Annotated in this window: 51 protein-coding genes, 1 pseudogene and 1 riboswitch (2 of these 53 cut by a window edge); of the genes and pseudogenes, 30 read left to right on the top strand and 22 right to left on the bottom strand. The window is 63.8% G+C overall.

Annotated features, from left to right (window positions below; translation table 11 throughout):
- From AC0L14_RS15460 to AC0L14_RS15470, 3 genes are all read right to left on the bottom strand, one after another.
- A protein-coding gene (locus AC0L14_RS15460) for a carbohydrate ABC transporter permease (protein ID WP_077381507.1) crosses the window boundary here: on the bottom strand, positions 1–14 show its 5' portion. 910 nt of this gene lie to the left of the window's left edge; the window shows 14 of its 924 coding nt (coding positions 1–14); the start codon lies at positions 12–14; its stop codon lies beyond the left edge, outside the window.
- Between the two features lie 206 nt (positions 15–220).
- Complete coding sequence (locus AC0L14_RS15465) at positions 221–1666, bottom strand: ABC transporter substrate-binding protein (RefSeq protein WP_473527438.1); 1446 nt, start codon at positions 1664–1666, stop codon at positions 221–223.
- A gap of 44 nt (positions 1667–1710) precedes the next feature.
- Complete coding sequence (locus AC0L14_RS15470; RefSeq protein ID WP_473750026.1) at positions 1711–2685, bottom strand: sugar-binding transcriptional regulator; 975 nt, start codon at positions 2683–2685, stop codon at positions 1711–1713.
- A gap of 219 nt (positions 2686–2904) precedes the next feature.
- On the opposite strand from AC0L14_RS15470, the gene AC0L14_RS15475 reads away from it, so the two are divergent.
- The 12 genes from AC0L14_RS15475 to AC0L14_RS15530 all read left to right on the top strand — a co-directional run bounded on the left by AC0L14_RS15475 (position 2905) and on the right by AC0L14_RS15530 (position 18507).
- Positions 2905–3963: a substrate-binding domain-containing protein gene (locus tag AC0L14_RS15475; RefSeq protein WP_473527439.1), complete on the top strand. Its 1059-nt coding sequence runs from the start codon at positions 2905–2907 to the stop codon at positions 3961–3963.
- Between the two features lie 37 nt (positions 3964–4000).
- On the top strand, positions 4001–5266 hold the full coding sequence (locus tag AC0L14_RS15480) for an ABC transporter substrate-binding protein (RefSeq protein ID WP_473527440.1): 1266 nt from the start codon (positions 4001–4003) through the stop codon (positions 5264–5266).
- A 70-nt stretch (positions 5267–5336) separates the two neighbouring features.
- Entirely contained in the window at positions 5337–6182 is an 846-nt protein-coding gene (locus AC0L14_RS15485) for a carbohydrate ABC transporter permease (protein ID WP_258119457.1), read from the top strand.
- On the top strand, positions 6179–7021 hold the full coding sequence (locus AC0L14_RS15490) for a carbohydrate ABC transporter permease (protein ID WP_473750027.1): 843 nt from the start codon (positions 6179–6181) through the stop codon (positions 7019–7021). Before AC0L14_RS15485 ends, AC0L14_RS15490 begins: the two co-directional genes overlap by 4 nt.
- Before the next feature lie 21 nt (positions 7022–7042).
- On the top strand, positions 7043–8083 hold the full coding sequence (locus tag AC0L14_RS15495; protein ID WP_473527441.1) for an ABC transporter ATP-binding protein: 1041 nt from the start codon (positions 7043–7045) through the stop codon (positions 8081–8083).
- Between the two features lie 60 nt (positions 8084–8143).
- Complete coding sequence (locus AC0L14_RS15500) at positions 8144–9424, top strand: amylo-alpha-1,6-glucosidase (protein WP_258119462.1); 1281 nt, start codon at positions 8144–8146, stop codon at positions 9422–9424.
- Between the two features lie 258 nt (positions 9425–9682).
- Positions 9683–11071: an SWIM zinc finger family protein gene (locus tag AC0L14_RS15505; RefSeq protein ID WP_473636432.1), complete on the top strand. Its 1389-nt coding sequence runs from the start codon at positions 9683–9685 to the stop codon at positions 11069–11071.
- On the top strand, positions 11068–12513 hold the full coding sequence (locus AC0L14_RS15510) for a DUF5691 domain-containing protein (RefSeq protein ID WP_473750028.1): 1446 nt from the start codon (positions 11068–11070) through the stop codon (positions 12511–12513). Before AC0L14_RS15505 ends, AC0L14_RS15510 begins: the two co-directional genes overlap by 4 nt.
- A gap of 18 nt (positions 12514–12531) precedes the next feature.
- The gene (locus AC0L14_RS15515; RefSeq protein WP_473750029.1) at positions 12532–13611 is read left to right on the top strand and encodes an ATP-binding protein; all 1080 of its coding nucleotides are present in this window, start codon (positions 12532–12534) and stop codon (positions 13609–13611) included.
- A gap of 6 nt (positions 13612–13617) precedes the next feature.
- A complete protein-coding gene (locus AC0L14_RS15520; protein WP_473750030.1) occupies positions 13618–15876 on the top strand; it encodes a DUF5682 family protein in 2259 nt (752 codons plus the stop codon).
- Positions 15869–17110 (top strand): VWA domain-containing protein, encoded by a 1242-nt coding sequence (locus tag AC0L14_RS15525; protein WP_473750031.1) that lies wholly within the window; start codon positions 15869–15871, stop codon positions 17108–17110. The genes AC0L14_RS15520 and AC0L14_RS15525 overlap by 8 nt, the downstream gene beginning before the upstream one ends.
- A gap of 5 nt (positions 17111–17115) precedes the next feature.
- Positions 17116–18507: an FAD-binding oxidoreductase gene (locus tag AC0L14_RS15530; protein WP_473750032.1), complete on the top strand. Its 1392-nt coding sequence runs from the start codon at positions 17116–17118 to the stop codon at positions 18505–18507.
- 35 nt (positions 18508–18542) lie between these two features.
- Here AC0L14_RS15530 and AC0L14_RS15535 read toward each other — a convergent pair whose 3' ends face one another.
- Entirely contained in the window at positions 18543–19472 is a 930-nt protein-coding gene (locus AC0L14_RS15535) for a pseudouridine-5'-phosphate glycosidase (RefSeq protein WP_473750033.1), read from the bottom strand.
- 31 nt (positions 19473–19503) lie between these two features.
- Positions 19504–20613 (bottom strand): carbohydrate kinase, encoded by a 1110-nt coding sequence (locus AC0L14_RS15540; protein ID WP_473750034.1) that lies wholly within the window; start codon positions 20611–20613, stop codon positions 19504–19506.
- A gap of 173 nt (positions 20614–20786) precedes the next feature.
- On the opposite strand from AC0L14_RS15540, the gene murQ reads away from it, so the two are divergent.
- The 3 genes and pseudogenes from murQ (at position 20787) to AC0L14_RS15555 (ending at position 22999) form a co-directional block, all read left to right on the top strand.
- A complete protein-coding gene (gene murQ, locus AC0L14_RS15545) occupies positions 20787–21710 on the top strand; it encodes an N-acetylmuramic acid 6-phosphate etherase (protein WP_473750035.1) in 924 nt (307 codons plus the stop codon).
- A gap of 37 nt (positions 21711–21747) precedes the next feature.
- Positions 21748–21865: pseudogene (locus tag AC0L14_RS15550) on the top strand (esterase); the annotation flags it as partial.
- Positions 21866–21871: 6 nt separating this feature from the next.
- Entirely contained in the window at positions 21872–22999 is a 1128-nt protein-coding gene (locus AC0L14_RS15555) for an anhydro-N-acetylmuramic acid kinase (RefSeq protein WP_473636562.1), read from the top strand.
- On the opposite strand, the gene AC0L14_RS15560 is transcribed toward AC0L14_RS15555, so the two are convergent.
- Positions 23000–23425 (bottom strand): GNAT family N-acetyltransferase, encoded by a 426-nt coding sequence (locus AC0L14_RS15560; RefSeq protein ID WP_473486074.1) that lies wholly within the window; start codon positions 23423–23425, stop codon positions 23000–23002.
- Positions 23426–23558: 133 nt separating this feature from the next.
- Entirely contained in the window at positions 23559–24737 is a 1179-nt protein-coding gene (locus tag AC0L14_RS15565) for an MFS transporter (protein WP_473750036.1), read from the bottom strand.
- Between the two features lie 48 nt (positions 24738–24785).
- On the opposite strand from AC0L14_RS15565, the gene AC0L14_RS15570 reads away from it, so the two are divergent.
- Positions 24786–25325 carry an Lrp/AsnC family transcriptional regulator gene (locus AC0L14_RS15570; RefSeq protein ID WP_123146884.1) on the top strand — a complete coding sequence of 180 codons (540 nt, stop codon included), beginning with the start codon at positions 24786–24788 and terminating at the stop codon, positions 25323–25325.
- Positions 25326–25340: 15 nt separating this feature from the next.
- On the opposite strand, the gene AC0L14_RS15575 is transcribed toward AC0L14_RS15570, so the two are convergent.
- The 6 genes from AC0L14_RS15575 to AC0L14_RS15600 form a co-directional block, all read right to left on the bottom strand.
- The gene (locus tag AC0L14_RS15575) at positions 25341–26177 is read right to left on the bottom strand and encodes a GNAT family N-acetyltransferase (RefSeq protein ID WP_473750037.1); all 837 of its coding nucleotides are present in this window, start codon (positions 26175–26177) and stop codon (positions 25341–25343) included.
- Between the two features lie 5 nt (positions 26178–26182).
- Positions 26183–26929 (bottom strand): aspartate/glutamate racemase family protein, encoded by a 747-nt coding sequence (locus tag AC0L14_RS15580; protein WP_473750038.1) that lies wholly within the window; start codon positions 26927–26929, stop codon positions 26183–26185.
- Between the two features lie 8 nt (positions 26930–26937).
- A complete protein-coding gene (locus tag AC0L14_RS15585) occupies positions 26938–27756 on the bottom strand; it encodes an ABC transporter permease (protein WP_473750039.1) in 819 nt (272 codons plus the stop codon).
- Between the two features lie 4 nt (positions 27757–27760).
- Positions 27761–28606: an ABC transporter permease gene (locus tag AC0L14_RS15590; RefSeq protein WP_473750093.1), complete on the bottom strand. Its 846-nt coding sequence runs from the start codon at positions 28604–28606 to the stop codon at positions 27761–27763.
- Between the two features lie 324 nt (positions 28607–28930).
- Positions 28931–30220 (bottom strand): ABC transporter substrate-binding protein, encoded by a 1290-nt coding sequence (locus tag AC0L14_RS15595; protein WP_123146879.1) that lies wholly within the window; start codon positions 30218–30220, stop codon positions 28931–28933.
- A 30-nt stretch (positions 30221–30250) separates the two neighbouring features.
- A complete protein-coding gene (locus AC0L14_RS15600) occupies positions 30251–31339 on the bottom strand; it encodes an ABC transporter ATP-binding protein (protein WP_473750040.1) in 1089 nt (362 codons plus the stop codon).
- 262 nt (positions 31340–31601) lie between these two features.
- Between AC0L14_RS15600 and AC0L14_RS15605 the strand changes: the two genes are divergently transcribed.
- Positions 31602–32315, top strand: coding sequence for a GntR family transcriptional regulator (locus tag AC0L14_RS15605; RefSeq protein WP_123146877.1), 714 nt, complete (start codon positions 31602–31604; stop codon positions 32313–32315).
- A gap of 169 nt (positions 32316–32484) precedes the next feature.
- Here AC0L14_RS15605 and AC0L14_RS15610 read toward each other — a convergent pair whose 3' ends face one another.
- Positions 32485–33069 carry a HupE/UreJ family protein gene (locus AC0L14_RS15610; protein ID WP_473750041.1) on the bottom strand — a complete coding sequence of 195 codons (585 nt, stop codon included), beginning with the start codon at positions 33067–33069 and terminating at the stop codon, positions 32485–32487.
- Between the two features lie 115 nt (positions 33070–33184).
- Here AC0L14_RS15610 and AC0L14_RS15615 point away from each other — a divergent pair, with 115 nt between their 5' ends.
- Positions 33185–33646 (top strand): hypothetical protein, encoded by a 462-nt coding sequence (locus AC0L14_RS15615; RefSeq protein WP_473750042.1) that lies wholly within the window; start codon positions 33185–33187, stop codon positions 33644–33646.
- On the opposite strand, the gene AC0L14_RS15620 is transcribed toward AC0L14_RS15615, so the two are convergent.
- The 5 genes from AC0L14_RS15620 to AC0L14_RS15640 all read right to left on the bottom strand — a co-directional run bounded on the left by AC0L14_RS15620 (position 33643) and on the right by AC0L14_RS15640 (position 38692).
- Positions 33643–34851 (bottom strand): agmatinase family protein, encoded by a 1209-nt coding sequence (locus AC0L14_RS15620; protein ID WP_473750043.1) that lies wholly within the window; start codon positions 34849–34851, stop codon positions 33643–33645. The two genes, AC0L14_RS15615 and AC0L14_RS15620, sit on opposite strands and share 4 nt — an antisense overlap.
- Positions 34852–34863: 12 nt before the next feature.
- Positions 34864–35673, bottom strand: coding sequence for an ATP-binding cassette domain-containing protein (locus AC0L14_RS15625; RefSeq protein WP_473750044.1), 810 nt, complete (start codon positions 35671–35673; stop codon positions 34864–34866).
- Positions 35670–36482, bottom strand: a complete 813-nt coding sequence (locus tag AC0L14_RS15630; protein ID WP_473750045.1) for an ABC transporter permease — start codon at positions 36480–36482, stop codon at positions 35670–35672. The genes AC0L14_RS15625 and AC0L14_RS15630 overlap by 4 nt, the downstream gene beginning before the upstream one ends.
- Before the next feature lie 105 nt (positions 36483–36587).
- The gene (locus AC0L14_RS15635) at positions 36588–37652 is read right to left on the bottom strand and encodes a putative urea ABC transporter substrate-binding protein (RefSeq protein WP_473750046.1); all 1065 of its coding nucleotides are present in this window, start codon (positions 37650–37652) and stop codon (positions 36588–36590) included.
- A 99-nt stretch (positions 37653–37751) separates the two neighbouring features.
- A riboswitch (guanidine-I (ykkC/yxkD leader) is annotated at positions 37752–37866 on the bottom strand.
- Positions 37867–38005: 139 nt separating this feature from the next.
- Complete coding sequence (locus AC0L14_RS15640; protein WP_473750047.1) at positions 38006–38692, bottom strand: GntR family transcriptional regulator; 687 nt, start codon at positions 38690–38692, stop codon at positions 38006–38008.
- A gap of 298 nt (positions 38693–38990) precedes the next feature.
- On the opposite strand from AC0L14_RS15640, the gene AC0L14_RS15645 reads away from it, so the two are divergent.
- From AC0L14_RS15645 to AC0L14_RS15700, 12 genes are all read left to right on the top strand, one after another.
- Positions 38991–40118, top strand: a complete 1128-nt coding sequence (locus tag AC0L14_RS15645) for a BMP family ABC transporter substrate-binding protein (protein WP_473527467.1) — start codon at positions 38991–38993, stop codon at positions 40116–40118.
- A 58-nt stretch (positions 40119–40176) separates the two neighbouring features.
- Positions 40177–41301 carry an ABC transporter permease gene (locus AC0L14_RS15650; RefSeq protein WP_473750094.1) on the top strand — a complete coding sequence of 375 codons (1125 nt, stop codon included), beginning with the start codon at positions 40177–40179 and terminating at the stop codon, positions 41299–41301.
- The gene (locus tag AC0L14_RS15655; RefSeq protein WP_473750048.1) at positions 41301–42227 is read left to right on the top strand and encodes an ABC transporter permease; all 927 of its coding nucleotides are present in this window, start codon (positions 41301–41303) and stop codon (positions 42225–42227) included. The genes AC0L14_RS15650 and AC0L14_RS15655 overlap by 1 nt, the downstream gene beginning before the upstream one ends.
- A 25-nt stretch (positions 42228–42252) precedes the next feature.
- The gene (gene biuH / locus AC0L14_RS15660; protein WP_123146849.1) at positions 42253–42954 is read left to right on the top strand and encodes a biuret amidohydrolase; all 702 of its coding nucleotides are present in this window, start codon (positions 42253–42255) and stop codon (positions 42952–42954) included.
- Positions 42955–42963: 9 nt separating this feature from the next.
- The gene (locus AC0L14_RS15665) at positions 42964–44493 is read left to right on the top strand and encodes an ABC transporter ATP-binding protein (RefSeq protein WP_473750049.1); all 1530 of its coding nucleotides are present in this window, start codon (positions 42964–42966) and stop codon (positions 44491–44493) included.
- Positions 44493–45161, top strand: a complete 669-nt coding sequence (locus AC0L14_RS15670) for a cysteine hydrolase family protein (RefSeq protein ID WP_473750050.1) — start codon at positions 44493–44495, stop codon at positions 45159–45161. The genes AC0L14_RS15665 and AC0L14_RS15670 overlap by 1 nt, the downstream gene beginning before the upstream one ends.
- Entirely contained in the window at positions 45154–45504 is a 351-nt protein-coding gene (locus AC0L14_RS15675; RefSeq protein WP_473750051.1) for a cupin domain-containing protein, read from the top strand. Before AC0L14_RS15670 ends, AC0L14_RS15675 begins: the two co-directional genes overlap by 8 nt.
- Positions 45501–47330, top strand: a complete 1830-nt coding sequence (gene atzF / locus AC0L14_RS15680; protein WP_473750052.1) for an allophanate hydrolase — start codon at positions 45501–45503, stop codon at positions 47328–47330. Before AC0L14_RS15675 ends, atzF begins: the two co-directional genes overlap by 4 nt.
- Positions 47331–47501: 171 nt before the next feature.
- Entirely contained in the window at positions 47502–49664 is a 2163-nt protein-coding gene (locus AC0L14_RS15685) for a hypothetical protein (RefSeq protein WP_473750053.1), read from the top strand.
- Entirely contained in the window at positions 49661–51091 is a 1431-nt protein-coding gene (locus AC0L14_RS15690) for a YeiH family protein (protein WP_473750054.1), read from the top strand. The genes AC0L14_RS15685 and AC0L14_RS15690 overlap by 4 nt, the downstream gene beginning before the upstream one ends.
- A 45-nt stretch (positions 51092–51136) precedes the next feature.
- Positions 51137–51850, top strand: coding sequence for a phosphoadenylyl-sulfate reductase (locus AC0L14_RS15695; protein ID WP_473750055.1), 714 nt, complete (start codon positions 51137–51139; stop codon positions 51848–51850).
- A gap of 169 nt (positions 51851–52019) precedes the next feature.
- Positions 52020–55259, top strand: coding sequence for a winged helix-turn-helix domain-containing protein (locus AC0L14_RS15700; RefSeq protein ID WP_473750056.1), 3240 nt, complete (start codon positions 52020–52022; stop codon positions 55257–55259).
- A gap of 60 nt (positions 55260–55319) precedes the next feature.
- On the opposite strand, the gene AC0L14_RS15705 is transcribed toward AC0L14_RS15700, so the two are convergent.
- From AC0L14_RS15705 to AC0L14_RS15715, 3 genes are all read right to left on the bottom strand, one after another.
- Positions 55320–55955 (bottom strand): LysE/ArgO family amino acid transporter, encoded by a 636-nt coding sequence (locus AC0L14_RS15705; RefSeq protein WP_473750057.1) that lies wholly within the window; start codon positions 55953–55955, stop codon positions 55320–55322.
- Between the two features lie 353 nt (positions 55956–56308).
- Entirely contained in the window at positions 56309–57328 is a 1020-nt protein-coding gene (locus AC0L14_RS15710; protein ID WP_473527479.1) for an isopenicillin N synthase family dioxygenase, read from the bottom strand.
- Positions 57329–57540: 212 nt separating this feature from the next.
- On the bottom strand, positions 57541–57671 hold the final stretch of the coding sequence (locus tag AC0L14_RS15715; protein WP_473527480.1) for an SDR family NAD(P)-dependent oxidoreductase. The gene runs 565 nt beyond the window's last position; 131 of the gene's 696 nt are visible here — the last part of the coding sequence; its start codon lies off the right edge, out of view; its stop codon occupies positions 57541–57543.

The following is a 57671-nucleotide window of genomic DNA, read 5'->3' on the forward strand; positions in this document are numbered from 1 at the left end:
GTCGCCGCAGTCATCGTTGCTCACCCGTCATCTCTGTTGCTTCGCCCTGCCGGCCGCCCAGGGAGCTAGGCGGCCGGTTGGGCGAGTGGCGGCACCGCCAGTGTTTGAGCATCGGATTTTCCCAAAACCGGTCTCCACTTTTGGGTCTGATGCTCCAGGCGCCGCTTCGCAGTGGAATGGCCGGCTGGCCCGCAGAAGCGGGTCAGCCGGCCGCCAGGACTCAGCCGAGCCCGGCTTCCTTGAGCTGGCCGTCGACGCTGGTGGCCAGCATGTCGAGGCCTTCGTCGATCGGCACTTCCTTGGCCACCATCTTCTGCAGCGTCGCCGCCCATTCGGTGGTGAGATCGAAGAACAGCGGCTGCGGGGTGAACTTGATGCTGGCGCCGGGCGCCGAAATGTCGAACATCTCGACATAGCCCGGATAGCTCTTGTTCAGCCTCTCGCGGAACATCTGGTCGTTCCAGACCGACTGACGGACCGGATTGACGAAGTCCATCTTGGTCGCACCGAACAGTGCATGCTCGGGCCCGGATGCCCATTGCATGAAGTACCAGGTGGCGTCCTTGTCCTTCGAGAAATTGGACATCGACAGCGACCAGATCCAGATGTTGGGCGTCGGCGCCTTGGCGGCGGGATTGGCCTTGAAGGCTGAAAAGGCGAGCTTGCCGGCCATCTTGTTGTCGCCGCCATTCATGAAGTAGCCGAGGATGTCGGCGTCGTAGATCATCGCCGAGGCGCCGGCGCCGAGATCGGTGCCGACCTGATACCAGGTGTAGGTCGACCAGTCCTTGGGGCCGCTCTCCTGGATCATCTGGACCCACTGTTTGTGGAATGCCTTGGATTCGGCGGTGTTCATCGCGGCCGACAATTTGCCGTCGGCCGAGACATTCAGGTCCTTCTGGTCAAAATTGGCGTAAGCCGACAGGAAGCCGGGATGGATCGTCGCCCAGGAGCGCGAGCCGCGCACGCCGATGCCGTAGACGCCGCCACCGACATCCTTGGTGAGCTTGGCCGCCGTAGCGACCATCTCGTCCATATTGCCGGGAACGCTGACGCCGACCTTGTCGAACATACCCTTGTTGTAGGTGATGTTGTTCTGTTCGAAGCCCCACGGAATGCACCACTGCTTGGCGTCGTCGGAACCGAGCACGCCGCCAGGCTGACCGTTCCAGGCGCAGGACTTCCTGACACCGGGCAGGAAGTCGTCCCAGGCATAGTTCACGTTGGTCTTGGTCGGATCCTTGATCCACTCGTTAAGGTCGGTGATCCAGCCGGCCGGGCCATAGGTCCAGGTCATGTAGGCGCCGGTCATGAAGGCATCGTATTCAGGCGAGCTGGCCGACAGCGCAGCGGTGACCTTGTCGAAATAGACATCCTCCGGGAAGACGTCGTAGACGACTTCCATGCCGGTCAACTTTTTGAAGTTTTCAAGGTTGGCGATCATCGCATCCGCGTAAGGATGCTTGTTGAGCAAGAGCTTGATGGTCTTGCCCTTGTGCGCCTGCCAGTCGAAGTCCGCCGCCAGCGCACGGGTCTGCCCCAGATTGAGCAGCGTGCCGGCCGTGCCAGCGGCAAGGCCCATCGCGCCAAGACCCTTGATCAGCCCACGACGATCAACTTGTCCGCGCAGGAACGCATCGATCAGGTCTTTTTCTTTCTCATGCATGTGTCTTCTCCTCCACAGGGTAGTTTCAATCGAATGGCTGCCGGCTACCCGACCGGCGTCTGCTCCACGAGTGATCGCGCCGTCCGCTCATCGGTGACCAAGCCCTTGAGATAGCGGCCCTCCAACACCGATTTAATGGCACGAACCTTCACCTTGCCGCCGGCAACGGCGACAATCCTGCGATTGCTGATGTCTTCGCGCGCCAGCGCCAGCGCCCGGTTGGAAAGCGTCGTCTCGACCGCCTTTCCAGCATCGTCGAAGAAATGGCCGAGCAGTTCGCCGACGCCGCCCTTTCGGCGGATCTCTTCCATTTCGCCCTTTTCGATCATGCCGGTGGCGACCAGCGACGCCTCGCGCTCGGCGGTGCCGATGCCGGCAATGAGCAGGTCGGCGGCCTTGCCGAGATCGAAGACCTCACTGATGCCCTTCTGCCCGAGCAGCACGGTTCGATCCTCGACCGTGTTGGCGAACATCGGCACCGGCATCACATAGGCTTCCGCGCCGGTCCGTTCGGCCAGGCGGTGAATGACGTCGTGCGGATTGGCCGAGAACTTGCGCGTCAGGCCGCCAAGCAGGGAAACGAAGCGGATCTTTTCGGCCGATATGCGCGGCAGATATTCGACGCAGGCGGCGAGCGTGCGGCCATGACCGACGCCGATCAGCGTATCCTCGCCGCGTTCGATCTCACGCTTGAGGAACTGCGCGCCGGCAATGCCAAGCGCCTTGAGCGGCAGGTCTTCGCCATCGAAGTCAGGAACGACCTCGCAATAGTTGAGACCGTAGCGGCTGGACAATTCGTCCTCAAGCGCGACGCACTCCGACACTTCGCCGTCGATATAGACTTTGACCAGCCCTTCCTGATTGGCCTTGGTGATGAGGCGATGCGCCTTGAGGCTGGTCAGGCCAAGCCGCTTGGCGACCTCCGACTGGGTCAGGCCGCCAGCATAATGAAGCCAGGCGGCGCGCGTCGCCATACTGGTTTCATCGTCGCGCAGGAGGCCGTTTCCAAAACCAACCATTTCCGCCCTAAGATATTTTTATCAGTTGATGCAAAATTTTTCACAAGGTGTCGTCGGAGTCAAGCGCCACGTGGTTCAAATCACGCTAAGCGGGCCAAAAACAGGGTTCGGCCCGTTGTAAAGCCATCGACACCTCATTGGCTCGGCCGGGATTTGAAACGTTTGCAATCTGACCGAAACCCATTACAAACGCTTCAAACACTTTGTTCGGGAGGATCGGTGCCGGCCCGCGTCACCACGCTCAAGGAACTTGCCGCGCAGCTCGACCTGTCGATCACCACGGTGTCGCGGGCGCTTGCCGGCCATCAGCAGATCGCCTTGAAGACGCGCGAGCGCGTCACTGAAGCCGCGCGCCAGGCCGGTTACGTGCCCAACACGGCAGCCCGCACGCTGGTCTCAGGCCGCAGCGGCTTTGTCGGCATGGTGCTGCCGATCCGCGGCCCCAATCTGGTCGATTCCTTCCTTGGCGAATTCGTCACCGGGCTTGGCGAAGGGCTGGTTTCGCATGGCACCGACCTGATCCTCGCCGCCGCGGCGCAAGGCCAGTCGGAACTTTCCGTGCTTCGCCATGTTGTCGAATCCGGACGCGCCGATGGCGTCGTCGTCACCCGCATCGCCGAGGTCGACGAACGGCTCGCCTATCTGCGCCAGCGCAATTTCCCATTCGTCGCCCATGGCCGGCTGCTCGACACCGACTTCGCCTACAACTGGCTAGACACCGATGGCGCGCACGCCTTCGGTGAAGCCTTCGACATGCTCTACGATCTCGGGCACCGCCATTTCGGCCTGGTGACGATCGCCGAGCCGATGACGTTTCGCCATCTGCGGCAAGACGGGCTCGCCGCAGCGATCGCGCGCCGAGGCGATCCGTCGGTCAGGCTCGATGTAGCGACGGCGCCGCGCTTCGATCGCGGCGCCCGCATCCAGGCCATCAACCGGCTGCTGCATGCTGACGAGCGGCCGACGGCTATCGTCGCGCTGTTCGACGAGTTGGCGCTCAGCGTCATGGAAGAGGCCGCCCGCGCCGGCCTGGTCATCCCTCGCGACCTTTCCGTCATCGGCTTCGACAACATCGCCGCCTCGGCCTATGCGCCGCCCGGCCTCACCACATTCGATGCCTCGATCCGCCAATGCGCGCGCGAGATCGGCGAGATGCTGTTGACCGTCATCGGCGACAAGTCCGCCGCGCCGCTGACACGGCTGATCCGGCCGACATTGGTTTCGCGGGCAAGCCATGGCCCGGCACCCATAGGACCGGCACCCACAGGACAAAACTGACGCTGGGGCGGCGCATAAACCAGGGAGGAAGACCACGATGAATGTGTTGAAGACACTGGCCGGCGCCGCACTCGCGCTGTCGATCGCGATCGGCGGCGCGCAGGCCCAGGTGCTGTTCTGGTCGACGCAGGCGCGGCCTGTGGAGGAGACGCAGAAAATCCGCAGCGAAGTGCTGAAGTCGTTTGACGGCCAGGTCGACTACCAAGTCGCCGAGGACGGGCCCTGGCTCACCCGCCTCCAGGCCGAGCTGCAGGCCGGCTCCGGCACCATCGGCGTGCTCGGCGGCCTGCATGGCGACTTCTCCACGGTCGGCGCGAACCTTGTCGATCTGTCCGGCGTCGATATCGGCGGCGTCAAGCTCAACGAGGCCTACAAGAAGCTCGGCATGCTCGGCACAAGCGAACAGAAATATCTGCCGTGGATGCAGGCCACCTTCCTGATGGCGGCCAACAAGCAGGCGCTGCAATATCTGCCGGCCGGCGCCGATCTCAACAAAATCACCTATGACCAGCTGATCGAATGGTCGAAGAACATCGCCGAGAAGACCGGCTCGCCGAAATTCGGCTTCCCGGCCGGACCGAAGGGGCTGAAGCACCGTTTCTTCGAGGGTTTTCTCTATCCGTCCTACACCGGCTCGATGGTGACCAAGTTCCGCTCGGCGGAGGCCGAGACCGCGTGGAACAAGTTCAAGGAATTGTGGCAGTACACCAACCCGAATTCGACCAATTATGCCTTCATGCAGGAGCCGCTGCTCACCGGCGAAGTGTGGGTGGCGTTCGACCACGTGGCGCGGCTTGCCGATGCGTTCAACCAGAGGCCCGACGAGTTCGTCGCCTTCCCGGCGCCAGCCGGCCCGGCGGGTCGCGGCTACATGCCGGTGGTCGCCGGCGTCGCCATTCCGAAGACCTCGCCGGACATGGACAAGGCCAAGGCGCTGGTTGCCTACATGCTGAAGCCGGAAACGCAGATCGCGACGCTTAAGGCCACCAACTTCTTCCCCGTGGTCGACGTAAATCTGCCCGACGACATGCCGGCCTCGGTGAAAGCCTTCGGCCCGGTGATCGCCACCATGACCGGTGCGCCGGATGCGCTGCCGGCATTGCTGCCGATGGGACTCGGCGATCTCGGCGGCAAGTTCAACCAGGTCTATGTCGACAGTTTCGAGCGTATCGTGCTCGGTGGCCAGGATGTGCGTGGCGTGATCGAGGAACAGGCGACGGCGCTGAAGGCCCTCATCGACCAAGCCAAGGCACCGTGCTGGGCACCCGATAAGCCGTCCGAAGGCGCCTGCCCGGTCGACTAGAATCCTCCCGAGGGGCGTCCGGAACCTGTTGCGTGCCGGGCGCCAGCCGCACCACGCCAAAGGACATGCCATGCACGGCAAGGCCCTGCCCTATCTGCTGCTGATGCCGGCGACGCTGTTCCTTTGCGTCTTCTTCCTCTACCCGTTCGCGCTGGTCGCCTTTGAGGCTTTCACCCGTGACGGCGGCTTCACGCTGGACAATTTTCGAACCATGACCGGCAACTGGAAATTCCCGGTCGCCTTCTGGAACACCATCCTGCTCGCAGCCATCGTCGTGCCGATCCAACTGGTTATGGCGCTGTTGATGGCTACGGTCGTGTCCAGGCTTGAAACCGGGCGGGGTGCGGCGCTCTACATCTTCGCCATTCCGCTCGGCATCTCCGATCTCGCCGCCGGGCTGATCTGGCTCGCCATTTTCGACCAGTCCGGCTTCCTCAACACTCTGCTGTCGAACCTCGGCCTCGTCGACAGGCCCGTCATGTTCCTCGGCTACCAGAGCAAGCTGACCATCTTCGTCGCAGTGATACTGGCCGAGATCTGGCGCGCGACTGCGATCATGATGGTCATCCTGGTCGCTGGCATGGGGCTCATCCCCCGGGAGTATCACGAGGCGGCCGAGGTCTTTGGCGCGAGCCCGTGGAAGCGCTTCGTCAAGATCACGCTGCCCTTGCTGCGCCCCAGCCTGCAGACGGCGATCATCCTGCGCGTCATCCTCGCCTTCGAGGTTTTCGCCGTGGTGGCGGCGCTCGGCGGCACCAATTTGCCGGTATTGATGGGTGAGACCTACAACTGGCAGTTCTCGCTGCAGGACCGCAACGTTGCCGCCGCCTTCGCCCTGCTCATCCTCGCCATCTCGGTCGGGCTCACGCTGTTCTTCCTGCGGGTGCTGCGGGTGCCGAAGGAAGCGCGCATATGAGCGCCGTCGCAGAGATGCCAATCGCCGCGCCCGCGACCCGCCAGGCCGGCAACTGGCTGCTGGTCGCCACCGTCATCCTGCTTTCGGTCTGGGTGCTGCTGCCGATCTATCTCCTGATAGTCAATGCCTTGTCGTCGCCGGAAGAGGTTACTGCCTTTCCGAAACGCTTCTTCCCTTCCTTCGATTTCGGCAGCCTGTCTTTCTTCATCAATTTCGCCGGCGTCGGCAGGGCGCTGTGGAACTCGGTCCTGGTAGCCACGCTGACGATGATCCTCTCGATCGGGTTCGGCGCGCCCGCCGGCTACGCGCTGTCGCGCTTCGATTTTCCGGGCAAGGGCACGTTCCGCTTCCTGGTGCTAATGACCCGCGCCTTTCCACTGCCGCTGCTGGCGCTGCCGCTTGCGGTGATGTTCATCCGCACCGGTCTCGACGACACCGCCATCGGGCTGGCGCTGGTCCACACCACGCTGGCGCTACCCTTCGCGGTGCTGATAACCTTTTCGCTGTTCTCAGGCATTCCGATAGAGCTCGAGGAAGCGGCGTGGACGCTCGGCTGCACCCGTCTGCAGGCGTTTCGCAAGGTCATCCTGCCGCTGGCACTGCCCGGCATCGCGGCCTCGGCGGTCTTTGCCTTCACCATCTCCTGGAACGAGGTGTTTGCCGCCGCCGTGCTCACCATAGAGAACCGGACGCTGACCGCCTTCCTGCTGCAGAGCCTCGGCGAGTCGCCGCTCTACCTCAAATTCGCCGGTGGGGCGGCACTGGTCATCCCGGCGCTGATCTTCATTTTCGCCGTCCGCAAATACCTGTTCGCCATGTGGGGGATCGCCAACCGATGACGCGCGATAGGGAGAAAGCCGATGGCTGAGATCGCCATAAAACAAGTGGCCAAACGCTTCGGCGGCTTCACCGCGCTGCATTCGATAGACCTCACCATCACCGACCAGGAGTTCATGGTGCTGCTCGGCGCCTCGGGCTGCGGCAAGACGACATTGCTCAGGATCGTCGCCGGATTGGAAACGCCGAGCCAGGGCGAGGTCTGGATCGGCGGCCGTCGCGTCGATCATCTGCCGCCGCGCGACCGCGGCATCGCCATGGTGTTCCAGAATTATGCGGTCTTTCCGCATTTGACAGTGTTCGAAAACATCGCTTTCGGCCTGCGCATGAAGAGATTGCCGCAGCAAGAGGTCGAACGCCGCGTCACCCGCACCGCCGAGCTCATGCATATCGAACAATTGCTGAAACGCTATTCGGGCCAGCTTTCCGGCGGCCAGCGCCAGCGTGTGGCGGTGGCCCGCGCGCTCGCCATGGAGCCCGACGTCATCCTGATGGATGAGCCGCTGTCCAATCTCGACGCGCTGCTCAGGCTCGAAATGCGCGCCGAACTCAAGGGTGTGCTCGCCGCGTCCAAGACCACTACCATCTATGTCACTCACGATCAGGTCGAGGCGATGAGCCTCGCCGACCGCATCGCCGTCATGCATCAGGGCCACATCGTCCAGGCCGCCTCGCCGGTCGAGGTCTATCGCAATCCGGCCGCACGCTTCGTCGGTTCCTTCATCGGCAATCCGCCGATGAATTTCATCCCCGCGACGAAGACTGCGAACGGCAGTTGGACCGTCGCCGGCCTGACGCTGCCCGGCCCCAAATCGGACAAGCACAAAATTGAATTCGCCATTCGCCCCGAAGATGTCGACGCAGGTGACGAGGGGCTGCATGCCACCGTGCGCGTCGTCGAGCCGCTCGGTCCGCACACGCTGGTCACCTGCGATGTCGAGGGTGGGCTGTTTCGCGCCATCCTCGAATCGGATGCCGCGATCGCCGTCGGCGACCACCTGCGACTTGCGCCCAAAGCCGATCGCATCCGCTGGTTCGATCCTGAAACCACCAACGCCCTTTGATCCCGCCAACGCCCTTCAATCGCGCCAACGCCCTTCAATCCTGAAAGTACGAACGCTTCAATGATCTCTCTTGCCGTCAACGAAACCATCGCCCGTGCCGTCGAGGTGCTCAGGGAAAACGACCACGGCGACTATACCATCCCGACCAAGGGCCTCTATCCGTTCCAGTGGAACTGGGATTCCTGCCTGACCGCGCTCGGTCTTGCCCACTATGACGAGGCGCGCGCCTGGACCGAGATCGAGACGCTGTTCGCCCATCAATGGCCGGACGGCATGGTGCCGCATATCGTCTTCCATGTCCTGAACGACAGCTATTTCCCCGGACCGGAGGTCTGGAGGACCAATCGCCCGACTGCCACCTCCGGCATCACCCAGCCGGCGGTGGCGGGCTTTGCGGTTCGCCGCCTGTTCGACCGGGCCAGGGACAAGAAACTGGCCGCCGAGCGCGCCCGCGCGCTGCTGCCGAAGATCGACGCCTGGCATCGCTGGTTCTACGAAAACCGCGATCCAAGAGACGAAGGACTGGTCGCCATTATCCATCCATGGGAGTCCGGCCGCGACAATTCCATCGACTGGGACCATGCCTTCGAGCGCGTGCCGACCGAAGGCGTCGAGCCCTATACGCGCCGCGACACCTTGCATGCCGACCCGGCGCACCGGCCGACCAAGGCGCAATATGACCGCTACCTCTGGCTGCTGCAGCATTTTCGCGCACTTGGCTGGGACAATGCAAAGCTGCACGATGCCTCACCCTTCCAGATCGTCGATCCCGGCTTCAACGCCATCCTGATCCGCTCAGCGGCCGACCTTGCCGATCTCGCCGAGACGCTTGGCGAAATGGAGATTGCCGACGCTAACCGCAGCCGCGCCAAAAAAGGGCTTTCGGCGATGGAGCGGCTGTGGAGCGATACGTACGGCCAATATCTCTGCCTCGACCGCGTCGCCGGAAAGCTCGTCGACAGCGCCTCCGTCGGAGGCATCCTGCCGGTCTTCTCGGCCATCCCGAAACCCCGCACTGCTGCAATCGCCGCCACCATCGAGCGTATCGCCGGCAAGGCAGGCTACATCGTCCCCTCGCACGATCTCGACGATCCCCGCTTCGACGCCAAGCGCTATTGGCGCGGGCCGGTCTGGCTGGTGGTCAACTACATGATCGCCGACGGCCTTGCTGCTGCCGGCTATGCTGATGTCGCCCGGCATATCACCCAGTCCAGCCTCGATCTCATCGCCGATAGCGGCTTTGCCGAATATTACGATCCGCTCAGCGGCGAACCGCTCGGCGGCGGCCGTTTCACCTGGACGGCGGCAATGGTGATCGAATTCCTGAAAGGCAGAGGCTGACGCCCCTCTTTGCTTCAGGCGACCTCAGTGGCATGGGCCGCTGGCGCCAAACGCCGCGCTTTGCTGGAAGTCCTCCGCCTGCCGAATGGCGGTGGACGTCGCTTGCGGATCAGGCGGATTCGGGCACATTAGGAGAATAGGGGCAGAGACGTATCGATCTTCGCTTCACGAGAGCTACAATAATACTTCACAAACGGCTATCTATCCTGGCGACAGGCGTTTGGTTCGAGTCACGAGGGGCGCGGCTTGGAATTCGATTTGAAGACCATTGAGGCGCTTGCCCCCGATCAAGCGTCGCTGAGCGCTGCCTCCAAGCTGACCAAGCGATCGAACTGGCCGCGGCTGGAAAAGAATGAGCAGCAGGCGCTCATCTGGGGTGAATGTCAGGGCTCCGGTTCCAATCCTTATCGAGTGGTGGTCGACACTGGCGACCACGGCTACAAATGCACCTGCCCGTCGCGAAAATTCCCGTGCAAGCACACGCTGGCCCTGATGTGGATTGCCGCCACTGCGCCAGCCAGTTTTGCAGCCGCTGAATCGATACCGGAATGGGTGAATGACTGGCTTGGCCGGCGCAGGAAGACGACGCCAGCGCCAGGGCAACCGACATCCGGCGCGGCAGCCAAAAGCATCGATGAAGCCGCACGGACGGACGAGAGCGCCGCGGTCGAAGACGTAGCGTCGGTGGAGCGTCGCGAGGCAGCGCAGCGCAAGCGGGCGGGAGACACGCGAGAAGCAGTGTCGGCGGCGCTCGATGAGCTCGACCAATGGATCGCCGATCAGTTGCGGCTTGGACTTTCCGGGTTTGTCGACGGCAGCAGCGACCGTTGCCGCCGGATTGCCGCCCGGCTGGTCGACATGAAGGCAACCGCGCTTGCCGGTCGCATCGACGAGATCCCATCGCGGCTCATGGCGCTGCGCAGTGAGGAACGACCAGATGCTGCGATCCGCGAGCTTGGCAAGCTTGTGCTGCTGGCCAAGGCGTGGCGGTCGGCGCCCGACGATCCCGAGTTGAAGCGCCTTGTATCGACGTCTGAGACCCGCGAACAGGTTCTGGCCAATCCCGATGCAAGACAGGTCGAAAGCTTCTGGGAAGTTCTGGGCGAGAAGATCGAGAGCCGCCGCGACGGTCTCGTCAGCCATTCGACCTGGCTGCTCGATCTGAAGAGCACTACCCCGCAATTTGCCGTGCTGCTCGATTATTTTCCGGCTTCTGCCGGACGCCGGTCCAACGCTTTTGCTCCGGGTGATCGTTTCGATGCCCGGCTGGTCTTCTATCCAGCCCGCAAGCCGCTTCGCGCACTGGTGGCGGAACGCATGGGTGAAGTGATGTCCGGCGCATGGCCTGATTTCAGCTTGAGCGCTACAAAGGACCCACTCGCCGGGCATGCTTCCTATCAGGATGCAGCGCCTTGGATTACCGATTGTCCTCTCTTGCTGCCGCCTGGTGCGATCCTGGTCGATGACCGCGGCACAGGCTGGTGGCAGGGTGCGGATGATCCGCAAGGGATAGCGTTGCCGATCGCTGGCGCTGTCAATCAAACATTGCTCGGCCTCGACCTTGCGGCCACGGCAGCGCTCTGGGATGGCGCCAGGCTTGACCTCCTGGCGGCGCAAAGCGGGTTCGGGAGGCTTGACCTGTCGTGAATGAGAGCGAGCAAACTGGCCTGGCGACAATGCGCGATTGCTGGATCACCGGCGGAGCCACCTTCGATCTGGCTCCGACCGCCTGGAAGACAATCGCCGGCGGTACAAGTCCCGACGAGCAGGAGCGCCGGCTCCTGGCAATCGCAGCACAGGCGCTCGACGTCGCCCTGCGGCCGGCGGCGCCGAAGACGCTCAAGCGCCGGCCGCCGCTGCCCAGACTTGCGCTCCCTATGCTGCCGGAGCGGTTGCGGCCGCTGTTGAGAGCCGCTCTGAAACACGCCGCCGACGCGAGACGCAAGACGCGCGTGGTGACGCTTGTCGCCAGCCGCGGCTTTGTCCTCCATCCGATGGACTGGATGCCCGTCGCGTCGGATCAGAACAGTCCGGACGTCTACGCTCCCTGGATCGACTGGCAAGCAAGCCTGGACGGGGAGAAACATGCCCCGCAAGAGAAACTGACGGCGAAAAATTGGGATGAGTTCTATCCTGCCGCGCGACGCATCGCGCTGGCAGACATGCGCCGCAGTGAACCGGCTTCGGCTCGAATACTGGTCGAGGCCAAGGCATCGGGCGAGCCCGCCGAGGTCAGGCTTGCGCTCATTGAGCTCATGCGCTTCGGCCTGAATCCTGAGGACGCGCCGTTCCTTAAAAGCCTCTCCGCCGACAGGTCCGGCAAGGTGCGTGAACTGGCTGGCCGGCTGCTGGCAAGGCTGGGGGAGCACGGCCGTTCAAACGATGGCGGACCGGATGATCCCGCAGCTGAACTCGCCGCTTTCATCAGCGAAGGCAAATCCGGCTTCATCCGCCGCCGCAGCATCTACACGCCGGCGAAGTTGAAATCGCCGGCGCAGGAAAAGCGTCGCGCCGAATTGTTCGAGACCTGCAATCTGGTCGACCTGGCCGCGCGGTTCAGTGCTACCGAACCTGAGTTCATAGGAGCCTGGCAATTCGGCGCCGACAACAACGCTGACATCCTGATCGCACGAATGGTCGCCGCTTCGGGGAGCGACGCCGCGGTGACGCATATGACGGACGCACTTGTCGCCGATGGCGGCAAGCCAGCGCTGTTCGTACTGCACCTCACGCCGCGCCTGGACAGTCGCAGAAAACGAGCCCTCGTCCGGCTGATCCTCAAGCAAACGAATTACCTCAACGCGATCAATCTGGCGGAAGGCATTGATGCTGGCTGGCTGGAATGGGACGATCTTTCGAATGGGTCGGCTCTTGCGGCGCTGCGTTCCGCCGTTGCGGGAAACGACGACGCCATGCGCCGGGGCGCCGACGATATACTGGAAACGATCGGCTTCCTTGCCACAGCGACCACAGCGGCAAAATTGATCGACGAGGTCGTCGCAGCCGGCATGCCGCCCGCAGCCCCATCACTCAGTGTCCTGCGTCTCAACGCGGCGCTGGCCGAACATCAATCTAAAACCGACACATGATCAATCCGGAGAATTCATATGAACGCTGCCATCCGTCTCCCGGTCGAGCAGGCCTATGCCTCTGAATTGCAGGCGCTAGCGCGCGGTGACGACAGGCAAAAGCCTGCCGGCTGGACCCTCTCGCCACAAGCTGTGCTGACGTATCTGCTGGGCGGGAAGGCCGGTGACGGCACGCCGGTAACGCCAAAATATGTCGGTCGCCGCCGGTTGATGGAGACCGCGGTGGCAACGCTCGCCACCGACCGCGCATTGTTGCTGCTCGGCGTTCCCGGAACGGCCAAATCCTGGGTGTCGGAACATCTGGCCGCCGCCATCATGGGCGACTCGACGCTGATCGTGCAGTGCACGGCCGGCACCGACGAGAACCAGATCCGCTATGGCTGGAACTATGCACAACTTCTGGCAAAGGGCCCGAGCCAGGAAGCATTGGTGCCGACGCCGCTCTACCGCGCCATGCAGACCGGCAAGCTCTGCCGACTCGAGGAACTGACGCGCATGGGCTCGGATGTGCAGGACACGCTGATCACCGTACTTTCCGAAAAGATGATGCCGATCCCGGAATTGAACACATCAATCTATGCCCAGCGCGGCTTCAACATCATCGCCACGGCAAACAACCGGGACAAAGGTGTGAATGAACTCTCCTCGGCACTCAAGCGTCGCTTCAATGTCGTGGTGCTGCCATTGCCGGAAGACATGGCTGAAGAGGTGGCGATCGTCTCCAAGCGAGTCGATGAGATGGCCGGCGGGCTCGACCTGCCGGTGCCGAAAAATGTCGGCGAGGAGATAGCCCGGGTATTGACCATCTTCCGTGAATTGCGGGCCGGTGCGACCGCCGACGGCAAGGTGACGCTGAAGACGCCCTCGGGCTCGCTGTCGACCGCCGAGGCGATCGCCACGATGGTTGGCGGGCTGAGCCAGGCGGCGTGGTTCGACAGCGGCAAGCTCGGCGCCGAAGGTCTCGCCGCCAGCCTTGTCGGCGCGATCGTGAAAGACCCGGTTCAGGACAAGGCAGTGCTTGAGGAATATCTGGAAACAGTGCTCAAGAAGCGGCCTGACTATGCCGGCTACTATGCGGCCTTGAACGCAGCGATCTGACGCGCCATGGGGCACAGCGACGTCGCCTATTTCGGCATACGCCATCACGGGCCGGGTTCCGCCGACAGCCTTGTGCAGGCATTGCAAGATTTGCAGCCGGTCGCCGTGCTGATCGAGGGGCCGATCGATGCCTCCGCGCTACTGCCGTTGCTGGCCCGCCCGGAGATGCAGCCGCCTGTAGCACTGCTTTGCTATCCGGAGGAGGATCCGGCTTCGACAAGCTTCTGGCCATTCGCCGAGTTCTCGCCGGAATATCAGGCGGTCCTTTGGGCCGTGGACAACAAGGCGGCGTTGCGCTTCATCGACCTGCCGTCGTCGGCGCGCTTCTCGGAAGCGGCGGTCGACGGCGCGGAAAAAGTCGATGCCGGCGAAGCGAAGGAATCAAGCGAGCGTGATGATGTGGCTCCGCATCGGCGTGATCCGATAGGCACGCTGGCCCGCGCCGCCGGCTATGAGGATGGCGAAAGCTGGTGGTCGGACATCATCGAGCAGAATCCGGAACCAGGCCCGATATTCGCCGCCATCTCCGACGCGATGATGACGCTGAGGGATGGTGAAGCCTCGATCGCGCAGTTCGAGGCCCAGCGCGAAGCGCATATGCGGCTCGAAATCGCTGCGGCGCGCAAGGAATTCGACGGACCTATCGCCGTCGTCTGCGGGGCGTGGCATGTGCCGGCACTGCAGGCGACACACACGCAGAAAAACGATCAAGCCCTGCTTAAGGGGATTGCAAGGCGCAAGAGCACGATGACATGGGCGCCGTGGACGGGACCGCGTCTGGCGCTGGGCTACGGCTATGGCGCGGGCGTCGTCGCACCCGGCTGGTGCAAGCATCTCTGGCGCACGCGCGGCCGGCGCGATGCAGCAACCTTGTGGCTTGCAATGATTGCAGCGGTGCTGCGGGTGAAGGGTCACCTGGTCTCGACCGCTTCGCTGATCGAGGCCGAGCGGCTCGCCCGGACGCTCGCCGCAATTCGCGAGCGGCCGAAACCCGGGTTTGAGGAATTGCGCGACGCCGCAATTGCGGCTCTGTTCAATGGCGAAGCGTTGCTGTGGGCCCTGGTCGAGGCCGAGCTGCTTCTAGGTGCGGACGTCGGCGAAATTCCACCCGACACGCCGTTGGCGCCGTTGATCGAGGATCTGCAGCGCAACCAGAAGGCGGCGCGGCTGAAACCTGAAGCGCTGGAGCGGGAACTATCCGTCGACCTGCGAAGCGACAGCGGGCTGTTTCGTTCGACATTGCTGCATCGGCTGAACGTGCTTGGTGTGCATTGGGGCAAGTTGACGGACGCCGGTCGCAGCCGTGGCACCTTCCGCGAGCGATGGACCTTGGCCTGGGAGCCGGAATATGCCGTTCGCCTGGTGGAGAACCTGATCTACGGGCCGACCATCGAAAAGGCTGCCAACGGCCGCCTGATCCAGATGATCGAAGCGGCGGCGACCCTCGATACGCTTGCGGCACTGGTCCAGGGTGCCATCACGGCAGGCCTGTCGGAAGCAGCGACGGCCGGTCTCGCGGCCCTGGAGGCGCGCGCGGCGCGCAGCAGCGAATGCCTGGAGATTCTGGCCTCGGTGCCGCCGCTCGCCGACATCATCCGCTACGGCGAGGCCCGCAAAACGGAGACGAACCGGCTTTCCGGCCTCATGGAGCGGCTGATCGTCGAAGGTGCGATCGCGCTTCCCTACGCTGCACGCGATCTGGATGAGCAGGCCGCCGCGACATTGGCAAGCGCGATGCGCAAGGCCGATGAGGCGATCAGACTGGTCGAGCCCGGGGAAGACGTGCTGAACGGATGGCGCAACGGGCTGGCTGCCGTGCTGGAGGGGTCGCGGGCGACGGCGCTGCTGGCCGGATGCGCCGCGCACCTGCTCTACGAGGCCGGCCGCCTGTCCGCCGAAGCCGCAGCCGGGCTGCTCGGGCGACGCCTGTCGCCGGGCACGCCGGTCGCCGAGGCGGCAGGGTTCTTCGAGGGCTTCTTCAGCACAGCCGGTCAACGGCTGATCTATGACGAAGGTCTGCGCGGCGCGGTCGATTCCTGGCTCAAATCTCTCGACGAAGATGCTTTCATCGCGCACCTGCCGTTGCTGCGCCGCGTCTTTTCCAATCTGGACAGCATGGAGCGCCGGCGGCTGATCGAAGCGGTTCTCGGCCGCGCCGCGCGCTTGCCGGCTGGCCTGACGCCGACGCCGGATGGCGGCGAGGCATGGCGCCGAAACCTGGAACGGCTTGGACCATTGCTCATGGGAGGAAACGGCAATGGATGACGAGGGCGAAATGAACGGGCCCGGCCCACTCACTGCAGATGCCGGAGGGGAGCGCCGCTGGCGCCTGGCGATCGGCGCCGATGACGAGGCGTCGGCGGCACTTTCCAGCGACGACAAACGACTTTCGGCGGCACTCGATGCTCTCTACGGCGATGGTGCCAGCGCGGCGGCCAGTGACCCGCGCAAGCGGCGTGGCGGGCTTGGCCGCTCGGCACCGCGCGTTGCGCAATGGATGGGCGACATTCGCTCCTTCTTTCCCGCGCAGGTCGTTCAGATTGTCCAGAAGGACGCTTTCGAACGACTGGACCTGAAGCAGATGCTGATGGAGCCGGAGTTCCTCAAGGCGATCGGGGCGGACGTCAACCTGGTCGCCGACCTGATTTCGCTCCGCTCGGTCATGCCGGCCAAGACCAAGGACATCGCCCGCACGATCATCGCCGACATCGTCGCCAAGCTGATGCAGAAGCTGGAGCAGAAGACCGCCGAGGCGATACGCGGCGCGATCGACCGATCGAAGCGCACCAACCGTCCGCGTGCGCGCGATATCGACTGGCAGCGCACCATCTCGGCGAACCTTCGCCACTACCAGCCCGAGCACAAAACTATCGTGCCGGAGAAGCTGGTTGGTTTCATGCGCAAGCAGCGCCGGCTGGTCGATCTTGACGAAGTCGTTCTCTGCGTCGACCAGTCCGGCTCGATGGCAAGCTCGGTCGTCTACGCCTCGATCTTCGCGGCGGTGATGGCCTCGCTGCCGGTCGTGCGCACCAAGCTCGTCTGTTTCGATACGGCCATCGTCGACCTTACCGAAGAACTCAGCGATCCCGTCGAAGTGCTGTTCGGCGTGCAGCTTGGCGGCGGCACCGATATCAACCAGGCCGTCGCCTATTGCGCCGACCGTATCGAGCGGCCAACCAAGTCGCATCTGGTGCTGATCACCGACCTCTACGAAGGCGGCAATGGCCAGGAGTTGCTGCGGCGGCTGGCGGCGCTGGTTCGATCCGGCGTCAATGTCGTCGTGCTTCTGGCACTGACCGACCAAGGCCGGCCCGGCTACGATCCGGCAATGGCAGGTTCGGTTGCCGCACTTGGCATTCCGGTCTTCGCCTGCACGCCGGATTTGTTTCCGGACATGATGGCGGCGGCATTGCGCCGGGAAGATATCGGCGCCTGGGCGGCGGGAGCCGACATCAAGTTGGTTCGCGCCGAGGCCGAAGCGCCTAGGGCGAACGAGTGAGCCCCATGTCACAGAAGGTTGCCGAGCTCCTGTCGCGGCTGGAAAAACGGCTGGACAGATCAGCGATCGTTTCGGCCGACGAGGCCGGACCGCGTTACAGGGAAGATCCCGACGGCAAGACCGGCGCACTGCCGGAGTTCGTGCTGCGTCCGCGCAAGACCGGCGAGGTGTCGGACATACTGCGCCTGTGCAACGAGGTGGGGCAGAGGCTTGTCGTCCAGGGTGGCCGAACCGGGCTTGCCGGTGCGGCTCGCATCCAGCCCGGCGAAGCGGTGCTGTCGCTGGAGCGCATGACGGCGATCGAGACCCCCGACCGCGAGGCGGCAACGATCGTCGCCGAGGCCGGCGCACCAATGCAGATGGTGCAGGACGCGGCCGATACGGCCGGCTTGCTGTTCGGCGTCGACATCGGCGCGCGCGGCACGGCCACGGTCGGCGGCAATGTCGCCACCAATGCCGGCGGTATCCGGGTGCTGCGCTACGGCATGTACCGCGCGCAGGTGCTCGGCTTGGAAGCGGTACTTGCCGATGGCAGCATCCTGACGTCGCTCAAGGGCTTGTCCAAGGACAATTCCGGCTATGACCTCAGCCAGCTATTCATTGGCAGCGAAGGCACGCTGGGCGTCGTCACGCGCGCCTGCCTGCGACTGCACCCGAAGCCGGCCACCGAGGTCAACGCCTTCTGCGCGCTTGCGTCGCTCGACGCGGCGATCGCGCTGCTTGCGCTGCTCAGGCAGAAGCTCGGACCCTTGCTCTCGGCCTATGAAGTGAATTTCGCGCCGCTCTATGGCGCCATGATCGCCGGCATGGATGCGCCGGCGCCGGTGCCCGTCGGCTCGCCCGTCTATGTGCTCGCCGAGATACAGGGCAGCGAGCCCGACCGCGACGGCGAACGTTTTGCCGCTGTGCTGATGCAGGCGGTCGAGGACGGCGTGATCGACGACGTGGTGGTCTCGCAGTCGCCGCGCGAATTCCGCGCGCTGTGGGCGGTGCGAGAGGACGCCAATCGCTTCCTGTTTTCGATAAAAGGCCTGGTCGGCGTCGATGTCAGCATCCCGCTGGCGCGGATGGGGACTTTCCTGCGGGAAGCTGAAGCGGCAATCCAGGCCGTTGACCGCAACGCCGACATCTACGTCTTCGGCCATCTCGGCGATGGCAATCTGCACTATCAGGTCCGCACGGTGGATCCGGCGGCCGCATACGACATCGTCTATCGGGGCGTCGCTGCGGCCGGCGGCGGCGTCTCGGCCGAGCATGGCATCGGCCTCGACAAGAAGGAATGGTTGCACCTGGTGCGCAGCGATGCCGAGATCGCGGCCATGCGGCGCTTGAAAGCGGCTTTCGATCCGAACAATATCCTCAATGCCGGGCGGGTTTTCGATCTCGGGCCCGCCTGAAATCGAAGGCCGGTAGCGCCGGCCGGGTGCTGAGCCTATCTGGCCATGCGCTTCAACCGCGCATGCGCCACGGCAATGCGGGCAGCGAGCGCAGCGTTGTTGCGGACCAGCGCGATATTGGCCTTCAGGCTGCGGCCCTGCGAAAGCTCGTTGACGCGGGCGAGCAGGAACGGCGTCAGTTCCTTGCGCCCGATGCCGCGTGTCCCGGCCTCTGCCACCGCTGCCGTGATCGTGCCGTCGATAAAGGCCGGATCGAGCGCGTCCACTTCCGGAATTGGATTGGCGACGAGGATGCCGGTGCCCGAGCCGATCTGCTCGTGCAGCAGCATGGCCTGCGCAATGTCCTCGGGCGTATCGAGGCGGTGATCGGCTTTCAGTCCGCTGGAGCGCGTATAGAAGGCCGGAAAATCGTCGCTCTGATAGGCAATCACCGGCACGCGCTGGGTCTCCAGATATTCCAGCGTTTTTGCAATATCGAGGATCGATTTCACGCCGGCGCAGACGACGGTCGTGCCGGTCTGGCCGAGTTCGGTCAGGTCGGCCGAGATATCGAAAGTGGCCTCGGCGCCACGATGCACGCCGCCGACGCCGCCCGTCGCGAAAATGCCGATGCCGGCGAGTGCGGCGATCCGCATCGTCGCCGAAACCGTGGTTCCGGCCGACCCGCCGCCCACCATGATGGCGGCGAGGTCGCGCCCGGAGGCCTTGACCACGTCTTTTGCCGCTGCCAGCTGCTCCAGCTCCCGGTCTCCGAGCCCGACTTTGATCTTGCCGGCGACCACCGCGATCGTGGCGGGCACCGCACCGTTCTCGCGCACCACGGTCTCGACGCCCCGCGCTGTCTCCAGATTGGCAGGATAAGGCATGCCATGGGTGATGATCGTCGATTCCAGCGCCACCACCGCGCGGCCTTCACGAAGTGCTGCCGCGACTTCGTCGTTCAGGTGGAGAAGGGAAGGTTTCATCGTCATTTCGCTTTCAGGGTTCGGCTCGCGTTCAGGCGGAAATGCGGTGCATGCCGGCGGTGAGGAAGCGCGGCGACAGATCAGGATGAACGCTGGATTCGCTCTCGGTGGTCAGTGTGGCGAGCAGCGCGCCGGTGCGCGCCGCGTCGAGCACGGGATCGCCCGAAAGCACCTTGTACATGGTGCCGGCAATCATTGCGTCGCCGGCGCCGGTGATGTCGACGGCGCGCGCCGGGACGGAACGCATCGTTGCCACCCCGCCTTCGGTCGCGACCGCAAATCCATGCGCGCCCATGGTCACGATCACCTCGCTGGCGCCGGCCGCGCGCAGTGCCGCAGCAGCCTCCTTCGGCTTAAGCCGCTTGTCGGCATCGGTGATGCCAAGCATCGTGTTGGCCTCGTCGCGATTGGTGAACAAAAGGTCGATGCCGGTCAGGTCCTTCGGCAGGCGCGCCGATTTCGGCGACGACACCGTGTCGACGGCGAGCTTGAAGCGCGCGCCCTGCTTGCGTGACATCAGCGCTGCGATCGTCGCGGCCGGCAGGTTGCAGTCGATGAACACCCAAGTCGCCGAAGCCAGATGCGGCCAAAAGCGGTCGAGATAGGAGGGCGAAAACAGATCGAAGATCTCCATGTCGGCAATGCCGAGCACGAGATCGTTATCGAGGTCGAGGATCGCTGCATATTCCGCCGTTGGCCGCTCCGTGGTGGTGATCACCTGGCTGACGTCGGCGCCGAGGTCGCGCAGATGCCGCACCAGCGAGCGGCCGGTCTCGTCGTCGCCGACAATCGAAACGAAGCTTACGTCGACGCCGAGGCGGACAAGGTTCTCGGCGACGTTGCGGGCGACGCCGCCGAAGCTGCGATAGCCGTCGACCGGGTTCGACGTCCCGAAGATCAGATCCTTCTTGGCGTGGTACTTGCGGTCCAGAACCGCGCCGCCGATGCAGATCATGCGCTTGGAGGCCGGCAACACATAGCCGCGACCAAGAATGTAGCCCTTGTTGACGAGCTGCACGATGTGGGCCGCGACGGTCGAGCGGGCAATGCCGAGCGCGGTCGCTATATCCTGCTGGCCGGCGAAAGGGTTCGCCGCGATGAGATCCAGCACTGCCTGTTCCTGTGCTCCAAGGTCGTCCATCGCCTCACCCGGCCCGCGCAATTCATGGCTGGACTTTGATCAACAACAGATGATGTTGTCAACATTTGTTTTGACCAAGAGAGGTCCGCCAGTGCCAGCCGCTGGTACTGGTCAACGCTTGGCGCCGCATCACATTACTTGTTGCCGATGGCGAGAAGTTTGAAAGTAAGCGGATGAATGAACAGGAGTTGATGTCGGAACTGGAGCGGTTGGTTTCTGAGGATCGGAACCCGAGGACGATGGATATCGACCTGCTGCCGACCATCGAGATCCTGCGCATGATCAATGACGAGGACAGCGGCGTTCCGGCCGCCGTCGAGAAGGTCATTCCGGAAATTGCTGCCGCGGTAGACCGGATCGTTAGTGCGTTTCAAAAAGGCGCGCGGCTTGTCTATATGGGCGCCGGCACGAGCGGCCGGTTGGGAGTTCTCGACGCCTCGGAGTGTCCGCCAACATTTGGCGTGCCCGAGGACATGGTGCTCGGCCTGATCGCGGGCGGCCCCAAAGCGCTGGTGCGGGCTGTGGAAGGCGCCGAGGATGATCCGCAACAAGGCATGAAGGCACTGCAGGACATCAAGTTGACCGCCGACGATGTGGTGGTCGGCATCGCGGTCAGCGGCCGCACACCCTACGTCATCGGCGGATTGACCTATGCAAGGCAGGTGGGAGCAACGACCGTGGCGCTTTCCTGCAATCCCAGGTCAGTCATTGCCGGCATTGCCGATATTGCCATCTCGCCGCTTGTCGGCCCCGAGGTTCTCGCCGGCTCGACCCGGTTGAAGTCGGGAACCGCGCAAAAGCTGGTTCTCAACATGCTGACGACAGCCAGCATGATCCGGATCGGCAAGAGCTATCAGAACCTGATGGTCGACCTTAATCCCAGCAACAAAAAGCTCGTCGCCAGGGCGGTTGGGATCGTGATGCAGACCACCGGCTGCACAGCGCAGCAGGCACGACGGGCGCTCGACCAGACCGGCAAGGACGTCAAGCTGGCGATACTGGTGACAATCACCGGGATGGGCATCAAAGATGCGCGGAAGGCGCTCGACAATGCGGGCGGGTTTCTGCGAAAGGCGATAGGCGAAAAGACACTGTGAAGCCGCCTGGATACCGGGATACTGGTATACAGGACGGATCGACTTCGACAAAGGCAAGGCATGGACCTTGCTCACCAACCGGATCCATCCGACACATCAACAGCGGGATTATCGAGATTCGCCAATCGGTCGGCGATCTCGTCAACGGAGCCTAACAAGTGATTGCGAAAAGTGGGGAACCAATCTGGGCCGTCGGCCTGATGACCGGCACCGTGCTGGACGGCAATATCGATGTTGCGCTGATCAAGACCGACGGCGAGCGGATCGCGGATTTCGGCACCTACACGCTGGCGCCCTACCCCAGATCAATCCAGACGCTGCTGGAGGAGACGCTGCGCCAGGCCAGGACCTGGAGTTTCACCGGGCCGGAGCCGGCAATCTTTCGCGAAGCCGAAGAAGCGCTGACGCGCGCCCAGTCGGCGGCCGTCAAGGATCTGGTCGAAAGCTACGGGCTGACGATGGCCGATATCGGCGTCGTCGGCTTCCATGGCCAGACCGTGCTGCATCGCGCCCCGCAAGTCGGCCGGCTCGGCCAGACCCGCCAGCTCGGCGATGGCGAGTTGATGCATTCTATTCTGGAAACCAAAGTGGCCTATGATTTCCGCTCGACCGACATGCGCGCCGGCGGGCAAGGCGCGCCGCTGTCGGCTGCCTATCACGCCGCGCTGCTGCGCGATGCCGATACCAGCGGCGACACGGCGGTTCTCAATCTCGGCGGCGTCGCCAACATCACCTGGTGGGACGGCAAGGACAATGTCGTCGCTTTCGACACCGGACCGGCCAATGCGCCGTTGAACGATTTCATCAAGTCGAAGGGTTTGGGTGAGATGGACCGCGACGGCGCGCTCGCGCGGACCGGCACCGTCGACGAAGCCAAGCTGGCCAAGCTCTTGCAGCATCCCTACCTGGCCAAGCCCTATCCAAAGTCGCTTGACCGGTTCGATTTCGGCGCAGCCATGGCGGATGGGATGAACGCTGAGGATGGCGCCGCACTGCTGACGGCCTTCACCGCCGCAGCCGTCGGCAAGGCGCTCGACCTCCTGCCGCACCGGCCGAAGCGGCTGGTGGTCAGCGGCGGCGGCCGCCACAACCCGACGATCATGGCCATGCTTGCCAGCCGCGCCGGCGTCGAAGCCGTGCCGGCAGAGGCGCTCGGCTGGAAGGGTGACGCGGTCGAGGCGGAGTGCTTTGCTTTCCTTGCGGTTCGCGTGCTCAGGGGCCTACCGATCAGCTTCCCGACCACCACCGGGGTGCCACAGCCGATGCGCGGCGGGCGCCTTGCCGGCTAGTCAAGCCAGCAATTTCTTCTGCAGGAAGACGCGGGCGCGGCCGACGGGAAAATCGGGAAGCACGCCGAACGGCCGATATCCCTGACGCTCATAGACCTTGGCCGCCTGGGGATTGAACGTGTCGATCAAGGCGCCATGACAGCCGCGTGCAACGGCTTCCTGTTCGGCTGCGTCCAGCATCCTGCCGGCCATGTGCCGGCCGCGCAGCCGCTCATCGACCCAGAGCCATTGGACATAGAGCCAGCCCCAGGCGGTATATCCCGAGATGCCGCCGACAACCGCACGGCGCTCATCGCGCACGAACACGGCGAGCGCCTGCCTGTTGGCCGTACCGACATCGCTGTCGTTGAACGCGCTGAGTCGCTCCCCGAGAAAAGCGAGCTCTTTCGGCGAAGGGTCGGCGGTGGTTTCAAGCGTCATGTTCATCGCATGTCCAGACACGCTCACAGCCGGATACCGGTATACAGCGCCGCGTCCTTCCGGATGCTATCGCACTTTCATTTGCATTTGTCGAAGGACAGGAGGGGAGCGCAAGCTCTGCCGCCGCGCGGCTCCGCGACTACACGGGCCGCGGCGAACGCCACGCCGCCGCCGAAGCGGCAACCAGCATGAGCAGCGCTGCGACCATTGCAGATGCCGCAAAACCAAAGCTGGAATAAAGCGGACCGAAGGCCGTGGTGCCGACAAACACCGCGAGATAGGTCACTGCGCTGTTCAGGCCCATGATCGTGCCGCGCCGCGCCGGATCGAGCGCCGAGAGGCGCATCACCAGGACATTCAAGCCGAAATGATTGGCAAGGCCCCAGGCCGCGACCATCGCGATGGTCAGATGGAAACTACTGCTTGCCGCGGCGAGCGCGACATAGACGACCGCGACGAGCAGATAAGCGAACGGCATGACGCGTCGCGCGCCGAGGCGATCGATCACGCCGTCAAGAAGCGCCGCCATGCCGAAGCCGGCGCCATAGGCGAGCGCGGCCAAGCCGTTGGCGCTGACCGGCCGTCCCAGGCCGTTGTGAAGGTGATCGCCAAGATAGCCATAGACGCCGTAGAAGGCGGTCATGAAGGCGCCGCAGGCGACCAGAAGCGGCACTATGCCGGGAACGGCCAAGGCGCCGAGCGGCGTCGGCGCCGGGCCGCTTTTCCTGACATCGCTTAGCGACGTCAGCGTAAGACCGGTCAATGCAAGCGCCGCAAGCGCTGCGACCGCCGCGAAAACAGCGCGCCAATGCAGCAGATCGGCAAGCACCGCCGACAGTGAGACGCCGGCGACCATGCTCAGGGTCCATCCGGTCAGCACGACGCCGATCGTCCCGCTTTCGCGGCCAGGCGGCGCGATCGCCGCGGCGCTGGCGTAGATTGCCGGCATGGCGACGCCGGCGGCGATGCCTGCGACAAGCTGCGCCGCAACCAGCGCCGTTACCGTCGGCGCGGCGGCGCTGGCGAGGAGCGCTATCGCCAGCAGCAGCAACGCCCCTTGCAGCATGCGGCGAGCGCCAAGCCGATCGATATAGCGGGCCAGGAACAAGGCGCTTGCCGATGTCCCGAGACCGAACGCAGCGGACGCGATCATGACGGCCGGCACGCTTGTCGCAAACGACGCCGCCACCGCCGGTGCTATCGGACCGAGGACCAGCGAGTTCGAGCCGATCACGGCGATGCATCCGGTGAGCAGATAGGCGAGCGCCGGGATAGGCGGCCTTGCCATCAATGTTGCGACTTGATCACTGTTCGTCATTCGACGATAATCGCCGTATTAAATTCTGTATCAATAAGGAATTTCACCATGGATGAAGAAACAGATGGCATTCTGCAGAACAGGCCTGCTGCCCGCGATGTCGACGCAACCGACCGAAAGATATTAGGCGTTCTGGTCGACGACGCCACCGTCAGCTATGCCGAACTCGGTGATCGCGTCGGCCTGTCGCCGCCGGCAGCGCATGAACGGGTGAAGCGCCTTCGGCGCAGCGGCGCCATCCGCAACACCGCGGCAATCATCGATCCCAAGGCGGTGCGCAAGCCGTTGCTCGCCTTCGTGCACATCGACACCAAGGGCTGGGGAAAGACGCCCGAACTGATGGCGATCTCTGAGCACCCCGAAGTCGAGGAGATTCATTCGGTGGCCGGCGATACATGCATGCTGATCAAGGTCCGCACCGAGGATACTCGGGCGCTCGAAGGCCTGCTGTCGCGTCTCTACGAAACGCCCGGCGTCACATCGACGCGAAGCTATGTGGTTCTGTCGACCTATCTGGAGCGGCCGGTGCAGCCCGGGATCACGACGGAATGGCCGGCGCCCCGGCACATGGCCAAACCGCTGTATTAGGCGGCCTGCGTCCAATCAACCAAGCTCCAGGGTCGTTATTGCAAAGACCCCGGATTGCGCTAACTGCGGCGCTTTTCCCCTGTACATTCGAGCCGTTTCGAAGCCCGGCTCGAGGCCGGCGGACGTCAGCCGAGCTGCAAATTGCCCGCTGGTCTCGGGCACGTCGAGATGGACATTTCCGGGTCCGGAGATGCCGGCGAGCGCGGCGAAAAGGCGACTTGCCGCGTCCAGGCTGTTGGAAAAAAGCGGCCCGATCTTGCAACCGTCCCGGCAACGGCGCGCGACGCCATATCCCTCGATCGCGCCATCCCTAACGATCGCCAGCGCCATGTGCGGCGGGCGCAGCCAGTGCTCCAGGAAGGATCGCCTCGGAGCGGGAAAGAAGCGGCTGTCGTAGTCCAGCACATTGGGCATGAGTTCCGGGTCTATGGCGCGAATACCACCGTCGGCGGTTGCCGGAACATTTGGCGATCCGACGAACCGGACCGTCCGATAGGCCGGCGCAAAGCCCATGCTGCGGTAGTTGGCCTGCTGTTCGACGACACCATCGAGGCCGATCGTGCGGTTGCCGAGCCGCGCCATGCCGGCATCCCAGACCGCCTTGCCATGGCCCTCTCCGCGCCTGTCCGGCCGACAGATGTAGAGGCCGATGAAGCCGAAATCGTCGCCATAGGCCACAGCCGAAATACCGGCCACCATCTCGCCATCGACAAAGGCGCCGATGAAGCCCTCGGGATCCGCTGCCTGGAACGCCACGGCATCGCCAACACCGGGATTCCAGCCTTCCGCTGCCGCCCAGTCGACAAGGGTTTCCACTTCGTCAAGTGCGAGCGTTCTGATCGTTCGGCGCATTGCGGTCACTCGGCGGCAACAGATCCGGGGGCGAAGGATTTCAAGGCGCCACGATAAGGCTTTGCCAGCGGGCTTGCATAGGCGCCACGCTTGGAGGTCGACAGGCCAAGCGCGATCAAGGCCTCGGCCTGCTTGACCGCTGCGCCGACGCCGTCGATGACCGGAACGCCGAATTGCCGCTGCAACTCGGCGGCGAGATCGGCCATGCCGGCACAGCCGAGCACGATGGCCTCGGCGCGATCCTCCTCGAGCGCGCGCGCGATCTCGCCGCGCAATTTCAGGATCGCATCGGATGCCGGATCTTCGAGGGCGAGAACCGGAATATCGGCAGCGCGCACGCGTGCCCGCCCCGCCATGCCATAGCGCTGCACCAGCCCTTCGACCGGCACGCGCGAGCGCTCGGTCGTGGTGACGACGGTGAAGCGCTGGGCGATGAACGAGGCCGTGCTGAGCGCTGCCTCGCAGATGCCGATGACCGGAATGTTGGCCATGGCGCGCGCGGCATCGAGGCCGGTATCGTCGAAACAAGCGATGATCGCGGCCTGCGCGCCCGAGCGCTCGCCGGCGGCGATCTCGACCAGCAGGCCCGGCACGGCAAGCGCCTCGTCATAGTAGCCTTCGATCGAAACCGGACCCATCGTCGAGGTCACGGCGACGATGTCCGTACCGGCGCCGGCGACCAACCGCGCCGCCGCTGCAATGGTTTTGGTCATGCTGGCAGTGGTGTTCGGATTGACAACGAGGATTTGCACTGCGGCTCTCAAATACGCGCCCGGCGACGGCCGACATAGACGATTGCGCCGAGCGTCAGCAGGATCACCAGGAAGGAAAACACGGTCGTCACGGTGCCCAGCGCATAGAGCACCGGCGTCGTCACATTCGTCGTCATGCCGTAGATTTCGAGCGGCAGCGTGTTGAAGGTGCCCGAGGTCATCAGCGTGCGGGCGAACTCGTCATAGGACAGGGTGAAACCGAACAGGCCGACACCGATCAGGCTGGGCGCGATCATCGGCAGGACGACATGCGCGAAGGTCTGCCAGGACGACGCACCGAGATCACGCGCGGCTTCCTCATAGGCCGGTGAGAACCGGTTGAAGACGGCGAACATGATCAGCACGCCGAAAGGCAAGGTCCATGTCAGATGCGCGCCGAAGGCAGACGTGTACCAGGCGGGGCGGAGGCCGATCTGCTGGAAGACGACCCCGATGCCGAGGCTAATGATGATCGACGGCACAACCAGGCTGGCGACGGCCAGATAGAACAATGCGGTGGCGCCGCGAAATTTTTGCCGAAAGGCAAGACCGGCAAGCAGTGACACGCCGACGGTCACGATCATCACCATCAGGCCAAGGATGAAGGAGCGTTTGAAGCTGCCGCCGAAATCGCCGACCGCCTGGCGCTCGAACAGATTGGCGAACCAGTGCAGCGAAACGCCGTTCAATGGGAATGTCAGCCCGCCATTCTCGCCCTGGAAAGAGAGGATCAGGATCGCCGAGAGCGGGCCGTAGAGAAACAGCACGAAAAGGGCGAAGAAGGCCGCCAGCACGTAGAATTCGAGGGGGCGCTTGTCGTGGCTCATCGCCTCACAGCTCCTTGCGAATGTCGACGATGCGCAGGATGCCGGCGACCATCAGCAGCACCAGTACCAGGAGCACGACCGCATTGGCGGCGGCCGCCGGATATTGCAGCAGCGACATCTGGTTCTTCATCATCAGCGCGACGGAGGCGCTCTGTCCGCCGGACATCACCTGCACCGTCGAAAAGTCCGCCATCACCAGCGTGACGACGAAGATGGTGCCGATCGCCATCCCGGGCTTGGCAAGCGGAATGATGACGTTCCACAGGACCTGCCAGCCGGACGCGCCGGCATCACGCGCGGCCTCGATCAGCGACTTGTCGATGCGCATCAGCGTGTTGAAGATCGGCGTCACCATGAACAGCGTGTAGAGATGCACCATCGCGAGCACCACGGCGAATTCGGAATACAGCAGCCATTCGATCGGCTTCGGGATCAGCCCGATCTCAACCAGCGTCGAGTTGACCAGCCCGTTGCGGCCAAGCACCGGAATCCACGAAATCATGCGGATGATGTTGGAGGTCAGGAACGGCACGGTGCAGACCAGGAACAGCACCATCTGCATGGCTGTGGTCCTGATATGGAAGGCGAGGAAATAGGCGACCCAGAAACCGATGAACAGCGTCAGCGCCCAGACGATGGCGGCGTATTTCAGCGTGTTCAGGTAGGTTTTCCAGGTGACCCAGGAGCCGAGCGTGTCGGAATAGTTGGTGGTCAGGAAATCCGGGTACATCGCCGCGAAGTCGTAGTCCCAGAAGGAGACCACGGCGATCATCAGGATCGGCAGCAAAAGGAACGCGCCGAGGATCAGCGCCAGCGGGGTCGCCTGGAGGTAGGAGACGATCGCGCCGATCGAGAACCGACGGCGTCTGGCGGGTTTGGCGGCGGCGGTGGTTGCGGGCTGGTCGAGAGCCACGGTCATCTGGAACAGCCCTGGCGTGTCGCGGAGGGCCGACAATCTGGCAAGCTGTGATCCTTCGCGCCCCCCTCTGTCCTGCCGGACATCTCCCCCACTTGGGGGGAGATCAGCCGTCGCCGCTGCTTTCGCCAATCTCCAACATCGCAAGAAGCGGGGCCAACAGCGAAGCTGCCAATCTCCCCCCAAGTGGGGGAGATGTCCGGCAGGACAGAGGGGGGCGCGAAGGAACGCAACATCTCAGTTATTGCCTGCCTTGCGCTACGCAGCGATGAACTCGTTCCAGCGCCTCACCATGTAGCGGTCCTCGTCCATGACCGAGTTCCAGCAGGCGACCTTGCCCATGCGCTCGACGAAGGAGCCGCCGTCGCGCACGGCGCCCGCCTTCTCCATGACCTTGCCGTCCGGCGCCATGATATCGCCCTTGGCCGGCTTGCCGTCGACCCAGTAGCCCCATTCGTCCTCGGACATGAACTGCTTGGCCGTATCCATGGCGGCCGAGTAGTAGCCCTGGCGATTGAGATAGGCGCCGACCCAGCCGGACAGGTACCAGTTGATATACTCGTAGGCGGCGTCGAGCTCGGCGCCCTTGAGATGCGCCGCCAGGCCAAGGCCGCCGCCCCACGAGCGATAGCCTTCCTTGAGCGGCTGGTACTTGCAGGCGATGCCCTTGGAGCGCACCGCCGCGACCGCCGGAGACCACATCGACTGGATGACCACTTCGCCTGAAGCCATCAGGTTGACGCTCTCGTCGAACGATTTCCAGAACGCCCGGAACTGGCCGTCCTGCTTGGCCTTGATCAGGAAGTCGATCGTCTTGTCGATCTCCTCCTTGGTCATGTTGCCCTTGTCGGCATATTTGATGTTGCCCATGGCTTCCATGATCATCGCCGCATCCATGATGCCGATCGACGGGATGTTGAGAATGGCGGCCTTGCCCTTGAAGGCCGGATCCATGATGTCAGCCCAGGTGGTGATCTCGCGCCCGACAAGGTCGGGGCGGATGCCGAGCGTATCGGCATTGTAGATGGTCGGAACCATCGTCATCCACTGCGTCGGTTCCTTGGCGAAGGTCTTGGCGTCCTGCGCCTCGACGAAGCCGACGGTATGCGGCGCGGTGCCCTGGGCGATGACGCTGTCGGGCGTCAGCTTGCCGGTGATGAACAGCGGTACGATCTTGTCGTAGTATTTCAGCTTCTTGACATCCATCGGCTGCATCACGCCGGACGGATACACTTTCTTGGCGATCCAGTATTCGATGTCGGCGATGTCATAACTGTCCGGCTGGGTTACAGCACGCTGGGCGGCGGCGTCGGAATCGGTCGCCGTCATCTCCAGCGTGATGCCGAGATCAGCCTTGCACTTGTCGGCAATGGCGTTGAGGTTCGACACCCCGGTGCCGAACTGGCGCAGCGTGATCGGGTTCTGCGCCCAGATCGTCGGGAACCCTGATATGGCACCCGAACCGGCGGCAAGACCGACGGCGGCAGCTCCGGTCTTGAGCAGCGAGCGGCGGGAAATTCCTGTCTTCTTGTCGGTGGTGTTGGTCATGTCAGTTCCCCTGTTTTGATTGGTGTTGGTTCAGGAATCGAGACGGCCAAGGACGATCGCGTCCTCGGCGTCCCAGGCGATCGGCACCGCGTCGCCGACGGCGACCGGCTTGGCGAAGAAGCTGGTGTCGTCGACGATCACCGTAAAATCCTCGATGCCGGCGCCATTGACCGAGAGCTTCACGGTCGAGCCTCGGTATTCGACGTTGGAGGCGATGCCGGTGAAGCCCAGCCCGGCGGCCGGCGGATCACCGATCCGCACGTGATCGGTGCGAATGGCGATATCGATCGGCTCGCCGATCGCCCTGCCCTGCCCGCTGGCCGCAAGCGAGGCGCCACCCGGCACATCGAAGACAACCATGCCGTCGCGGCTGCCGCTGACGCGGCCGGAGACGACGTTGTGATCGCCCATGAAACGGGCGACGAACGCGGTGGCCGGCCGCTCGAAGACGATGCGCGGATGCGCCGCCTGCTCGATGCGGCCGTCATTCATGACCACGATCAGGTCGGCGAGCGCCATCGCCTCCTCCTGGCTGTGGGTGACGTGGACGAAAGTGATGCCGAGCGAGGTCTGCAGCTTCTTCAGTTCCGCCCGCATGCGGATCTTCAGGAATGGATCGAGTGCCGATAGCGGCTCGTCGAGCAGCAGCGCTTCGGGGTCGGTGATCAGCGCGCGGGCCAGAGCGACGCGTTGCTGCTGTCCGCCCGAAAGCTGCGCCGGGCGGCGGCTGGCATAGCCCTCCATCTGCATCAGCTTCAGCATATCGAGCGCTTTGGCGCGGCGCTCCTCCTTGCCGACACCCTTCATCTTGAGGCTGAACGCAACATTGTCGACCAGGTCGAGATGCGGAAACAGCGCGTAAGACTGGAACATCATGGCGGTGCCGCGCCTGGCCGGCGGCAGGTCGGTGACCACTGTGTTGCCGAGACGCACGTCGCCGCTCGATATGCTCTCGTGCCCGGCAATCATGCGCAGCGTCGAGGTCTTGCCGCAGCCGGACGGCCCGAGCAGGCAGCAATAGGTTCCCGCGGGGATTTTCAAGCTGATGTCTTCGACGGCAGTCGTTGCGCCATAGATTTTCGAAACGGACACGATGTCGATTTCGGCGGCTTTGGACATCCGGCTTCCTCTCTAAATCAACTTAAGCAAAGCATCATGCATGCCAATTGCCCTACTTCGGCCGCAAGCGATTGAAACCTTGGGGAAATCGGGATTGCATCCGGCTGCCTGCCGAAACAGCATGCTTATGCAATGCACAAATTATAGGCGATAGCGGGCGATTCTCGCAAAAATCGTATGCAATCTTTTCTGACATCGTATTCACTTTGACCCTCGTGCACGCGACCCGATTCAGGGTAGAAGGGGTGCAGGGACTACCATCATGAACATAGCCGACCAGACTTTCCCTGCTGTCGACAGTGCCAACGAGGATCGCGCCCAGACGATCCGCGACCAATTGCGCGACGCGATCGTCGATCGTCGGCTGGCGCCCGGAACCAAGCTGTCGGAAGGCGAGGTCGGCACTTTGTTCGATGTCAGCCGCACCGTGGCGCGCGCGGCGCTACAGATGCTTTCCTTTGAGGGATTGGTGCGGACCGAGCGCAACCGCGGCGCCTTCGTCGCCAATCCGTCGCCGGAGGAAGCGCGCCAGGTCTTTGCTTCGCGCAGGCTCATCGAACCCGGCATCGCAATCGCCGCGGCCGGGCGGATGACGTCGGCGCATGTCGTTGCCTTCAAGGCGCAGCTCGAGGAAGAAGGCCGCTTCATTGCCGAACGCGGACCGAGCGCAAGACGATCGGAGATCAAGGCTTCGGGCGATTTTCACCTGCTGCTGGCGTCGGTCGCCGGAAACATCATCCTCCAGCGCTTCATGGAAGAACTGGTCGCGCGTTCATCGCTGGTGATCGCGCTCTATGGCCGCTCGGGCGTCTCGAGCTGCGGCCATAGCGAGCACATGAATATCCTAGAGGCGCTGGAAAATGGCAATTCCGAACGCGCCAGCGCACTGATGCTGCACCACATCGACCATATCGAGGCCGACCTCGATCTGCGCATCAGGAGCGGTCCGGCGCTCAGGCAGGCGCTCGAGTTCTGACGCTCATTTCGACCGGAGGGACGCGATAACCGCGCCCTTCAAAGCCGCTCGGCACGGATCTTCAGGATCTGGTACAGCAAATCGCGGATGCGCCGCAGCCTCATCGACAATTTCTGGCTCATCTGCATTCCAGTTCTGTTTGCCGACTGCCAGCGTTTGATCGCCTCACTCAGAAGGTCTGGGCCGCCATGGCCATTCCAACCAGCGAGGTGGCGAGCCCCGCGGTGCGGACCGTCATCGGCCAACGGGCGAGCTTGAAGACGGACAACACCCCGATCGCATGCAGCATCGATGAGCCGAGCATGAAACCAGCGGCGTAGGCGATGCCGCTGGCGCTCTCGGGAATCTCGAGGCCGTGGGCATTGCCGTGAAAGAGGCCGAACAGGGCGGTCAGCGCCGCGGCGGCGGCCAGCGGCAGCGGCCCGGCAAGACCGACCATGGCGCCGAAGACTACCAGCGACAGCGCGATGCCCGTTTCAAGCGAAGGCAGGCCGATGCCCGCCATGCCGAGCAAGGCTCCGGCGACCATGGCCGAGACAAAGACCAGCGGCACAAGCACAACACTGCGCTCGCCGGCGCGAGCGCCAATCATGCCGACCGTGACCATGGCCAGCAAATGATCCATGCCGAAGAGCGGGTGTTCGAGGCCGGCGAAAAAGCCGTGGACGTGAACGCCGCCGCTATGCGCAAACGCCAGCGACGGCGTGAGGGCAGCGAGAGCTGAAAGGGTGCCAAGTCTTGCTAATGTTTTCATAGTTGTACCTGTTCGATGAGAGTGACGGGTTCTGGTTTCAGTGCCCGGGAACGGCGAATTGCGAAGCGGCGGAACGGTCTGCAAGGGCGCGCGCCGCGGCGAAGCCGAGCGGCTTTTGCTCATTGCCATCGTGATAGATGAAAGCGAGGCGGCGGCGGTGCGATGTCAGGCGCGCCGGCAACGGGTGATAGGCGACGCCGGTGCCGCCGACGAGCGGCATGACCGCGCCGACGTCGACCAGATCCTCGGTCTCGACGCGAAGCAGATGAAGCCGCACGCCGTCTGCCGTCTCGCCGACAAAGGGTATGCCGGCCAGGCGCAGAAAGCTGGATGGGTCCGGCGCCCGCGCAAAGCCTTCGAGGAAGGCGGTTTCAACAAGGTCGAGGTCGACCGTCGCTGGATCGGCCGGCGGCTCGTGAGCCTGGTCCGGCAGATGCGGCGTCTGCCATTGCAGCGGCTTGCCCGCGGGCCCGTTGTGGCCGAGGACGTGCGGATGGTCATGATGGCCGTTCGGCCCGTGATGATGATGGCCATCGCCATGATCGTGACTGTGGTGGTGATCATCGTGCATGGTTAAAAACTCGCCGGTTTGTCGATGATGGATTTGTGCTTGCCGAGATTACCGTGGGCGACCATCGAGCCGAGCGCCTCGACGACGACACGCACACCGAACAGCGCCGTAATGTCCGACGTGTCGTAAGGCGGCGAAACCTCGACCACTTCCAGCCCGCAGATGCCTGGAGCAGTCACCAGCCCAAGCAGCTTGAGCGCCTCGCGCGGCAGGAAGCCGCCCGGCTCAGGCCAGCCCGTACCGGGCACGAAACCGCAATCGAGGCTGTCGACGTCGAAGGAGATGTAGACGGCGTCGGTGTTTTTCCATGCGAGTTCGAGCGCGATTTCCGCCGCCTTCTCAAGGCCCATCTGCTCGATGTCGGCAATGGTGAGCACGTTGGTGCCGCGCTTCCTCGCCTCGGCGACGCCGTAGCGGGGAACCTGCCATCCGCCGATGCCGAGCTGCACGAGATTGGTCGCCGAGACGTTCGGCAGGTTGGTCGCCCAATACCAGGGCGTGGTGTGCATGCGCTCGTCGAGATCCTTTTCCTGGATGTCGATATGGCGGTCGAAATGGATGATGCCGATGCGTTTCGAGGTCACGTCGGCGATGCCGCGCACGCAAGGGAAACCGATCGAATGGTCGCCGCCCAGCATGATCGGCAACGCGCCGGACGAGGCGACATGGCTGACGCCCTTGGTGATCTGGTCGAAGCTCTTTTCGAGATTGGCGGGAATGGTGAAGACGTCGCCGGCGTCGCACAGCGTCATCTGCTCGCGCAAATCGACGCCGAGCTCGTAATTGTACGGCGTGTAGAGCGCCGAGATGCGACGAATGCCTTGCGGCCCGAAGCGGGTACCCGGCCGGTAGGTGGTGCCGCTGTCGAAAGGAATGCCGATGACGGCAGCATCATATTTGCCAACATCGCGGACGTTCTCGACATAGGGCGCCTTGAGAAAGGTGTTGATGCCGGCGAAATGCGGCAGCTCGCCGCGCGCGAATGTCGGGATCGATTTGTCGACGATCGACTCCGACCCTGGCAGGCCCATGTCGAGCGCCCATTGCTGCTCCTTGCGCCAGCCGCTTTCCGGCAGCTTGCCCTCGGCCTCGATCGATTTCCAGCCCTGCGTGCCGCGCGCGTCGAAATCCGGGTGGTGAAAGCGTTCCCTGGCCGCCCGGGCGACGAGCCCTGCTCGGCGGTGGCTGCGTTCGGGGATATTTCTGGACATTCAAACTCTCCGTTACGACGCCGTCGTCGCCATTGCTTTATCCGGCCGGGTCGTCCCGACCATCGCGGCCACCCTGGCCAAGTGATGAGAGGAAGCCCGGGTCTTGCGATCGAGCTTCAGATCGTAGGTGATCGTCGCGCCGTAAGCGGACGGGAACTGCGGATCGTGGCGCACCTTGTCGAAGACCAGCACGCGGGTGCCGAGCTTGAAGGCCTCGCCGATATCGTGGGTGACCATCACCACCGTCATGCCGTGCTCGGTCCAGAGCTCGGTCAGCAGCTCGTGCATCTCGACGCGGATGCCGGGATCGAGCGCCCCGAACGGTTCGTCGAGAAGCAGGATCTGCGGACGGCCGAGCAAGGTCTGCGCAATTGCCAGCCGCTGCTGCATGCCGCCGGAAAGCGATGCCGGATAAAGGTCGCGCGCATGAGCGAGCCCGACGCGCGCCAGCATGGCCTCGGCCTCTTGCCTGGCGTTTCTGCGCCTGGCGCCGAAGACGCGGCCAAACGGCCCGCCCGAGCGAAAGTCTTCGACCAGCAGCAGGTTCTGGATGGCGGTCAGATGTGGAAACACCGAATAGCGCTGAAAGACGATGCCGCGCTGCGGCGTCGGCTCGGGCACGATCGGGCCATCGCCGACGATGACGACACCGCCGCTCTGCTGCTCCTGGCCGAGCAGAATGCGCAGGAATGTCGATTTTCCGCAGCCGCTGGCGCCGACCAGCGACAGGAATTCGCCGGCCTCGGCGGTGACGTTGACCCGCTCGAGCACCCGGGCATCGCCATAACTCTTTTCCAGCCCGTGAACGACGATGCGGCTCATCTGGTCTCCACCGGGTGCGCCCAAGGGGACATCGCTTGGGAAAGCCGCACCAGCAGCCAGTCGGTGATGACGGCAAGCAGCGTGATCCAGGCGACATAGGGCAGGATGACGTCCATCGAGAGATAGCGGCGGACGAGGAAGATGCGGTAACCCAGCCCTTCGGTCGAGGCGATGGCTTCGGCGGCGATCAGGAACAGCCAGGCCGGCCCGAGCGCCAGCCGCACGCAGGTGATGAGGCGCGGCATGACCTGCGGCAGCACCAGCCGCAAGATCATGGTCCAGCTGTTGCCGCCAAGTGTTTGCGCCTTGGCGACCAGTTCGGACGGCAATTCCAGCACCCGGTTGGCGATGTCGCGCACCATCACCGGCGCGACGCCAAGGGCAATCAGCGTGATCTTGGCCGTTTCGCCGAGGCCGAGCGCGATGAACAGGATCGGCAGCAGCGCCAGCGGTGGGATGACGCAGACGACGGTGACGAACGGCAGCAGGAACGCCCGCACCCGCGGGATGAAGCCGATGGCGATGCCAAGCGAAAGCGCGGCGAAGGTGGCAACGCCCACGCCCGCGAACAGCCTGAGGAGACTGGCATAGGTATCGACCCACAGGATAAGGTCGCCCGAGCGCTTGTCCGGAACCGTAGCAAGGTCAAGAAAGGCCGACCACATCTGTGCCGGCGAAGGCAGCAGCTTGTCGCTGGGATTGACCGCCAGCCGTTGCGCCGAGGCGATCAGATAGGCGATCGCCACCAACAAGAACGGCAAGCCGCCGAGGAACAAGGCGCCGCCGCGCGAGACCTTCGCATTGATCATGCGAAGGCGCACCTTCGGCCTTGGCGGAGAAGGGCGCGTGGTGCCCTCCCCGCCCGTGTCGGAGACTTCATCCCTGGCACTCATTCCCTTGGCCAGCATGTCGGGTCAGGGCGTTGCGGTTGCGGCCTCGGCCATGAAGGCTGGATCGAAACGCAGCTTGACGTTCTTGGCGTCGCCCAGCGTGGATCCGTCGGGAAAACTCATGCCGACCACGTCGACACTCGTGGCATTGGTGCCGAGGATACCGTGGCTGAACAGGAAGTTGCGGACCAGATCCATCGTCTTCGGCAATTCGGTGCCGTTGGTGAACTCGACCGCCTTGGCGGGGTCGAAGAACATTGCCGTCGAAGCGAGCTGCGCGTCGAAGCCGGCGAGGTCGGTACCGGACGCCTTGGCCATCTCCTCCTTGGCTGCCTTGCCTTCCGGCGTGTCGGAGGTCATCAGGTCCATCGCTTCGTACCACGCGCCGACAAGCGCCTTACCCAGCGCCGGATTGTCCTTCAGCGTCTCGGTGTTGACGACCATCAAGTCGATGATCTCACCGGGAATCTGCGAGGAATCGAAAACCTTGTGCGCACCCGGCATGGCGACGATCTCGGAAACCAGCGGGTTCCAGGTAACGACCGAGGTGACGTCGCTGGTGCCGTAGGCGGCGACCATGTCGGCGTCGGACGTGTTGACGACGGTGATGTCCTTCTCGGCGAGCTTGACCGTGTCCAGCGCCCGCGCCAGCAGGTAATGCGAGACGGAGAGCTCGACGAGGTTGACCGTCTGGCCGGCAATGTCGGCGAGCGCGGCCTTGTCCTTGAGGATCACGGCATCGTTGCCGTTGGAGAAGTCGCCGATGATCAAAGCGGTGGTGTCGACGCCGCCGCCTGCGGGGATCGACAGCGCGTCCATGTTGGTCATCGAACAGCCGTCGAAGCCGCCGGCCGTATACTGGTTGATGCTTTCGACATAGTCGTTGATGCGGGTGATCTCGACATTGATGCCGTTTTTTTCAGCCCATTTCTTCATGATGCCGCTGTCGGAGAGATAGCCCCACGGCATCCAGCCGACATAAATCGACCAGCATATCTTGAAGTCTTTCTTGGGCGCCGCGTCGGCGGCGGAAACGACGGGAAGGCTGAGTGATGCGGCTAGGATGATTGCGGCCAGCTTGCGAAGCATTGCGTACCCCTGTTCGCGATCCGGATTGCGGCCGGACTTGATGTTGGGGTTTGCGAGCGCGCATCCGGGAGAGGTTCGCGCCAGCAAACCCGTGCAGGGTTCTCCCGGGATTTTGGCCCGCCGTGTTCCGCCGGATGCCTCAGTGCATCCCTGGCGGTCGCATCTCTTGGACCAGCACCGCTGTGTCGCGGCCGGAACCCTAGACGCTCTGCACACCATCTACGAAGCAAGGAGCATGCCAAGCCGAATTGTGCCAAATGGCCGGCATTTGTGGAGCTGTGCGGCTTCGAGCGTTCGCCCGAGTGACGCGAAAATCATCGCATCGCCGACGGATTGGGCAGTTTGCCTGATTGCTAGGAAGACATCCCGAACGAATCCGCCGCCGGTTTCATCGGGTCAACCGCTGCAAAGACGGCGCTCGCCTCGCTGACGATGGAAACGTGATCCTTGGCTGCATGTCCTGCGGCAGCGCCGTCGCCGCGCATGATCGCGGTAACGATGACGTCATGCTCCTGCCAGGATTTGGCCAGGCGGCCCGGCAGCATGAATTGCGCGCGCCGGAACGGCGCCAGCCGGCTGCGCGTCATGACGGTCAGTTCATAGATGTGCTTGCTGTGCGCGCCGCGATAGAGCCGGGTGTGGAACTCGGTGTTGAAATACTCGTAGTCCTCCTCCGCGCCCAACTGCACGAGGCGCGCCGATGCCTGGTGCTCGATCTCGAGCGCGCGGCGCTCTGCGGTGGCCATGCGCTCGGCTGAAAACCGTGCGCAAATCGCTTCAAGCTCGGCCATGCTCTCGAACATCGAGGCAAGATGCTCCTGCGTCACCACGGCGACAGTGGCGCCCCGGTTGGGTCGCCTTTCCACCAGCCCCATGGCGCTCAGCCGGCCAAGCGCCTCCCTGACGGGGGTGCGCGACACGTCGAAACGGGCAGCGAGCGAGGCCTCGTCGAGCTTTTCGCCGGGGCGCAGGAAGCCGGTGACGATCCGGTCACCGATCGCCCTCACCATCTGATCGACAGTCGTGCCCGACCTGATCAAGCTGCGCTTCCCCGACAATTCTCCTCCGTCAGTCTTTTTTCGCGGCTGTGCGGCAAGTGGCTCGCCGGAAGTTTCGACTCGGGCGCGCCCTCTATGCCTTTATTTTAATCTAGATGTCAAACTGGCTAATTGAAAGGCAAAAAGTGCATGCAATTGCCTTTCACTTGAGCACGGCAAATCGGCACGCCAACTGATTTAATTGGATAAATTCTAGCCTTTGAACTGGCACAGCGATTGCATGCACTTTTACGAGAAGGGAATTAATCGACCCGAAAAGGGTTCAACAGGGAGCATTCACATGACTGAGAGATTCATGCTTAGCCGCCGCGAGTTGCTCAAGACCTCCGCCGCCGGAGCGGCGCTCGGTCTGGCCTCGGCGTCATTCCCGATCAGCAGGGCGTTCGCCGCTGCCGTCACTGTCGGCTTCATCTATGTCGGACCGAAGGACGACTACGGTTACAACCAGGCGCATGCCGAGGGTGCTGCCACATTGAAGGCCATCGAGGGCATCTCCGTGGTCGAGGAGGAAAACGTCCCCGAGACGGTCGATGTCCAGAAGTCGATGGAATCGATGATCAACCTCGACGGCGCCTCGCTGATCTTCCCGACCTCGTTCGGCTATTTCGATCCGCACATGCTGGCCATGTGCGCGAAATTCCCCGACGTGCAGTTCCGCCATTGCGGCGGCATGTGGAACAAGGACAAGCATCCGATGAATGCCGGTTCCTATTTCGGCTATATCGGCATGGGCCAGTATCTCAACGGCGTCGCCGCCGGCCACGCCACCAAGACCAAGAAGATCGGCTTCGTCGCCGCAAAGCCCATTCCGCAGGTCCTGCTCAACATCAACTCCTTCCTGCTCGGCGCACGCTCGGTCGACCCGACCATCACCTGCCAGGTGATCTTCACCGGCGAATGGTCGCTGGCGGTCAAGGAGGCGGAAGCCACCAATGCACTGGTCGATCAGGGTGCCGACGTCATCACTTGCCATGTCGACAGCCCGAAAGTGGTGGTCGAAACGGCGGCGGGGCGCGGCGCCTTCATCTGCGGCTACCATGCCAATCAGAGCCCGCTGGCGCCGGAAAAATATCTGACCGGCGCGGAATGGAACTGGGCGAAGGTCTACAAGATGTTCGTCGACGACCTCATGGCCGGCAAGCCGCTGCCCAATTTCACGCGCGGCGGACTGGCCGACGGCTTCGTCAAGATGAGCCCGCTCGGCCCCGCCGTCAGCGAGGCGGCGCGCGCCCAGTTCGACGGAACGCTCGCCGAAATGATGAAGGGCGGCTTTTCGGTGATCAAGGGGCCGTTGAAGAACAACAAGGGCGACGTCGTCGCAACCGAGGGCCAGACCTTCGTCGAAGCCGCGATCGAGTTGGAAAGCATGGACTATCTCGTCGAGGGTGTCGTCGGCTCGACCGCTTGAGCATGGATCGGAGACGGGGGCCATGGCAGACACCGTGAGCAGTGCGAGCGTGCCAGTGATGCTCGGCGCCCGGGGCTATCCCACGGCGCTCGAATGGATCGCCCGGCGGGCGGAGGCCTTCGTCATCCCGCTCGCGGCGCTGATCGTCGGCATGGCCCTGTTCAGCCTGTTCATCGCGCTGGTCGGCAAATCGCCGGCGCAGCTCTATGAAACGATGTGGCGCGGCGGCTTCGGCTCGTGGTTCTCGGTCCAGAACTCGCTGTCGCGGGCCGCACCCTTGCTGCTTGCGGCGCTCTGTGTGGCACTGCCGGCCCGGCTCGGCCTTGTCGTCATCGGCGGCGAAGGCGCGATCGTGCTGGGCGGCGTTGCCGCGGCTGCGATGGGCGTGGCCACCAGCGGTGCCCCCGCCTTTTTCGTTGTTCTAGCCATGGGCGTGGCGGGCCTGGCCGCCGGCGGCATCTGGATCGGTGCCGTCGGCGCGCTACGCCACTACCGTGCCGTCAATGAAACCATATCGAGCCTTTTGATGGCCTATATCGCCATCGCCCTGATGAACCATCTGGTGGAAGGGCCGCTGCGCGATCCTGCCTCGCTCAACAAACCGTCGACCGAGCCGCTGGCGGAGGCCTACCGCATCGGCAATATTCCGGGCATGGACGTGCATTGGGGCCTGGTCGTCGGCGTTATCGCCTGCATTCTGTCCTGGCTGCTGATCGAAAAGACCCGCTGGGGGTTTGCCGCCCGCATCGCCGGCGGCAATGTCAGGGCAGCCCAGGTGCAGGGACTTGCCGTCGGGCCGCTGATCGTCGGTTTCACCGCGCTGGCCGGCGGCTTCGCCGGTCTTGCTGGCATGCTGGAAGTTGCCGCCGTGCAAGGCAGCGCCAATGCTTCGCTCGCCGCCGGCTACGGGTATACCGGTATCCTGGTCGCCTTCCTCGCCCGCCACAATCCGCTCGCCATCATCCCGGTCGCCTTCCTGCTTGGCGGCATCGACGCCTCCGGGGGGCTGATCCAGCGCCGCATGGACCTGCCCGACGCCACCGTGCTGGTGCTGCAAGGCATGCTCTTCGTCGTCATTCTGTTCAGCGAAACCTTCTACGGCCGCTTCAAGGCCTTCAATCCCGACCTCTGGCAGAGGCCCGATCTCTTGAAGAGGCCAGATCTCTTGAAGGGAACTGCCTGATGGACGCAGCTGAGATCGGCCTCTGGGGCGTTCCGCTCGCCATGCTCGGCGGCGCCATCCGCGTCTCGACGCCGTTCATCTTCGTGTCGCTGGGCGAAGCCATCACCGAGCGTTCGGGGCGCATCAATCTCGGTCTCGAAGGCACGCTGGTCTTCGGCGCGATGACCGCCTATGCCGTGGCGGTGATGACCGGCTCACCATGGCTCGGTCTGCTGGCCGCCGCCGCCGCCGGTCTTTGTTTCGGCCTGTTCCACGGCTGGATCTGCAAATTCCGCGGGGTTAACGACATCGCCATCGGCATTGCGCTGATGCTGTTCGGCTCGGGTCTTGCTTTCTTCTTCGGCAAACCGTTCATCCAGCCTTCGGCGCCCGACCTGCCGGCGATCGCCTTTGGCGGCTGGTCCGATATTCCGCAGGTGCAGGCGGCGCTCAACGTCAATGTGCTGTTCCTGATCGGTGCAGCACTTGCCGTGTTTCTGTGGTGGGCATTCCGCAACACCCGCGCCGGCCTGATCGTGCGCGTGGTCGGTGACAGTTCCGATGCGGCGCGCGCCATGGGCCTAAACCCGAATACGGTGCGCCTCTTCGCCACCGGCATCGGCGGCGCGCTGGCCGGCATCGGCGGCGCCTACCTCTCGCTCTACTATCCCGGCAGCTGGACCGAAGGCATTTCGTCGGGACAGGGGCTGATGGCGGTGGCGCTGGTCATCTTCGCGCGCTGGAACCCGCTCGGCTGCTTTGCCGCCGCACTGCTGTTCGGCGGCGCCGGCGCGCTGGGGCCTGCGCTGCAATCGGTCGGCGTCACGCAAGGCTACTATCTGTTCTACGCCGCACCCTACATTCTCACCCTCGTCATCATGATCGCCACCTCGTCGCCGAGCCGTTCGCTGGCTGGCGCGCCGGGCGAACTGTCGATCACCAAATGACGTTTCCAGACTGGAGTTTTGCTCAATGAACGCCAGAGCCGAGGTCACGCAGCGCTATATCGATGCCGATCCCTATCCATGGCCCTACAATGGCGAGCTTCGGCCCGACAACACGGCGCTGATCATCATCGACATGCAGACCGATTTCTGTGGGCCGGGCGGTTATGTCGACCATATGGGCTACGACCTTTCGCTGGTGCGGGCGCCGATCGAGCCGATCAGGTCGGTGCTCTCCGCCATGCGGGCGAAGGGCTACACAATCATTCATACGCGAGAGGGCCACCGGCCCGATCTCGCCGACCTGCCGGCCAACAAGCGCTGGCGCTCGCGCCGCATCAATGCCGGCATCGGCGACCCCGGGCCCTGCGGGCGCATCCTGGTGCGCGGCGAGCCGGGCTGGGACATCATCCCCGACCTCTATCCGGCCGAAGGCGAGCCGATCATCGACAAGCCGGGAAAGGGCTCGTTCTGCGCCACCGACCTGGAATTGATCCTCAACCAGCGCGGCATCGAAAACATCGTGCTCACCGGCATCACCACCGATGTCTGCGTGCACACGACGATGCGCGAAGCCAACGACCGCGGCTTCGAATGCGTGATGCTGGAGGATTGCTGCGGAGCGACCGACTACGGCAACCATCTCGCTGCGATCAAGATGATCAAGATGCAAGGCGGCGTGTTCGGCGCGGTGTCGAACTCGGCGTCCTTCGTGGCCCAGTTGCCATGAGGTTCGACCATGAGTGACCGCGGCAAAAAAGCGGTTGGCGTCGAGACCATCGGCATGAGCATGCGCTTCGGCGCCTTCACCGCGCTGGACAACGTCTCGATCAAGGTGCCGGCGGGATCGTTTCACGCGCTGCTTGGCGAAAACGGCGCGGGCAAGTCGACGCTGGTCAAATGCATCATGGGTTTTTATCACCCGACCGCCGGCGACATTCTGATTGACGGCCGCGAGGTCGGGATCACCAGTCCGAAGGATGCCTCGGCGCTCGGCCTCGGTATGGTCTACCAGCATTTTACCCTTGTCCCGTCACTGACGGGTGCCGAGAACCTGGTCATTTCGCGCGAAAAGGTGCCGGGGATTATCGACTGGCGCAAGGAGCGCGCCGCACTTGCCCAATTCATGGAGCGGATGCCGTTCAAGCTGCCGCTCGACGTCAAGGTGGCCGAACTCGCCGGCGGCGAGAAACAGAAGCTCGAAATCATCAAGCAGCTTTATCTCGGCCGCAGCTTTCTGGTGCTGGATGAGCCGACGTCGGTGCTGACCCCCGGCGAGGCGCAGGAAGTGCTGGGCCTCGTGCGCGGCATGACCAAGGCGGGCGACCTCACCGTGCTGATGATCTCGCACAAATTCCACGAGGTGACGGCTTTCGCCGACGACATCACGGTGCTGCGCAAGGGCAGATTGACCGGAACTGGGAAAGTATCGGACCTATCTCACAAGCAGATGGCGGCGATGATGATCGGTGACCAGCCGATTGCCGCGCTCGACAGCCGCGCTCCAGTGCCTGTCGGCGCCAGGCAAATCCTGACGGTGAATGCACTGAAGGCGCGCGACCGCACCGGCCTGAAGACCATCAACATCGGTGAGCTCGATGTGAAATCCGGCGAGATCGTCGGTGTCGCCGGCATTTCCGGCAACGGCCAGAAGGAGTTTTTAGAAGTCCTTGCCGGGCAGCGTACGCGTGATGCCGGCGACGTTCTGGTGAAGGGATCGCCCTACGGCGCCAGCCGCGCCGAGGCACGCACGCTCAATGTGCGCTTCATCCCGGAGGAGCCGTTGCGCAATGCCTGCGCGCCGAGGATGACGGTTGCCGAAAACATGGCTTTTCGGACTTTCGACCTGAACGAGGCCGGCAAACAGATCAACTGGATCAAGATGAGCGCCATCAGGGACTATGCGACGCGCCTGGTCGAGCAGTTCAAGGTCAAGACGGCCTCGCTCGCCTCGCCGATTTCATCGCTGTCCGGAGGCAATGTGCAGCGCGCGGTGCTCGCCCGCGAACTGACCGGCGAGGTCGATCTTCTCATCGTGTCCAATCCCTGCTTTGGCCTCGACTTCTCCGCCGTCGCCGAAATCCGCGCCCGCATCATGAAGGCGCGCAACGCCGGCGCCGCCGTGCTCCTGATGTCCGAGGACCTCGACGAATTGCTGGAGCTTTCCGACCGCATCTTCGTCATGTCCGACGGCGCGCTGGTCTATGAGACGCCGATCGCGCAGGCGAGCGTTCAGACGATCGGCGAACATATGGCCGGACATCATTGATGGCCGAGATCGATGCGCTGCCGTTTCCGTTTGCCTTCAAGCCTGAGGCGATGGCGCTGGTCGTCATCGACATGCAACGCGATTTCGCCGAGCGGGGGGGCTTCGGCGCCAGCCTCGGCAACGACGTCAGCCGGGTGGTGGCGATCGTGCCGACGGTGAAAAGGCTGATCGAGGGGTTCCGCGCCGCCGGCCTGCCGGTGATCCACACGATGGAGTGCCACAGGTCAGACCTTTCGGACCTGCCGCCGGCCAAGCGCAATCGCGGCAATCCGTCGATCCGGATCGGCGATGTCGGTCCGATGGGCCGCGTGCTGGTCGTCGGCGAGCCGGGAACGGCGATCCTCGACGAGGTGGCCCCGCTGCCTGGCGAAATCGTCATCGAAAAACCCGGCAAGGGCGCGTTCTACGCTACCAGCTTCGGTGAGGACCTGAAGCGGCTCGGCGTGCAGCAGCTCGTCTTCGCTGGCGTCACGACGGAAGTCTGCGTGCAGACGACGATGCGCGAGGCCAACGACCGCGGCTATGAATGCCTGCTGGCCGAGGATGCGACGGAGAGCTATTTTCCGGAATTCAAGGCGGCCGCGCTGGCCATGATCAGGGCGCAGGGCGCGATCGTCGGCTGGACGGCGACGACGGACCAGGTGCTCAAGGGAATTGCCGATGCCTAACATTGCATACCCGGCTCTCATCGATGCGGGCTGGCGTGATCTGGCATTCGAGCATTTTCGCGACGGCATCACGGTGCATTGGCTGCTCAAGGGCGGACCGGCCGAACCGTCCGTCGCCATCCTGAACTATCGGCCCGGCGCCGGCGTGCCGCGCCATCGCCATGTCGGGCTGGAAACCATCGTCGTGCTGGAAGGCACCCAGAGCGACGAGAATGGCGACTATCTTGCCGGAAGCGTGATCCTGAACCCGGTCGGGACCGAGCATTCGGTGTGGACGAAACACGGCTGCGTCGTGCTGATCCAGTGGAATCTGCCGGTGGTCATTCTGGACGAGACGAAATGAGCGACATCCGCTTCGATATCGGCAGCCTGCACGCGACCTATGCCTCCGGCATGTCGGCCGCTACCATTATTGAAACCGTGTTTCAGCGCGTAGCGAAAGCGGACGATCCAGGCATCTTCATCCATCTGGCGAGCAAGGCGGACCTGCTCGCCGAAGCCGAGGCACTCGGCGAATTCGATCCCGTGGCAAAGCCGCTCTGGGGCGTGCCGTTCGCAGTCAAGGACAACATCGATGTTGCCGGCATGCCGACCACGGCCGCCTGCGCCGAATATGCCTACTTGCCGGCGAAAGACGCCACCGTCGTCGCGCATCTGAGGGCGGCCGGCGCACTGGTCGTAGGAAAAACCAATCTCGACCAATTCGCCACCGGGCTAGTCGGCGTGCGCACGCCCTATCCGATCCCGAGAAACGCGATCGATCCGAAACTGGTGCCGGGCGGTTCCTCGTGCGGCTCGGCCGTGGCGACGGCGCACGGCATTGTTTCTTTCGCGCTCGGCACCGATACCGCAGGATCCGGCCGTATCCCCGCCGGCCTCAATAACATCGTCGGGCTAAAGCCGACCGTCGGCGCGCTGTCGGCCGCCGGCGTGGTGCCGGCCTGCCGCACGCTCGACTGCGTCTCCGTCTTCGCGCTCACCGTTTATGACGCCTACAGCGTCTTCAGGGCCGCGGCGGCCAAAGATGACGCCGATCCTTATTCGCGCGCTATCGCGGCGGCGCCGCTCGGTCCGCGCCCATCCGAGCTGTCTGTCGGCGTTCCGGCAAAGACGGACCGGGAATTTTTTGGCGACGCGGCCATGCAAGCGGGATTCGAAGCGGCGCTGCGAACGCTGGAAAAACTTGGCTGCCGATTGGTCGAAATCCCCTTCGGCGATTTCTACGCCACCGCCAACCTGCTTTACGAAGGCGCCTGGGTGGCCGAGCGCTATGCGGCGATCGCGGATTTCATGGACGCGAACGAAGCGGCCATGCATCCGGTGACGCGCACAATCATCGGCGGGGCGCGAAAGCTCTCCGCGGCAGACGCGTTCAACGGCCTCTATGCGCTGCAGGCCTACAAGGTCAGGCTGGCGCCTGTCATTGCCTCGGTCGACCTTTTCTGCGTACCGACCGCGCCGACGCATTACACTATCGGTGCCGTCTTGGCCGATCCGATCGTCACCAACAGCCGGCTCGGCACCTACACCAATTTCGTCAATCTGCTCGACATGTGCGGCATCGCCATACCGACGGGCGAGCGCGACGATGGCTTGCCGATGAGCGTCACTTTGCTTGCCGCCGCCGGCAGGGACGCCCTGACGGCGGCGCTGGCCAGCGAGCTCCATGCAGCCAGCGGTCTCGGCCTTGGCGCGACTGGCTGGGCGATGCCTGCTTCCCCCGCCAAAATCCCCGACTTCGATGACGACATGATCGAGATCGTGGTCGTCGGCGCGCATCTGTCGGGAATGCCGCTCAACGGCCAGCTCTGCGCGCTGGGAGGCCGAATGAGCAGGGCCGCCAAGACGGTCGCCTCCTACCAGCTTTACGCGCTCGCGGGCCAATCTGTGCCGAAGCCGGGGCTCGTGCGTGTTGCCGATGGCGAAGGGGCGGCGATCGATGTCGAGGTTTGGCGGCTTTCGCCAGACGCGTTCGGACGCTTCGTGGCCGCGATCCCGCCGCCGCTCGGGATAGGCACGATCGAGCTCGACGAGGGGACATCGGCCAAAGGCTTCCTGGTCGAAACCGCCGGGTTGTCACGAGCTATCGACATTTCGGCCTATGGCGGTTGGCGTAGCTTCATCGCAAAGGCCGGCGGAGAGCGACTGGAAAGCGTTTCGGCCGATTGAACGACCGGCTGTTCGCGCCGGCAACATCAGCGCGACCTCAAATCATAGCAGCGATGCTCGGCGAGCCGGTCACGCCGAATGCCGTAAGCGATCCGTAAGCGGGCGTGTTCGAAACGTTGCACCATGAGTGGCAGGCGTCACCAAGCGCTTGCCACTGCCGGAGACCTCGCGATGCGAACAGGCAGTGCAGTGGCCGCAACAGGTTTCGTCGGGACACATCAGACCCGGCGATGGTTCGTACCGTCGGGTTTTTCTTCTCGCCGGACGCTGTCGACGGCAGCGGTGATAATTCTCAGCCTGCTGCCGGCTTCGGGGATCGCTGGAGATCAGACCCCCGATTGGCGCCTGAACGCTCGAATCGTCGCCGTCGGGCTGCCCGACGTGGCCGGCGTGCGCGAGGTGGGCCGCTTTCATGTCGGCGGGCCGATACCGGGAAATCCGGAATTCCTTATGGCGACGCGCGAAGGGCGGGTGCTCGATCCGCTCAGGGTTCTCGTCGCCGCGGGCAGCAATTTCGGCGCACCACCGGGCGATCCGGCGCTTGAGGCCGGGGCGATCCTGTCCATCGATCCGCGCGCGGGCAAGTCTGGTGGCACCATTGTCGTACCGCAAGACCTCACCGGCAACGACGGAGATGCGCGAGTTCAGCTCTACACCGCGCAGAGCGAACGGTTCCTCAACCGGCAGTACAATGCCGGAGCCCGAACCGCGCGCCTCGCAGCCGCATCCGGACCGCGATATATTTCGATCAACAACGCCTTCGGAAGGCCCTGGATCGCTAACGCGCCTGGCGGGATTAATGGCGAGGGCAGCGTCACGGTCGTCGACCCCGATGGTGCGCCACTCGCCAACGCGCCAAGCCGCGAGGCCGGCGGCGTGTTCGCCGGCCGGCATACCGATCGCGAGCAGATGCCGAAAGCACAGCCCAGCGGCTGGCTTGGCAAGCTGTTGAATTATCAGGCAAGCGGCCAGCTGACATCGGGCGGAATGCAGAGGGGCGCGCTCGGAACGGCGTTTCTCGGTCCGTCGCCGGACGGCAGCGGCTTTGCTGTGTTCGCCGCCGTCACCGCGGATGGTGGCGTGGTTCAAATCCATGTCCAGGACGGCGTCGACGGCTTGGCCGGACCCGGCACGGTAAGCACCGGCCTTGGCACGGTAAGCGCCGGCCACGACATCGGCGACGATCCCGGCGTCATCGGCATCGCCTTCAAGTGGAACCCGAACCGCGTCCTCTACATCGCCGATCCGGGCCGTGACCGGCTGGTGCTGCTTGAACTGGAAGACGACCGCCGGCATTTCACGGTCGCCAGGGCCCGCACGATCTCGCTGCCGGAATTCGACCATCCGGTCGACGTTGCCGCCGCCATTCCCGAAATCGCCAATCCGCAGTTCTCGAGCCACACGACGCTGGCCGGCGGGTCCGATTTGTTCGTCGCCAACCGCGGCGACGGCTCATTGCTGCGCGTGAGCCAGGACGGCCGGCTTCTCGCCCGCGCGACGATCGAGGTTCCAGGGCTCGGCCCTTTGGGAGCCGATCGCCTTCGCGCGATCGCGACGTCGGCGGACGCACAGCATATCTGGATAACGATTGGCGGCGAGGTTCCGGGATTTCCGGGCCACGAAGGGGCGCTCGTCGAGGTTGGGGACTTCGACGAGCACGGCGCGGCGGCAGCGACGCAGGAGACACAGAGCGCTGCCGCCGACGCCAATCTTGCGGCGCGCGGAAAACAGGTGTTTCAAACCGACTTCACGCCGCAGACCGGCCTCGGCCCATTGTTCAATGCAACATCCTGCGTGGCCTGCCATCCCGGCCCCGGCGGCGCGAGCATTGATGAAAGCCTCTTTGCGCGCAGGATAGCCCGTATGGACCCGGGCTCTGGGCGAATGGTTCCGATCGATCATCCCAACAGCCCGGTCGCCCGACGCCATGCCTTGCGCGATGGCATGAGGATGGTGTCGGCGGCGATGCCAAGTCAGGCCAATGTGATTTCGCTGCGCATGCCGCTCGCTCTCTATGGTATCGCCAGGATCGACGAGATACCCGACAGCGTCATCGAAGCGCAGGCGGTCAGCAAGGGCGACGGCATCAAAGGCCGCGCGCATCATGTCGTCGATGCCCAAGGCGCATCGCGGGTCGGCCGATACGGCTGGAAGGCTGACATCGCCACCCTCGAAGACATGGTGGCGAACGCTTTCGCAAACGAACTCGGCGTCACCAGCGCGACTGTCGGCCGCGAGGCGGGCGCGCAGCCGATCGAAGACGATTCTGCACAGATCGACGCGGTCGCCTCCTATCTGCGAGCGCTCCGCCTGCCCGATGGGGCAAAGCCATGAGCCTCGCCTTGACGCTCTCCCATGCGCCGGAAAAAGTGCGCCCGGTCTTGCCTGGCGTCATCGTTGCTGCCGCACTTGCCCTTGCGGCCGGCTGGATCGCCGGCGGACTGGGCGAGCCGCTGTCACGCAACCCGGTCCTCGTCGCCATGCTCTTCGGACTGCTGATCGGCAGCAGCTTCGCCTGTCCGGACGCCTTGCGCCCGGGGCTCGACTTCACCAAGCGCTATCTGCTGCGGCTCGCCGTGGTGCTGGTCGGCTTCCGTATCACGACGCGGCTGTTCCTGGATCTGGGGTTCATGCCGCTCGCGGTGGCGGCCGTCGAACTGATCCTGGTGCTGACGCTGCTCTACGCCATTGCGCGCAAGCTGTTCAGGCTCGACGCCGAGATCGCGCTGCTTGTCGCGGTCGGCAGCGCCGTCTGCGGCGCCGCGGCGATCCTCTCCATGGCCGCGCTCGTGCGTGCACGCGACCAGAGCGCCGGCATCGCCATCGCCTTGATCACGCTGAGCGGCACCGTGGCGTTGCTCGCCTATCCGGTCATGTTCCTGAGCGGATGGCTGCCGCATCTCGACGACCGCCTCTATGGCGTGTTCGTCGGGGCGAGCATTTTCGAACTGGCGCAGGTCTACGGCGCCTCCTTCGCCGTTTCCGATGACGCGCTGAACACCGCCACACTGGTCAAGCTCAGCAAGGTGCTGATGCTCGTCCCGCTTCTGCTGGTCGCCAGCCTGGTCGTTCGCAGCCGTAACAAGGCGCAAGAGGCCACGCCGATCCCGTTCCCATGGTTCATCGTGGCGTTCATCGGCGTGGTGATGCTCAATTCGGGGATCACCCTCAATCCGCAACTGCGCCGCGTCATCCTCGATGCCGACCAGTTCCTGTTCCTCATGGTGATGGTCGCGCTCGGCATCACCACCGGGGTCGGCCGGCTCGGAGAGGCCGGCGGCGCCTGGCGCCTGATCGGCGTGGGTTTCGTCGGGGTGGCTCTGTCGGCGGCCCTGGCTTATGGCGCGCTGATCCCCTTCTCGGCGACCTTCCGGGCCGCATCGCCTTCATCGAGCCAGAGCGCGATGCTTGGCAACCATGGCGGACGGCTTTTCGCCTCGATCGGCTGCGCCAAATGCCATGTGCCGGCGCTGGAGGGCATCAACGGCGAGGTCCGGCTCTATTCCGACCTTTTGCTGCACGACATGGGGCCGGCGCTCGACGACAAGATCGTCCAGGGCGATGCGATCGGCGCCGAATGGCGGACCGCCCCGCTCGTCGGCATCCGCCTGCGCCAACGCTACCTGCACGACGGCCGCGCGACCACCCTGCGCGATGCCGTCTTCGCCCATGGCGGCACGGCGCAGATCGTGCGCGACCGCTTCTTCGACCTGGGCGAGACCGACCGCCAGGCGATTCTCGATTTCGTGGCGAAGCTATGATGCGGCTTTGTCACGCCACCACCGTTTTTGACCGGCCGAACCGCCATGTATGAATCCGTCATCGCAAAGCTGAACCATCTCGACGGGCCCGACCTGCTGGCGCCGCTCGTCACCGACCTGTTTTGTGGAAACATAGCGCTGGTGTCCTCGTTCGGCGCGGAATCCGCGGTGCTGCTGCATATGGCGGCCTCGGTCGACCGTTCGCTTCCTGTCATCACGCTCGATACCGGAAAGCTGTTTTCGGAAACGATCGCCTATCGCGCGCAGCTGACGGCTCTGCTCGGCCTCACCGATCTGCGCATCGTCACACCTCCGGCGGATCTCTTGCGGGTGCTCGACGGCGCTGGAGCGCTGCACCGCCGCGATCCGGACCGATGCTGCCACATCCGCAAGGTTCTGCCGCTCGAAAATGCCCTGACTGGTTTCAAGGCCTGGATTTCCGGTCGCAAGCGATATCATGGCGGGCTTCGCGCGGATGTTTCGACGCTCGAGGAAACTGACGGACGCCTGAAGATCGACCCGCTTGCCCGCTTCACCCGCCAGCAGATCGAGGCCTATCTCGATTGCTATAATCTCCCCCGGCATCCGCTCCTCGAAAAAGGCTATCTCTCGATCGGCTGCGCCCCCTGCACGGTCGCGTGCGGCAGCGCGGACAATCCGCGGGTGGGCCGCTGGAGCGGATTGTCGAAGATCGAGTGCGGGATCCATCGGTCGCCCGCCGGCGCTCCCTCACACAATTCGGTCTCCTCCGCGTCCTGATTTCGCGATCGCGCAGGCATCCAGTCGGCGCCTAGAATCGGCCGTTGCCGCTTCACTGCGAAGCCACTACGAATTGTCGCATGATTGCGCTACCCTAAGGTCAATCTGGGCGGCGGGACGGTCATGGCGGCACGACCGACGCTCGATGATTGGTCGAGCGGGAGCCCCCATGACCCCCCTAGACGCCGTTGAAGCCGATGCGAAGCGCCCGCTCTCGGGCACAGGCCGGATCGCCAAACTGGCGGCGCCGCGCAGCGCCAGGATATTGAGGCGGAACCGCGTTCTCGAAGCGATCGACCTGAAATCGCGATCAACCATATGCTGGGTGGCCGCGCCGGCCGGCTACGGCAAGACGACGGCGGTCATCGACTATCTCGAAAGCATCGAGGCACCGCATGTGTGGTTCCGCATCGACGAGGGCGACCAGGATATTGCGCGCTTCTTTCAATATCTGGCGCAGTCACTCGCCTCGGCCGCGGACATGCCGGTGTTCGGCGTGGAGTATGCCGAGCAGCCGAAGGAGTTCGCCAGGCGCTTCTTCAGGGCTTATTTCGCGCGGTTGAAGCCCGGCACCATTCTGGTCCTGGACGATTTGCAGGACGCCGACACGCTCGAATTCCGGGCGGTGCTTTCCGTGATGTTCCGTGAGCTTCCTGACACGGTTCGCTGCATCTGCGTCTCGCGCACGCTGCCCCAGGACGAATTGGGCGACCTCGTTCTCAAGGGTCAAATGGCCGTCGTCGACCGGTGGGCGCTCGAATTCTCGACATCGGAAGCACGCGATTTCGTCAAGCTGCGTTCGAGGAACGGCGCCGTTTCAGTCGATGTCGAAGCGGCGCGCGGCTGGGCGATCGGGCTGGTTCTCCTCGCTGACCACGGTTCGGCGGTCGGACCTGACGACACGAACGGGACAGCACCCGGCGGGCAGAACGCGCTGTCGGACGTTCTCGGCCGTCATTTCTTCCTTTCCCTCCCCGCCGCCGACCAGGACATGCTGCTGAAACTCAATCTGCTGCCCGAAATCAGCGCCGAGCTGGCGGACGTTATGATCGGGTCGGGCGAAGCGGGAAAGCTGCTCGACAGGCTCTACAAGCGACAGTTGCTGGTCACGCGAACGGAAAACAGCCGCGGCGTCTTCCACCTGCACGACCTCTTGCGGGACTTCCTCGACCGACGCTTCGCGCAGCGTGTGCCGATTGAAGAGCAGAAGTCGCTCAAACAATGGGCGGCAAAGGTCCTCGCGGACGCCGGTCGTTATGACGAAGCCATACACCTCGCCTTGCAGGCAGAGGACTGGGACCGGTCGAGCGGACTCATGCTGGGCCGGGCGGAGGCCGTGCTGGCGCAGGGACATCGGACAACCTTCATCGAATGGGTCGGCCGGTTGCCGGAAGCTTTCATGAATGGCTGGCATTTCTATTGGCTGGGCGTGGCCCACATGCCGGACGACGCGGCGGCAGAGCACTGGCTGTCGAAGGCATGGCACGCCTTTGGCGAGGCCGACGATCAGCGCGGGCTTTGTCTTACGGTGTCGCGCGCGGTGCTGGTCAAGACGGACAGTTGGCGCACCTACGAGGGTCTTTCGGTCTGGACTCGCCGGGCGTTCGAAATCATCGAGCGCGGCCTGCCGGAACTGCCTCCCGAGGAAGCGATGCTGGTGCGCATCGGTATGGTGCGGGCGCTGAACTTCGGCGACGACTACTATGGCAACAGCCCGGCCGGACAAGCGCTGGAAACCGAACTCCTGCAGCGGTTGACCCGGAATCCCGAGCAGGATCCGAGCGGCTTGCGGCTGCTTGCCAGCGAATCCCTGATCGAGCATTCGGTATCGATCATGCGGGCCGATTTGTTCACGAAGGCCGTCGACAGCGTCGTTGACGATTTGAGCGACAAGGAGATGCTGCCTTGGGTCCTCGGCATGTGGCTGGTCGAGTTTGGCGCCAAGAGCGGCCGTTATTTTCCCTACAAGAGACGGGGTTTTCCCTATCCTTCGGCCGAAGCGGCGTTGCGGGAGGCGATCGCCATCGGCGAGCGCGAATCGCTCAAGGGCGTGGAGTTCGGTGGCCTCTATCACCTTCAGATGCAGATGAAGTTCCGCAACGATTTTGCCGAGTTCCAGCAGGTGGTTGAGCGCCTGGCCGAGATCGCTGACAGCCGTTTCAGCACGCAAGTCGCCGTCGTCGCCAATTGCTTCGCTACGCTTCATGCCAGGCAAGGCGATTTCGCGGCCGCCTATCAGGATTGCGAGCGTTTCATGGCGGCGAGCGAGGCCGCCAACGAGCCGATGGTCGAGCGCTGGGCACACTATATCACGAAGTTCCAGGTGCTGCTCGCCGACAGGAAGCCGCGCGAAGCCGCCACGTTTCTTGACGATTTGCTGCCGCGGCTGGACGGCGGCGCCCGCAAACGTACCGAGATATGCATTCTGGCAGCGGCCGCGCTGGAGAGCCTGTGGGACGGCGATCCGCACTATGGCGATCGGCTGAAGCTCTTCATGGAGGCGCTCCGCGACATCAGCTGGCCAATGGTGCTCCTTAACGTTCCGGAGTTGCTCGCCGAACTGCTTGGCGATGCACTTGAGCGCGGCATCGAGCCCAAGCTTTGCCGGTCGCTGATCGGGGAACGCCGGCTGGACGTGCCGCAGCGGCGGCCCGCGGCCTGGCCATGGCCGCTCAAGGTCCACGTTCTCGGAGGCTTTCGGCTCGAACTAGACGGAAACCCTCTCCCTCTCGGCGCCAAGCCACCGACGAAGGCTCTCGACATACTGCGGGTACTGGCGATCTCGAAAGACAACACATGCTCGATGGAGACCCTTCAGGACTGGCTGTGGCCCGACCTCGACGGCGACCAGGCGCGGGCGGCCTGCGAGCAAGCGCTGCATCGGCTGCGCAAGCTGCTCGGGCGGATCGACCTCATCGTTCAGCGCGAAGGCAAGCTTCGGCTCGCATCGGACAAGGTCTGGGTCGACCTCGCCGACTGGCATGCACGGCTCAAGGCCATCACGACAACCAATGGCCGGCCGTCGGGACTGCGCCTGGAAGCGGAAGCGCTCTTCCTTGCATTCCCCGGTCCGCTGTTTCTGCACGAGCGAGCCAGCTTCTGGTCGCTCGCCGCCGCCGAAAAAGTGCGTCGCGATCTGATCGATCTCGCCTTGCGGATCGGCCAGCGGCTGGAGGCGACCAACGCCCATGAAGCGCGCTCAATTTATCTGAGGACGTTGGACCTCTATCCGGATGCCGGACCCGTCTGCAAGGCGCTGATCAAGGAGCGGCTGTCGCGCCGTGATTTCGAAGGTGCGGTCGACGACTATGCGCGCTACGAACGGGCGCTGCGTGTTGCCGGAGAAGCGGCGCCCGCTGCGGAAATACGCGCCTTGGTCGACCCCCATCTTGTGCGACACACGCGCTGAAGACGATGTGTTGCGCTGTCTGGCGAAACACCGGGCTATCCTCGATCTGGCGGTCATAACTCAAGCTCCGTTCAGGATGTTTGCGGCCAGGAGAATGGCTGCCAGGATCAGAACGAGACCGGCGATCGCGTCCATCCGCCTGCGGTAGATCGGGCGGTCGAAGCGGCGGGACAGGCTCACCCCGGCCAGGCTCCAGCCATAGAACTTGATCGCGGAAGCCGCGAGGAACCCGGCTGCGAACCCCGCCTGTTCCTCGCTGCCGTAGCTGAACGAGAGAACGCCGACGAGAAACATCGCCTCGAGCCAAACCAGAGGATTGAGCCAGGTGACGGCAAGCATCGAACCGATCGCCCGAGATCGGGACTTGCCGCCTGTCGTGGCAGCTGCCGTCCTGCGTTTGCGGCTGATGTTGAGCAAGGTGCGCGCGCCCCACCAGGCGAGGAATACGGCGCATACCGCCTGCAGGACACCGGAGATTGCGGGATGGTGCGTCAGCAGCGTCCCAAGCCCGCCGATTCCCATGGTCACCAAAGCGATTTCCGAGAGGTAACCGGTGGAAGCGACCGCAAAGGGGTGGCTGCGCGTCAGTCCCGTCTGGATCAGCATGAGGTTCTGGGGGCCGAGGGAAAAGATAAGCCCGAGGCCGAACACGAAGCCGGACACCGCTGCCGGCGACAACAGGGCGTCGGCTGTCATGTGACGCCACCCGGCTTTTTCGGTCGCGCACCCTTCGGCATCTGCCGCCTCCCACGCGACACAGTTTGGAAGGCAGGCGCATATGGATCGCTTACGGCAAAGCCGGCAGTCTCAGTTCATGGTTCGACGACCACAGCTGATTTGCCGAAATCGCACGAAAAAAATGGCCGGGCTCGAATACGGCCCGGCCAAAAGAAGGTTACAACCTTCAGAGGGGAACGCCGTTCAGCGGAATGGGAGGAAACCGTCGAACGGTCTTACCTGTTTGAGCTTGTTTGGGCGTGTTGGCGACGAACAAAATTCCAAAAGCCGGCGGGATAACGAAAATTCCCGTTCTATTTGCTCAGGCGTCTTCAGACAGGTGACGCCCTCGTCTCAAGGAGATCGGCATAGTGCCGGCGCGCCACGTCAGGATGCGAGCGCAAGCGACTTTTCAGGACGTTGGTTCCGACATCGCGAAACAGCGGATTGTCCGGATCGCTCGCCGGTCCGCGAGCCTCGGCAGCCAGTTCTTCAGGCAGGGTGAGCAACGGGATCGTCGCATCGAGCCGGGCGCTGAAGAAGAACGGAACGGAAATCCGCTCGACACCGGCCGGCGGCGTGACGACACGGTGGACCGTCGCCCTGAGATAACCATTCGATGCCAGTTCGAGGAGCTCGCCGATGTTGACCACCAGCGTTCCGGGGATGGGATCCACATTCACCCAGCTTCCGTCATATTCGACCTGCAGCCCCTTATTGTCGTCCTGAAGCAGGAGCGTCAGGAAACCGCCGTCCTTGTGTGCGCCGACGCCCTGGTCGCCGCCGGTTGCACCGCGTCCGGGATAACGCACGATCTTCATGCGGTGGTTGGGCTCACCGCTATAGATCGGATCGAAAGCGTCCTCGGCCTGGTCGAGCGACAGCGCGAAAGCCTTCAGCAGGCGGATCGCCACCGCCGTCGCCCTGGTCTGCCATGCCAGCAGTGCCGGCTTGAGTTCCGGCAGGACCGAAGGCCACTGGTTCGGCCCTTGCAGCCGCGTCCAGGCAGGAATGCCCGGCCCCTGTGGTATGGGTCGACGCTCGACGCCGATGTCGAGCTGTTCGCGCCAATCGGCCTTGCCCTTGGTCAGTTCGCCACCGGTGCGCGTGTAGCCGCGGAATTGCGGGGACTTGACCATTTCGATGGCCAGCTTGTCGGCTTCCGGCAAGGCAAAGAACCGGCGCGAGGCGTCGAGCACCTCGTCGACCTCCACAGTCGAAATTCCGTGGCCGCTGAGATAGAAGAAGCCGACATCGCGGGCCGCCGTGCGCAGGTCGAACAGAAAGGTCCGACGCTCCGACGCGCCCTGTTCGAGACGGCTGAGATCGAGCACGGGTACAATCCTGGCCATGGTCAACCTCCTCCTGCCTCAGGCTTGGATCAGGCCTCTACGGTGACACGCAGGTCGTTGCGATCAAAGCAACGCTCGATCCAATCTCAATGCCAATGGAAGAAAGTCAGCGCTGCGTTTGGCGGCCGGCAGGCAAATAACGTCCGCACGGATGTTCCACGGCACGAAGGCATCATGACAACCATATGGACGAATTGCAGTCCGGCCGAGACTCAGAAATTTTCGACCCATGGCCTGAGTTCGAGCTCCCAAGTCCAGGCGCTGCGGTGCTGCCGGTGGATTGCGAGATAGGTTTCGGCGATCGCGTCCGGAGACAGCCGGCGATCCTGCCGGTCGGGTTCGC

The sequence above is a fragment of the Mesorhizobium sp. WSM4841 genome (assembly GCF_055811515.1).

What these genes read in the sequence shown, in the direction of transcription:
- AC0L14_RS15465 (WP_473527438.1), bottom strand. Translation starts at nt 1,666, where the DNA reads ATGCATGAGAAAGAAAAAGACCTGATCGATGCGTTCCTGCGCGGACAA.
- AC0L14_RS15470 (WP_473750026.1), bottom strand. Translation starts at nt 2,685, where the DNA reads ATGGTTGGTTTTGGAAACGGCCTCCTGCGCGACGATGAAACCAGTATG.
- AC0L14_RS15480 (WP_473527440.1), top strand. Translation starts at nt 4,001, where the DNA reads ATGAATGTGTTGAAGACACTGGCCGGCGCCGCACTCGCGCTGTCGATC.
- AC0L14_RS15485 (WP_258119457.1), top strand. Translation starts at nt 5,337, where the DNA reads ATGCACGGCAAGGCCCTGCCCTATCTGCTGCTGATGCCGGCGACGCTG.
- AC0L14_RS15490 (WP_473750027.1), top strand. Translation starts at nt 6,179, where the DNA reads ATGAGCGCCGTCGCAGAGATGCCAATCGCCGCGCCCGCGACCCGCCAG.
- AC0L14_RS15495 (WP_473527441.1), top strand. Translation starts at nt 7,043, where the DNA reads ATGGCTGAGATCGCCATAAAACAAGTGGCCAAACGCTTCGGCGGCTTC.
- AC0L14_RS15500 (WP_258119462.1), top strand. Translation starts at nt 8,144, where the DNA reads ATGATCTCTCTTGCCGTCAACGAAACCATCGCCCGTGCCGTCGAGGTG.
- AC0L14_RS15515 (WP_473750029.1), top strand. Translation starts at nt 12,532, where the DNA reads ATGAACGCTGCCATCCGTCTCCCGGTCGAGCAGGCCTATGCCTCTGAA.
- AC0L14_RS15520 (WP_473750030.1), top strand. Translation starts at nt 13,618, where the DNA reads ATGGGGCACAGCGACGTCGCCTATTTCGGCATACGCCATCACGGGCCG.
- AC0L14_RS15525 (WP_473750031.1), top strand. Translation starts at nt 15,869, where the DNA reads ATGGATGACGAGGGCGAAATGAACGGGCCCGGCCCACTCACTGCAGAT.
- AC0L14_RS15530 (WP_473750032.1), top strand. Translation starts at nt 17,116, where the DNA reads ATGTCACAGAAGGTTGCCGAGCTCCTGTCGCGGCTGGAAAAACGGCTG.
- AC0L14_RS15535 (WP_473750033.1), bottom strand. Translation starts at nt 19,472, where the DNA reads ATGAAACCTTCCCTTCTCCACCTGAACGACGAAGTCGCGGCAGCACTT.
- AC0L14_RS15540 (WP_473750034.1), bottom strand. Translation starts at nt 20,613, where the DNA reads ATGGACGACCTTGGAGCACAGGAACAGGCAGTGCTGGATCTCATCGCG.
- murQ (WP_473750035.1), top strand. Translation starts at nt 20,787, where the DNA reads ATGAATGAACAGGAGTTGATGTCGGAACTGGAGCGGTTGGTTTCTGAG.
- AC0L14_RS15560 (WP_473486074.1), bottom strand. Translation starts at nt 23,425, where the DNA reads ATGAACATGACGCTTGAAACCACCGCCGACCCTTCGCCGAAAGAGCTC.
- AC0L14_RS15565 (WP_473750036.1), bottom strand. Translation starts at nt 24,737, where the DNA reads ATGACGAACAGTGATCAAGTCGCAACATTGATGGCAAGGCCGCCTATC.
- AC0L14_RS15570 (WP_123146884.1), top strand. Translation starts at nt 24,786, where the DNA reads ATGGATGAAGAAACAGATGGCATTCTGCAGAACAGGCCTGCTGCCCGC.
- AC0L14_RS15575 (WP_473750037.1), bottom strand. Translation starts at nt 26,177, where the DNA reads ATGCGCCGAACGATCAGAACGCTCGCACTTGACGAAGTGGAAACCCTT.
- AC0L14_RS15585 (WP_473750039.1), bottom strand. Translation starts at nt 27,756, where the DNA reads ATGAGCCACGACAAGCGCCCCCTCGAATTCTACGTGCTGGCGGCCTTC.
- AC0L14_RS15595 (WP_123146879.1), bottom strand. Translation starts at nt 30,220, where the DNA reads ATGACCAACACCACCGACAAGAAGACAGGAATTTCCCGCCGCTCGCTG.
- AC0L14_RS15600 (WP_473750040.1), bottom strand. Translation starts at nt 31,339, where the DNA reads ATGTCCAAAGCCGCCGAAATCGACATCGTGTCCGTTTCGAAAATCTAT.
- AC0L14_RS15605 (WP_123146877.1), top strand. Translation starts at nt 31,602, where the DNA reads ATGAACATAGCCGACCAGACTTTCCCTGCTGTCGACAGTGCCAACGAG.
- AC0L14_RS15610 (WP_473750041.1), bottom strand. Translation starts at nt 33,069, where the DNA reads ATGAAAACATTAGCAAGACTTGGCACCCTTTCAGCTCTCGCTGCCCTC.
- AC0L14_RS15620 (WP_473750043.1), bottom strand. Translation starts at nt 34,851, where the DNA reads ATGTCCAGAAATATCCCCGAACGCAGCCACCGCCGAGCAGGGCTCGTC.
- AC0L14_RS15625 (WP_473750044.1), bottom strand. Translation starts at nt 35,673, where the DNA reads ATGAGCCGCATCGTCGTTCACGGGCTGGAAAAGAGTTATGGCGATGCC.
- AC0L14_RS15630 (WP_473750045.1), bottom strand. Translation starts at nt 36,482, where the DNA reads ATGATCAATGCGAAGGTCTCGCGCGGCGGCGCCTTGTTCCTCGGCGGC.
- AC0L14_RS15635 (WP_473750046.1), bottom strand. Translation starts at nt 37,652, where the DNA reads ATGCTTCGCAAGCTGGCCGCAATCATCCTAGCCGCATCACTCAGCCTT.
- AC0L14_RS15645 (WP_473527467.1), top strand. Translation starts at nt 38,991, where the DNA reads ATGACTGAGAGATTCATGCTTAGCCGCCGCGAGTTGCTCAAGACCTCC.
- AC0L14_RS15650 (WP_473750094.1), top strand. Translation starts at nt 40,177, where the DNA reads ATGCTCGGCGCCCGGGGCTATCCCACGGCGCTCGAATGGATCGCCCGG.
- AC0L14_RS15655 (WP_473750048.1), top strand. Translation starts at nt 41,301, where the DNA reads ATGGACGCAGCTGAGATCGGCCTCTGGGGCGTTCCGCTCGCCATGCTC.
- biuH (WP_123146849.1), top strand. Translation starts at nt 42,253, where the DNA reads ATGAACGCCAGAGCCGAGGTCACGCAGCGCTATATCGATGCCGATCCC.
- AC0L14_RS15665 (WP_473750049.1), top strand. Translation starts at nt 42,964, where the DNA reads ATGAGTGACCGCGGCAAAAAAGCGGTTGGCGTCGAGACCATCGGCATG.
- AC0L14_RS15670 (WP_473750050.1), top strand. Translation starts at nt 44,493, where the DNA reads ATGGCCGAGATCGATGCGCTGCCGTTTCCGTTTGCCTTCAAGCCTGAG.
- AC0L14_RS15675 (WP_473750051.1), top strand. Translation starts at nt 45,154, where the DNA reads ATGCCTAACATTGCATACCCGGCTCTCATCGATGCGGGCTGGCGTGAT.
- atzF (WP_473750052.1), top strand. Translation starts at nt 45,501, where the DNA reads ATGAGCGACATCCGCTTCGATATCGGCAGCCTGCACGCGACCTATGCC.
- AC0L14_RS15685 (WP_473750053.1), top strand. Translation starts at nt 47,502, where the DNA reads ATGCGAACAGGCAGTGCAGTGGCCGCAACAGGTTTCGTCGGGACACAT.
- AC0L14_RS15690 (WP_473750054.1), top strand. Translation starts at nt 49,661, where the DNA reads ATGAGCCTCGCCTTGACGCTCTCCCATGCGCCGGAAAAAGTGCGCCCG.
- AC0L14_RS15695 (WP_473750055.1), top strand. Translation starts at nt 51,137, where the DNA reads ATGTATGAATCCGTCATCGCAAAGCTGAACCATCTCGACGGGCCCGAC.
- AC0L14_RS15700 (WP_473750056.1), top strand. Translation starts at nt 52,020, where the DNA reads ATGACCCCCCTAGACGCCGTTGAAGCCGATGCGAAGCGCCCGCTCTCG.
- AC0L14_RS15705 (WP_473750057.1), bottom strand. Translation starts at nt 55,955, where the DNA reads ATGACAGCCGACGCCCTGTTGTCGCCGGCAGCGGTGTCCGGCTTCGTG.
- AC0L14_RS15710 (WP_473527479.1), bottom strand. Translation starts at nt 57,328, where the DNA reads ATGGCCAGGATTGTACCCGTGCTCGATCTCAGCCGTCTCGAACAGGGC.